54 protein-coding genes and 4 tRNA genes (2 of these 58 cut by a window edge) are annotated in these 55,444 nt (G+C 60.6%); 20 read left to right on the top strand and 38 right to left on the bottom strand.

Going from position 1 to position 55,444, the window contains the following annotated elements; all coding sequences use genetic code 11:
* Positions 1 to 2,002 carry the 5' portion of a PAS domain-containing hybrid sensor histidine kinase/response regulator gene (locus PFZ56_RS27425; RefSeq protein WP_102860768.1) on the bottom strand. Its footprint begins 1,472 nt before the window's first position, so 2,002 of the gene's 3,474 nt are visible here — the first part of the coding sequence; its start codon is at positions 2,000 to 2,002; the stop codon falls past the left edge of the window.
* 133 nt (positions 2,003 to 2,135) lie between these two features.
* Entirely contained in the window at positions 2,136 to 2,681 is a 546-nt protein-coding gene (locus tag PFZ56_RS27420) for a TetR/AcrR family transcriptional regulator (protein WP_102880535.1), read from the bottom strand.
* 92 nt (positions 2,682 to 2,773) lie between these two features.
* Between PFZ56_RS27420 and PFZ56_RS27415 the strand changes: the two genes are divergently transcribed.
* The 3 genes from PFZ56_RS27415 to PFZ56_RS27405 all read left to right on the top strand — a co-directional run bounded on the left by PFZ56_RS27415 (position 2,774) and on the right by PFZ56_RS27405 (position 7,263).
* Positions 2,774 to 3,979: an MFS transporter gene (locus tag PFZ56_RS27415; RefSeq protein WP_170001901.1), complete on the top strand. Its 1,206-nt coding sequence runs from the start codon at positions 2,774 to 2,776 to the stop codon at positions 3,977 to 3,979.
* Positions 3,980 to 4,153: 174 nt separating this feature from the next.
* Positions 4,154 to 5,305, top strand: coding sequence for a TDT family transporter (locus PFZ56_RS27410; protein WP_110594681.1), 1,152 nt, complete (start codon positions 4,154 to 4,156; stop codon positions 5,303 to 5,305).
* Positions 5,306 to 5,388: 83 nt separating this feature from the next.
* Positions 5,389 to 7,263, top strand: coding sequence for an MFS transporter (locus PFZ56_RS27405; protein WP_110594679.1), 1,875 nt, complete (start codon positions 5,389 to 5,391; stop codon positions 7,261 to 7,263).
* Positions 7,264 to 7,326: 63 nt separating this feature from the next.
* Here PFZ56_RS27405 and sugE read toward each other — a convergent pair whose 3' ends face one another.
* From sugE to rdgC, 3 genes are all read right to left on the bottom strand, one after another.
* Positions 7,327 to 7,644 carry a quaternary ammonium compound efflux SMR transporter SugE gene (sugE, locus tag PFZ56_RS27400; RefSeq protein ID WP_016967450.1) on the bottom strand — a complete coding sequence of 106 codons (318 nt, stop codon included), beginning with the start codon at positions 7,642 to 7,644 and terminating at the stop codon, positions 7,327 to 7,329.
* A 106-nt stretch (positions 7,645 to 7,750) separates the two neighbouring features.
* The gene (locus tag PFZ56_RS27395) at positions 7,751 to 8,728 is read right to left on the bottom strand and encodes a bile acid:sodium symporter family protein (RefSeq protein WP_110651486.1); all 978 of its coding nucleotides are present in this window, start codon (positions 8,726 to 8,728) and stop codon (positions 7,751 to 7,753) included.
* 75 nt (positions 8,729 to 8,803) lie between these two features.
* Positions 8,804 to 9,724 (bottom strand): recombination-associated protein RdgC, encoded by a 921-nt coding sequence (gene rdgC / locus PFZ56_RS27390; protein ID WP_016967448.1) that lies wholly within the window; start codon positions 9,722 to 9,724, stop codon positions 8,804 to 8,806.
* Between the two features lie 160 nt (positions 9,725 to 9,884).
* Between rdgC and PFZ56_RS27385 the strand changes: the two genes are divergently transcribed.
* The 4 genes from PFZ56_RS27385 (at position 9,885) to PFZ56_RS27370 (ending at position 10,415) form a co-directional block, all read left to right on the top strand.
* A tRNA-Val gene (locus PFZ56_RS27385) sits at positions 9,885 to 9,960 on the top strand.
* Positions 9,961 to 9,979: 19 nt separating this feature from the next.
* Positions 9,980 to 10,056 (top strand) — tRNA-Asp (locus PFZ56_RS27380).
* A 187-nt stretch (positions 10,057 to 10,243) separates the two neighbouring features.
* Positions 10,244 to 10,319 (top strand) — tRNA-Val (locus tag PFZ56_RS27375).
* A gap of 19 nt (positions 10,320 to 10,338) precedes the next feature.
* Positions 10,339 to 10,415: transfer RNA gene (locus tag PFZ56_RS27370), tRNA-Asp, on the top strand.
* Between the two features lie 140 nt (positions 10,416 to 10,555).
* Here PFZ56_RS27370 and PFZ56_RS27365 read toward each other — a convergent pair.
* Positions 10,556 to 11,725, bottom strand: coding sequence for a catalase family protein (locus PFZ56_RS27365; RefSeq protein ID WP_262379382.1), 1,170 nt, complete (start codon positions 11,723 to 11,725; stop codon positions 10,556 to 10,558).
* Entirely contained in the window at positions 11,722 to 13,530 is a 1,809-nt protein-coding gene (locus PFZ56_RS27360) for a di-heme-cytochrome C peroxidase (protein WP_170001899.1), read from the bottom strand. The genes PFZ56_RS27365 and PFZ56_RS27360 overlap by 4 nt, the downstream gene beginning before the upstream one ends.
* Before the next feature lie 267 nt (positions 13,531 to 13,797).
* Between PFZ56_RS27360 and PFZ56_RS27355 the strand changes: the two genes are divergently transcribed.
* The 5 genes from PFZ56_RS27355 (at position 13,798) to PFZ56_RS27335 (ending at position 16,505) form a co-directional block, all read left to right on the top strand.
* On the top strand, positions 13,798 to 14,511 hold the full coding sequence (locus PFZ56_RS27355) for an FKBP-type peptidyl-prolyl cis-trans isomerase (RefSeq protein WP_102860775.1): 714 nt from the start codon (positions 13,798 to 13,800) through the stop codon (positions 14,509 to 14,511).
* Positions 14,512 to 14,802: 291 nt separating this feature from the next.
* Positions 14,803 to 15,258 carry a YkvA family protein gene (locus PFZ56_RS27350; protein ID WP_102880528.1) on the top strand — a complete coding sequence of 152 codons (456 nt, stop codon included), beginning with the start codon at positions 14,803 to 14,805 and terminating at the stop codon, positions 15,256 to 15,258.
* Positions 15,259 to 15,372: 114 nt separating this feature from the next.
* The gene (locus tag PFZ56_RS27345; RefSeq protein WP_102860777.1) at positions 15,373 to 15,714 is read left to right on the top strand and encodes a helix-turn-helix transcriptional regulator; all 342 of its coding nucleotides are present in this window, start codon (positions 15,373 to 15,375) and stop codon (positions 15,712 to 15,714) included.
* Entirely contained in the window at positions 15,711 to 16,082 is a 372-nt protein-coding gene (locus PFZ56_RS27340) for a hypothetical protein (protein WP_003179080.1), read from the top strand. Before PFZ56_RS27345 ends, PFZ56_RS27340 begins: the two co-directional genes overlap by 4 nt.
* Positions 16,083 to 16,505 (top strand): sel1 repeat family protein, encoded by a 423-nt coding sequence (locus PFZ56_RS27335; RefSeq protein WP_110651488.1) that lies wholly within the window; start codon positions 16,083 to 16,085, stop codon positions 16,503 to 16,505.
* Here PFZ56_RS27335 and PFZ56_RS27330 read toward each other — a convergent pair.
* The gene (locus tag PFZ56_RS27330; RefSeq protein WP_110651489.1) at positions 16,450 to 18,282 is read right to left on the bottom strand and encodes a bifunctional diguanylate cyclase/phosphodiesterase; all 1,833 of its coding nucleotides are present in this window, start codon (positions 18,280 to 18,282) and stop codon (positions 16,450 to 16,452) included. The two genes, PFZ56_RS27335 and PFZ56_RS27330, sit on opposite strands and share 56 nt — an antisense overlap.
* A 135-nt stretch (positions 18,283 to 18,417) precedes the next feature.
* On the bottom strand, positions 18,418 to 20,502 hold the full coding sequence (locus tag PFZ56_RS27325; RefSeq protein WP_170001897.1) for a carboxy terminal-processing peptidase: 2,085 nt from the start codon (positions 20,500 to 20,502) through the stop codon (positions 18,418 to 18,420).
* A 138-nt stretch (positions 20,503 to 20,640) separates the two neighbouring features.
* Here PFZ56_RS27325 and PFZ56_RS27320 point away from each other — a divergent pair, with 138 nt between their 5' ends.
* The gene (locus tag PFZ56_RS27320) at positions 20,641 to 21,603 is read left to right on the top strand and encodes a zinc-binding dehydrogenase (RefSeq protein ID WP_102880524.1); all 963 of its coding nucleotides are present in this window, start codon (positions 20,641 to 20,643) and stop codon (positions 21,601 to 21,603) included.
* Positions 21,604 to 21,725: 122 nt separating this feature from the next.
* Here the strand turns inward: PFZ56_RS27320 and PFZ56_RS27315 are convergent, their stop codons facing one another.
* The 6 genes from PFZ56_RS27315 to PFZ56_RS27290 all read right to left on the bottom strand — a co-directional run bounded on the left by PFZ56_RS27315 (position 21,726) and on the right by PFZ56_RS27290 (position 27,045).
* On the bottom strand, positions 21,726 to 22,379 hold the full coding sequence (locus tag PFZ56_RS27315) for an HAD family phosphatase (RefSeq protein ID WP_102880523.1): 654 nt from the start codon (positions 22,377 to 22,379) through the stop codon (positions 21,726 to 21,728).
* 40 nt (positions 22,380 to 22,419) lie between these two features.
* On the bottom strand, positions 22,420 to 23,409 hold the full coding sequence (locus PFZ56_RS27310; protein WP_170001895.1) for an ABC transporter ATP-binding protein: 990 nt from the start codon (positions 23,407 to 23,409) through the stop codon (positions 22,420 to 22,422).
* A complete protein-coding gene (locus tag PFZ56_RS27305; protein WP_102880522.1) occupies positions 23,406 to 24,206 on the bottom strand; it encodes an ABC transporter permease in 801 nt (266 codons plus the stop codon). Before PFZ56_RS27305 ends, PFZ56_RS27310 begins: the two co-directional genes overlap by 4 nt.
* Positions 24,193 to 25,038, bottom strand: a complete 846-nt coding sequence (locus tag PFZ56_RS27300; protein WP_102880521.1) for an ABC transporter permease subunit — start codon at positions 25,036 to 25,038, stop codon at positions 24,193 to 24,195. Before PFZ56_RS27300 ends, PFZ56_RS27305 begins: the two co-directional genes overlap by 14 nt.
* On the bottom strand, positions 25,035 to 25,841 hold the full coding sequence (locus PFZ56_RS27295) for an alkaline phosphatase family protein (RefSeq protein WP_110594664.1): 807 nt from the start codon (positions 25,839 to 25,841) through the stop codon (positions 25,035 to 25,037). The genes PFZ56_RS27300 and PFZ56_RS27295 overlap by 4 nt, the downstream gene beginning before the upstream one ends.
* A gap of 136 nt (positions 25,842 to 25,977) precedes the next feature.
* A complete protein-coding gene (locus PFZ56_RS27290) occupies positions 25,978 to 27,045 on the bottom strand; it encodes an ABC transporter substrate-binding protein (protein WP_102860787.1) in 1,068 nt (355 codons plus the stop codon).
* A 363-nt stretch (positions 27,046 to 27,408) separates the two neighbouring features.
* Between PFZ56_RS27290 and PFZ56_RS27285 the strand changes: the two genes are divergently transcribed.
* Positions 27,409 to 28,122 carry a UTRA domain-containing protein gene (locus PFZ56_RS27285; RefSeq protein ID WP_102860788.1) on the top strand — a complete coding sequence of 238 codons (714 nt, stop codon included), beginning with the start codon at positions 27,409 to 27,411 and terminating at the stop codon, positions 28,120 to 28,122.
* Positions 28,123 to 28,161: 39 nt separating this feature from the next.
* Here the strand turns inward: PFZ56_RS27285 and PFZ56_RS27280 are convergent, their stop codons facing one another.
* The 7 genes from PFZ56_RS27280 to minC all read right to left on the bottom strand — a co-directional run bounded on the left by PFZ56_RS27280 (position 28,162) and on the right by minC (position 34,850).
* Positions 28,162 to 30,318, bottom strand: a complete 2,157-nt coding sequence (locus PFZ56_RS27280; RefSeq protein WP_110594660.1) for a mechanosensitive ion channel family protein — start codon at positions 30,316 to 30,318, stop codon at positions 28,162 to 28,164.
* A gap of 79 nt (positions 30,319 to 30,397) precedes the next feature.
* Positions 30,398 to 30,604: a hypothetical protein gene (locus PFZ56_RS27275; RefSeq protein WP_102880518.1), complete on the bottom strand. Its 207-nt coding sequence runs from the start codon at positions 30,602 to 30,604 to the stop codon at positions 30,398 to 30,400.
* An 83-nt stretch (positions 30,605 to 30,687) separates the two neighbouring features.
* Entirely contained in the window at positions 30,688 to 31,977 is a 1,290-nt protein-coding gene (locus PFZ56_RS27270) for a M18 family aminopeptidase (RefSeq protein WP_170001893.1), read from the bottom strand.
* Positions 31,978 to 32,117: 140 nt separating this feature from the next.
* Positions 32,118 to 32,753 (bottom strand): RluA family pseudouridine synthase, encoded by a 636-nt coding sequence (locus tag PFZ56_RS27265; protein WP_102860792.1) that lies wholly within the window; start codon positions 32,751 to 32,753, stop codon positions 32,118 to 32,120.
* Positions 32,754 to 32,845: 92 nt separating this feature from the next.
* Positions 32,846 to 33,100, bottom strand: coding sequence for a cell division topological specificity factor MinE (minE, locus tag PFZ56_RS27260; RefSeq protein WP_007898843.1), 255 nt, complete (start codon positions 33,098 to 33,100; stop codon positions 32,846 to 32,848).
* Entirely contained in the window at positions 33,100 to 33,912 is an 813-nt protein-coding gene (gene minD / locus PFZ56_RS27255; RefSeq protein WP_011062650.1) for a septum site-determining protein MinD, read from the bottom strand. Before minD ends, minE begins: the two co-directional genes overlap by 1 nt.
* 200 nt (positions 33,913 to 34,112) lie before the next feature.
* Positions 34,113 to 34,850, bottom strand: a complete 738-nt coding sequence (gene minC, locus PFZ56_RS27250; RefSeq protein ID WP_102860793.1) for a septum site-determining protein MinC — start codon at positions 34,848 to 34,850, stop codon at positions 34,113 to 34,115.
* Positions 34,851 to 34,972: 122 nt separating this feature from the next.
* Between minC and PFZ56_RS27245 the strand changes: the two genes are divergently transcribed.
* A complete protein-coding gene (locus PFZ56_RS27245; protein WP_102880516.1) occupies positions 34,973 to 35,905 on the top strand; it encodes a lipid A biosynthesis lauroyl acyltransferase in 933 nt (310 codons plus the stop codon).
* A 50-nt stretch (positions 35,906 to 35,955) separates the two neighbouring features.
* Positions 35,956 to 37,113 carry a patatin-like phospholipase family protein gene (locus tag PFZ56_RS27240; RefSeq protein ID WP_102880515.1) on the top strand — a complete coding sequence of 386 codons (1,158 nt, stop codon included), beginning with the start codon at positions 35,956 to 35,958 and terminating at the stop codon, positions 37,111 to 37,113.
* Positions 37,114 to 37,157: 44 nt separating this feature from the next.
* On the opposite strand, the gene denD is transcribed toward PFZ56_RS27240, so the two are convergent.
* Positions 37,158 to 38,132, bottom strand: a complete 975-nt coding sequence (denD, locus tag PFZ56_RS27235; protein WP_110651494.1) for a D-erythronate dehydrogenase — start codon at positions 38,130 to 38,132, stop codon at positions 37,158 to 37,160.
* Between the two features lie 16 nt (positions 38,133 to 38,148).
* Positions 38,149 to 39,459 (bottom strand): MFS transporter, encoded by a 1,311-nt coding sequence (locus PFZ56_RS27230; protein ID WP_170001891.1) that lies wholly within the window; start codon positions 39,457 to 39,459, stop codon positions 38,149 to 38,151.
* A 167-nt stretch (positions 39,460 to 39,626) separates the two neighbouring features.
* On the opposite strand from PFZ56_RS27230, the gene PFZ56_RS27225 reads away from it, so the two are divergent.
* On the top strand, positions 39,627 to 40,406 hold the full coding sequence (locus tag PFZ56_RS27225) for a FadR/GntR family transcriptional regulator (RefSeq protein WP_222933647.1): 780 nt from the start codon (positions 39,627 to 39,629) through the stop codon (positions 40,404 to 40,406).
* 78 nt (positions 40,407 to 40,484) lie between these two features.
* Here the strand turns inward: PFZ56_RS27225 and PFZ56_RS27220 are convergent, their stop codons facing one another.
* The 7 genes from PFZ56_RS27220 to puuE all read right to left on the bottom strand — a co-directional run bounded on the left by PFZ56_RS27220 (position 40,485) and on the right by puuE (position 47,937).
* On the bottom strand, positions 40,485 to 41,270 hold the full coding sequence (locus PFZ56_RS27220) for an outer membrane protein OmpK (protein ID WP_102880513.1): 786 nt from the start codon (positions 41,268 to 41,270) through the stop codon (positions 40,485 to 40,487).
* A 635-nt stretch (positions 41,271 to 41,905) separates the two neighbouring features.
* The gene (locus PFZ56_RS27215; RefSeq protein ID WP_102860799.1) at positions 41,906 to 43,264 is read right to left on the bottom strand and encodes a nucleobase:cation symporter-2 family protein; all 1,359 of its coding nucleotides are present in this window, start codon (positions 43,262 to 43,264) and stop codon (positions 41,906 to 41,908) included.
* A 172-nt stretch (positions 43,265 to 43,436) separates the two neighbouring features.
* Positions 43,437 to 44,750 (bottom strand): urate hydroxylase PuuD, encoded by a 1,314-nt coding sequence (locus tag PFZ56_RS27210; protein WP_170001889.1) that lies wholly within the window; start codon positions 44,748 to 44,750, stop codon positions 43,437 to 43,439.
* A 51-nt stretch (positions 44,751 to 44,801) separates the two neighbouring features.
* Positions 44,802 to 45,305, bottom strand: a complete 504-nt coding sequence (locus PFZ56_RS27205) for an ureidoglycolate lyase (RefSeq protein ID WP_102880511.1) — start codon at positions 45,303 to 45,305, stop codon at positions 44,802 to 44,804.
* 97 nt (positions 45,306 to 45,402) lie between these two features.
* On the bottom strand, positions 45,403 to 46,398 hold the full coding sequence (alc, locus tag PFZ56_RS27200) for an allantoicase (RefSeq protein WP_102880510.1): 996 nt from the start codon (positions 46,396 to 46,398) through the stop codon (positions 45,403 to 45,405).
* Positions 46,399 to 46,498: 100 nt separating this feature from the next.
* Entirely contained in the window at positions 46,499 to 47,014 is a 516-nt protein-coding gene (gene uraD / locus PFZ56_RS27195; RefSeq protein ID WP_110651498.1) for a 2-oxo-4-hydroxy-4-carboxy-5-ureidoimidazoline decarboxylase, read from the bottom strand.
* On the bottom strand, positions 47,011 to 47,937 hold the full coding sequence (puuE, locus tag PFZ56_RS27190) for an allantoinase PuuE (protein ID WP_102880509.1): 927 nt from the start codon (positions 47,935 to 47,937) through the stop codon (positions 47,011 to 47,013). Before puuE ends, uraD begins: the two co-directional genes overlap by 4 nt.
* Before the next feature lie 425 nt (positions 47,938 to 48,362).
* Between puuE and uraH the strand changes: the two genes are divergently transcribed.
* Positions 48,363 to 48,716 (top strand): hydroxyisourate hydrolase, encoded by a 354-nt coding sequence (gene uraH / locus PFZ56_RS27185; RefSeq protein WP_110594648.1) that lies wholly within the window; start codon positions 48,363 to 48,365, stop codon positions 48,714 to 48,716.
* A 146-nt stretch (positions 48,717 to 48,862) separates the two neighbouring features.
* Here uraH and PFZ56_RS27180 read toward each other — a convergent pair whose 3' ends face one another.
* The 3 genes from PFZ56_RS27180 to PFZ56_RS27170 form a co-directional block, all read right to left on the bottom strand.
* Positions 48,863 to 49,489 (bottom strand): LysE family translocator, encoded by a 627-nt coding sequence (locus tag PFZ56_RS27180; protein ID WP_123394162.1) that lies wholly within the window; start codon positions 49,487 to 49,489, stop codon positions 48,863 to 48,865.
* Positions 49,490 to 49,552: 63 nt separating this feature from the next.
* A complete protein-coding gene (locus PFZ56_RS27175; protein WP_102880506.1) occupies positions 49,553 to 50,902 on the bottom strand; it encodes an NCS2 family permease in 1,350 nt (449 codons plus the stop codon).
* Between the two features lie 292 nt (positions 50,903 to 51,194).
* Positions 51,195 to 51,638 (bottom strand): MarR family transcriptional regulator, encoded by a 444-nt coding sequence (locus PFZ56_RS27170; RefSeq protein ID WP_102880505.1) that lies wholly within the window; start codon positions 51,636 to 51,638, stop codon positions 51,195 to 51,197.
* 82 nt (positions 51,639 to 51,720) lie between these two features.
* On the opposite strand from PFZ56_RS27170, the gene PFZ56_RS27165 reads away from it, so the two are divergent.
* Both PFZ56_RS27165 and PFZ56_RS27160 read left to right on the top strand, forming a co-directional pair.
* Positions 51,721 to 52,887 carry a PLP-dependent aminotransferase family protein gene (locus tag PFZ56_RS27165; RefSeq protein WP_102880504.1) on the top strand — a complete coding sequence of 389 codons (1,167 nt, stop codon included), beginning with the start codon at positions 51,721 to 51,723 and terminating at the stop codon, positions 52,885 to 52,887.
* Between the two features lie 10 nt (positions 52,888 to 52,897).
* The gene (locus tag PFZ56_RS27160) at positions 52,898 to 53,500 is read left to right on the top strand and encodes a glutathione S-transferase family protein (protein WP_102860810.1); all 603 of its coding nucleotides are present in this window, start codon (positions 52,898 to 52,900) and stop codon (positions 53,498 to 53,500) included.
* A 55-nt stretch (positions 53,501 to 53,555) separates the two neighbouring features.
* Here the strand turns inward: PFZ56_RS27160 and PFZ56_RS27155 are convergent, their stop codons facing one another.
* The 4 genes from PFZ56_RS27155 to PFZ56_RS27140 form a co-directional block, all read right to left on the bottom strand.
* The gene (locus PFZ56_RS27155; RefSeq protein WP_102860811.1) at positions 53,556 to 53,927 is read right to left on the bottom strand and encodes a glutathione S-transferase N-terminal domain-containing protein; all 372 of its coding nucleotides are present in this window, start codon (positions 53,925 to 53,927) and stop codon (positions 53,556 to 53,558) included.
* A 101-nt stretch (positions 53,928 to 54,028) separates the two neighbouring features.
* Positions 54,029 to 54,574 carry a GTP cyclohydrolase I FolE gene (gene folE, locus PFZ56_RS27150; RefSeq protein ID WP_011062625.1) on the bottom strand — a complete coding sequence of 182 codons (546 nt, stop codon included), beginning with the start codon at positions 54,572 to 54,574 and terminating at the stop codon, positions 54,029 to 54,031.
* A gap of 77 nt (positions 54,575 to 54,651) precedes the next feature.
* Positions 54,652 to 55,209 (bottom strand): Smr/MutS family protein, encoded by a 558-nt coding sequence (locus PFZ56_RS27145; protein WP_060840489.1) that lies wholly within the window; start codon positions 55,207 to 55,209, stop codon positions 54,652 to 54,654.
* 74 nt (positions 55,210 to 55,283) lie between these two features.
* Positions 55,284 to 55,444, bottom strand: partial view of a hypothetical protein gene (locus PFZ56_RS27140; RefSeq protein WP_102880502.1) — the 3' portion only. 160 nt of this gene lie beyond the right edge of the window; 161 of the gene's 321 nt are visible here — the last part of the coding sequence; its start codon lies beyond the right edge, outside the window — the gene reads right to left on this strand; it ends in the stop codon at positions 55,284 to 55,286.

The raw sequence follows: 55,444 nt of genomic DNA, 5'->3' as shown, positions 1-55,444 counted from the left end.
GCTCCAGATAACGACGGTTCCAGGCCACCAGTTTCAACGACTGGTCCACCACACTGATGCCCTGGGTGATGTTTTCGATTGCGCCTTGCAGCAGTGCGCGGTTGAACTGCAGCACTTCAGAGGCTTCGTCAGCGATGCGCACCACGTCTTCGAGTTGCATCTCCCGGCCTTCGATAGCGGCCTTGACCACGGCGCGGGTCGAGGAGGCGCCAAGGACACCGGCGAGCAGGCGTTCGGTATGGGCGATCCATTCGCCGTCGGCGTTCTGATTCGGGTTGAAGCCTTTGCCCTGACGATAGGCGAAGCGGATGAAACTCTGGCGGGCACGCTCTTCACCGACAAAGCGCGCGGCCAGTTTCAGCAGGTCGTCGATCTGCACTGCCAGCATCGAACGTGAGCTGAGGCGACCGCTGATTTCCTGGCCGATGAAGCGTCCGGCCTGCCAGTGTTCGGAAACCCGGGTGCGCGACAGCACCGAGACCCAGGCGAACAGGGTGAAGTTGCCGGCCAGTGACAGCACCACGCCCTGGGTCAGTGGTGTGATGGGCAGGTCCAGCGGATTGCCGTGCAGCCAGGCCAGGCCGGGGAAGCTGCTCAGGGACCAGCCCAGGCTGTGGGCAGCGATGGGCAGGACCAGGGTGTAAAACCAGATAAAGGTGCCGGCGGCGAGTCCGGCAAACACCCCTCGACGGTTGGCCTGTTTCCAGTACAGCGCGCCAAGCATGGCCGGCGCCAGTTGAGTCACGGCGGCGAATGCAATCTGGCCGATGGTGGCCAGGCTGGCGGTGGAGCCCAGCAGGCGATAGCTGACATAGGCCAGCAACAGGATGACCACGATGCTGACGCGGCGCACCGAAAGCATCCAGTGACGGAACACTTCGAAGGGGCGTTCGGCGTTTTTATGTCGCAGCAACCAGGGCAGCAACATGTCGTTGGAGACCATGGTCGACAGGGCCACGCTGGCCACGATCACCATGCCGGTGGCGGCCGAAGCGCCGCCGATGAATGCCAGCAGGGCCAGGGCGGGATGGGCCTGGGCCAGGGGCAGGCTGATGACGAAGGAGTCCGGCAGCACGCTGCTGGGCAGGAGCATCTGCCCGGCCAGTGCGATGGGCACCACGAATAGCGCAGCCAGGGCCAGGTAGGCGGGGAACACCCATTTGGCCAGGCGCAGGTCCTGGGGCTCGATGTTCTCGACCACGGTGACGTGGAATTGCCGCGGCAGGCAGATGATCGCCATCATCGCCACCCCGGTCTGCACCACCATCGACGGCCAGTTGATGGTTTCCTTCCAGTACTGCTCCAGACGGGGCGCGAGCATGGCCTGGTTGAACAGATCGTCGAAACCGTCATAGAGGCCGAACGTGACGAAGGCGCCGACGGCCAGGAAGGCAAACAGCTTGACCAGGGATTCGAAGGCAATCGCCAGCACCATGCCCCGGTGGTGCTCGGTGGCGTCGAGGTTGCGGGTGCCGAAGACAATGGTGAATAGCGCCAGGATCAGCGACACGATCAGTGCCGTGTCCTGGGCGCGGGTACCCATGGCGTCGGCTCCGGCGCCGATCAGCAGGTTCACACCGAGCACGATGCCCTTGAGTTGCAGGGCGATGTAGGGCAGCACTCCCACCAGGCAGATCAGGGCTACGACCACCGCCAGGGATTGGGACTTGCCGTAGCGGGCGGCAATGAAGTCGGCAATGGAGGTGATGTTCTCCTGCTTGCTGATCATCACCATCTTCTGCAGCACCCAGGGGGCGAACACCAGCAGCAGGATGGGGCCCAGATAGATCGGCAGGAAAGCCCAGAGTTGTTCGGCCGCCTGGCCCACGGCGCCAAAGAAGGTCCAGCTGGTGCAATAGACGGCCAGCGACAGGCTGTACACCCAGGCCCGCACCCGCGGCGGAAGGGGCGCGCTGCGACGGTCGCCATAGAAGGCGATGGCAAACATGATGGCCATATAGGCCAGGGCAACGGCGGCAATCAGCCCGCTGGACAACGACATGGAAACTCCGAAGCAAAGACGCCGGGCACGTCAGCCCGGCCAGACAGTCTGGCACGATGTTGAGTTGACGTCAGTGTCGACCAAGGTATCAGCGCGGCCTGATGTCGCAGGGCCTGACGGTCGTTCGGGCGGGCTAGGGTTGCAGGGCGAGCTCGATCATTTCATGGAGTTCCGACACCGGTAGCGGCGTGGCGGAGAACAGGATGCGAAACACGGTCGGCGCCACGATCAGGTTCAGCAGGCGATCGACGTCCGGCAGGCGTTCTTCACTGTCCTGATAGCGTTCGAGGAGGGTCTGCAATTGAGCGCTGAGGATAGTCACGCAATAGCCTGGAGTCGCGCTGCATTGCACGTCGCGCATCATGTTGCGTCCTGGCTCCGAACTCATTTCATCCAGGTACTGCTCGGCCCAGGCTCGCAGGTCGCCCCGCAGGCTGCCGGTGTTGGCCGGTTCGCTGTCCGGACGCATGCGTGCCAGTGCAACATCGGCCAGCAGGGCTGACAGGTCGCCCCAGCGTCGGTAGATGGTCGAGGGGGTGACGCCGGCGCGAGTGGCGATCTGCGGCACGGTCAAGGACGAGCGGTCCTGCTCCTCAAGGAGCTGGCGGACTGCCGTATGGATGGATTCCTGAACCCGGGCGCTACGGCCGCCTGGGCGTAAAGCTTCTTTAATAGCCATGGGAACGAACCTTAACACAAAGAATTTGCTTTAAGCCCGGGGCGGTAGCACACTGCGCAAAAGCAAAATATTAGCTTTAGTGGAGCGTGCTTATGTCCGGTGCTATCGACACCTGTGTGTCCAACCGTCGCAGTTTGGTGTTTCTGGCCATTACCTTGCTCAGTTTTCTGGCGGCCTCCAGCGTGCCGACACCGCTTTATCACCTTTACCAGGAAACCCTGCATTTTTCTCCGGCGATGCTGACCTTGGTATTCGGGGTCTATGCCCTGAGTCTGCTGGCCGCCCTGCTGACGGTGGGGTCTCTGTCGGACTACCTGGGGCGGCGGCCGGTGATCTTTGCCGCCTTGCTCCTCAATGTCCTGGCGATGCTGCTGTTTATCAATGAAAGCGGGGTGCAGTGGCTGATTGCTGCACGGGTGATGCAGGGCTTTGCCACTGGCATGGCTACCAGCGTACTCGGCGCCGCGTTGCTGGATACCGATCGCCAGCAAGGCCCATTGGTCAATAGTGTTGCGCCCCTTCTGGGCATGGCGTGCGGCGCCATGGGCGCCAGCTTGCTGGTGGAGTTCGCGCCGTTGCCGCTACAGCTCAGTTACTGGTTGCTGTTGGGGTTGTTCGTGGTCCAGGCCCTGTATGTCTGGCGCTTGCCGGAAAGTGTCAGTCCGCAACCTGGCGCCTGGGCCTCGTTGCGGCCCACATTGCATGTACCGCTGCAAGCGCGGCGAGCGTTATGGCTGGCGTTACCGGTGGATGTGGCGGTATGGGCTGTGGGCGGCTTTTATCTGTCCTTGGCCCCGTCACTGGTGCGCGCCGCTACCGGGTCAACCTCGAACTTGACCGGCGGCGCTCTGGTGGCGGTGCTGACCCTCAGTGGTGCAGTGATGATCTTTTCTCTGCGCCAGCGACCGGCGGACAAGGTCCTGCGCCTGGGGGCCGGGTTGTTGGCGGTGGGGGTGATGCTGATCCTCGGCGCAGTGCACAGTGCCAGCCTGATCCTGTTCTTCCTTGGCACCCTGGTGCTGGGCAGCGGTTTCGGTGGCGGATTTCTTGGCGCGCTGCGCAGCGTAATGCCCCTGGCCTTGCCCCATGAGCGCGCGGGCCTGATGTCGGCGTTTTATGTCCTGAGTTATCTGGCGTTCTGCCTGCCGGCATTGCTGGCGGGCAACCTGACCCGCAGCTTCGGCCTGATTGCGACTACCGATGGCTATGGGGCCGTACTGATCCTGCTATCCCTCGGCGCTCTTCTGGTACTGCTGCGTCGCCCGGTGCCGCCATGTTGCACAGCACCTGGGAATTGAGCGTGTGGCTCATCCACTGAAAGAACATCCTGGGTACTGATGATCGAGTTTGAAGGCAGCGCCTCGGACTTAATATCTATCCAGTAGATAACAGATAGAGAAATTACCCGTTATATAGATATTCGATTAGGTTCTACCATGGGCTCCACCTCATCTGAGGACAGGAGACACGTCATGCCATGCACCCACAGCGTCAAAGCCGGCCGCCGGCCCTTGAGTCATCTGCAACACCCCCGTGAAGCCATTCGCCAATTCACCCCCAACTGGTTTGCCGCCACCATGGGCACTGGGGTTCTGGCCCTGGCGCTGGCCCAGTGGCCGGCCCAGGTTCCAGGCCTGCATCAGGTAGCCGAAGGATTCTGGTGGCTGACCATTGCCCTGTTCGTGCTCTTCACGGTGATGTATGCCGCCCGTTGGGTGCTGTTCTTCGATGAGGCGCGGCGAATTTTCGGTCATTCAACTGTCTCGATGTTCTTCGGCACCATTCCCATGGGGCTGGCAACCATCATCAACGGCTTGCTGCTGTTCGGCATTCCCCGCTGGGGTGAGGCGGTGGTGCATCTGGCGCAAGTGTTGTGGTGGCTGGACGTTGCCATGTCCCTGGCTTGCGGGGTGTTGATCCCCTACATGATGTTCACCCGGCAGGAGCACAGCATCGATCAGATGACCGCCGTCTGGTTGCTGCCGGTGGTGGCGGCTGAAGTGGCGGCGGCCAGCGGCGGCTTGCTGGCGCCGCATCTGGCGGATGCTCACGCCCAACTGGTGATGCTCAGTACCAGCTATGTGTTGTGGGCTTTTTCGCTGCCGGTGGCTTTCAGCATCCTGACTATCCTGCTGCTGCGCATGGCCTTGCACAAATTGCCCCACGAAAGCATGGCGGCCTCGAGCTGGCTGGCCCTGGGGCCGATCGGTACCGGCGCCCTGGGCATGCTGGTGCTGGGGGGCGATGCCCCGGCGATCTTTGCCGCCAATGGCCTGTCCGGCGTCGGCGAGATTGCCGCCGGCCTGGGGCTGGTGGCGGGCCTGACTCTATGGGGCTTCGGCCTGTGGTGGATGTTGATGGCGGTGCTGATCACCCGGCGTTACTTGCGCGAGGGCATTCCCTTCAACCTCGGTTGGTGGGGCTTTACCTTCCCGCTGGGTGTGTATTCGCTGGCCACCTTGAAGCTGGGTAGCACTTTGCACCTGGGATTCTTCAGCGTATTTGGTGCGGTGTTGGTAGCGGCCCTGGCGTTGATGTGGCTGATCGTGGCCAGGCGTACAGTCCAGGGGGCCTATAAAGGAGAGCTGTTTGTTTCGCCGTGCATTGCGGGCTTACGGAAATAATCGCCAAAGATAGGTAAGGTTGTGGCCTGGATCGATATTCGACATTCCAATAACAGTATCCACGCCACTCAGGGACATGGAAGATGAGTCACCCTTCGCAGTTCACTTTGCTCCGCAAGCGGCGGTTCCTGCCGTTCTTCATCACGCAATCCCTCGGCGCCTTCAACGACAACATCTTCAAGCAGTCGTTGATCCTGGCCATTCTCTACAAGCTGAGCATCGAGGGTGATCGCTCGATCTGGGTCAACCTCTGTGCCTTGCTGTTCATCCTGCCGTTCTTTCTGTTCTCGGCCCTGGCCGGGCAGTTCGGTGAGAAGTTCGCCAAGGATGCGCTGATTCGCCTGATCAAGCTGGGGGAGATCGCGATCATGGCCGTGGGAGCGGTGGGCTTCGTCTTCGACCATCTCTGGCTGATGCTGGTGGCGCTATTTGCCATGGGTACCCATTCGGCGCTGTTCGGCCCGGTGAAATATTCGATCCTGCCCCAGGCCCTGCGTGAAGAGGAACTGGTGGGCGGCAATGGCCTGGTGGAAATGGGGACTTTCCTGGCGATTCTGGCCGGGACCATCGGCGCGGGGATCATGATGTCCTCGGCTCATTACGCCTCTATTGTCTCGGTTGCCATCCTGGGCGTCGCGGTGTCGGGGTACCTGGCAAGTCGGGCCATTCCACGGGCGGCTGCTGCAACCCCGGACATGCGCCTGAACTGGAACATCTTCAGTCAGTCCTGGGCCACCTTGCGTCTGGGCTTGGGGCAGACACCGGCGGTGTCGCGGTCGATTGTCGGCAACTCCTGGTTCTGGTTTGTCGGGGCAATCTACCTGACTCAGATTCCCGCCTATGCCAAGGAGTGGATGCACGGCGACGAGACGGTGGTGACCCTGATCCTCACTGTGTTTTCGGTGGGTATCGCGGTGGGCTCGATGCTGTGCGAGAAGCTTTCGGGGCGCAAGGTAGAGATCGGCCTGGTACCGTTTGGCTCCTTTGGCCTGACGGTATTCGGCCTGCTGCTGTGGTGGCATTCCGGTGGTATCCCGGAGAGTGTCAATGGTCATGGCTGGCTTGAAGTGCTGGGCTTCGGGCATGCCTGGTGGGTGTTGTTCGACGTGCTGGGGCTGGGGGTATTCGGTGGCTTCTATATAGTGCCGCTGTATGCGCTGATCCAGTCGCGTACTCCGGAGAATGAACGGGCCCGGGTAATTGCTGCCAACAATATTCTCAATGCGCTGTTCATGGTGGTGTCGGCGATTGTTTCCATCGTCATGCTGAGCATGGTCAAGCTGACCATTCCCCATCTGTTCCTGGTGGTGTCGCTGCTCAACATCGCGGTCAACGTCTATATCTTCAAAGTGGTGCCCGAGTTCAGCATGCGGTTCATGATCTGGCTGCTCAGCCATTCCATGTACCGCGTCGAGCATCGCAATCTGGAGCAGATCCCCGATGAAGGGGCGGCGTTGCTGGTGTGCAACCACGTGTCGTTCGTCGATGCCTTGTTGATTGGCGGCGCGGTGCGCCGGCCGATTCGCTTCGTGATGTACTACAAGATCTACAACCTGCCAGTGCTGAACTTTATCTTCCGCACCGCCGGTACCATTCCTATCGCTGCACGGCATGAAGATCTGGAAATCTACGAAAAGGCCTTTAAACGTATTGCCCAGTATCTGCGTGACGGTGAGTTGGTGTGCATTTTTCCCGAGGGCAAGCTGACTGCCGATGGTGAGATTAACGAGTTCAAGGGCGGCCTGACACGGATTCTCGAAGAGACCCCGGTGCCGGTGATTCCCCTGGCACTGCAGGGCTTGTGGGGCAGCTTCTTCAGTCGCGACCCGAACAAAGGGTTCTTCCATCGCTTCTGGTCACGAGTGACTTTGGTGGCCGGGCCAGTCGTAAGCGTGGAGGCCACCGAACCCGCGCAGTTGCAGGCGCTGGTGGGGCAGTTGCGCGGCAGTCGTCGCTAGGATTGCAGTGAATACAAAAACGCCCGCAGCATTGCGGGCGTTTTCATTACTGTGCGGCGGCGGTCAGCTGGCGCTGACTTTCAAACCCACCAGGCCGGCGATGATCAGCGCCACGCTGGCCAGGCGCACCAGGGCCATGGATTCGCCGAACAGGATGATCCCTGCGATCACCGTGCCAATGGCACCGACCCCGGTCCAGATGGCGTAGGCCGTGCCCAGGGGCAGCTCCTTCATGGCCAGACCGAGCAGGCCCAGGCTGATGGCCATGGCGAGGATGGTCAGGGCGGTGGGCAGCGGACGGCTGAAACCGTCGGTGTACTTCAGGCCGACAGCCCAGCCCACTTCAAACAAACCGGCAAACAACAAAATGATCCAGGACATGCTGACCTCATCGGTTGATGGGGTCGTCCCCACAAATAAGTCACTCGATTGAGTCGCGAGGTCGTCCTCGCGCTGCGCAGTATACTGCTCAATGCGGCTCGGTCGATCAGTTTTCAGCTCGGTTGCCGACTCGTTGTGTTTCCAGTTTTTGCTCGCTTTTGTCCCTCATGCCGCGGAAGTAGGTCGAGAGCAAGGCCCCGGAGATGTTATGCCAGACGCTGAACAGGGCGCTGGGTACTGCCGCCAGTGGAGAGAAGTGGGCGCTGGCCAGGGCGGCCCCCAGGCCGGAGTTCTGCATGCCGACTTCCAGTGCCAGGGATTTGCGTTGTGCCAATGGCAGCTTGAAGAGTCGGCCGGTGAAATAGCCCAACAGGTAGCCGAAGCTGTTGTGCAGCATCACCACCGCCATGATCAGCAGTCCGGACTCGGCGATTTTTGCCTGGCTGGCCGCCACCACGGCGGTGACGATGATGACGATGCTCACCACCGAAACCAGCGGCAGTACCTCCACTGCATGTTGTACTCGATGGCCCAGCACGCGCTGGGCCAGCACGCCCAGCACGATCGGCAGCAGCACTACTTGCAGGATCGACCAGAACAGTTCCATGAAGGACACCGGCAGCCAGGCCGAAGCCAGCAGCCAGATCAGCGCAGGGGTCAAGAGTGGCGCGAGCAGGGTGGTGACTGCAGCAATGGCCACCGACAGGGCGAGGTCGCCCCGGGCCAGCCAGGTCATGACGTTGGACGAGGTGCCGCTGGGGCAGCAACCCACGAGAATCACGCCGACGGCAATTTCCGGCGGCAGATGGAAGGCCTGGCAGAGTAGCCAGGCCACCCCGGGCATGATCACGAAGTGCGCGACCACTCCCAGTGCGACGCGCCAAGGATGACGGGCCACTTCGGCGAAGTCTTCGAGTTTCAGGGTCAGGCCCATGCCGAACATCACCAGGCCCAGCAGCGGCACGATGGCGCCCTTGAGGCCGATGAACCAACCGGGTTGGAAGAATGCCAGGACGGCGAAGATCAGTACCCAGTAGGCGAAGGTGTTGCCGACAAAGCGGCTCAGTGCAGCCAGTGCTCGCATGACCTGTTCCTTATTATGTGAAAACGCCACCGAAGGCGGTGGCGTCTATAGCGGGGCGGCTATTGGAGCAAGGCGTCAGATGCCTTGCGGAATCTCCTCGCCACCCAGGGCCTCGAACAGCGCCGGTAGGAAGTCGCCGAAAGTCAGCATCATCAGGGTGAAGCTGGCGTCCTGCTGGCCGAGGGCTTCATCGCCGCCGTCTTGTTCCGCCTGATCCTGCAGCAGGTCTTCGAACTTCAGGCGCTTGACCACCATCTTGTCGTCGAGCATGAAGGACAGTTTGTCCTGCCAGGCCAGGGACAGTTGGGTGACCACTTTGCCGGTGCTCAGGTGCAGCTGGATTTCCTCGCCGGTCAGGTCCTGGCGCTTGCAGCGCACGATGCCGCCGTCTTCATGGGTATCGCGCAGTTCGCACTCATCAAGGACGAAGAAATCGTCGGCGGCTTTCTGGGTCTTGACCCAGTCGGTCATGATCGCGCTCGGAGCAATCTTCACGGTCAGTGGACGTACTGGCAGGGTGCCGAGGACTTCACGCAGAGTGGAGAGCAGGTCTTCGGCGCGCTTGGGGCTGGCGGAGTTGACCAGAATCAGCCCTTGTTTTGGGGCGATGGCGGCGAAGGTCGAGGAGCGGCGGATAAAGGCCCGGGGCAGGAACGCCTGGATGATTTCATCCTTGATCTGGTCGCGCTCCTTCTTATAGACCTTGCGCATCTGCTCGGCTTCGATCTCTTCGACCTTTTCCTTCACCGCGTCGCGCACCACGCTGCCAGGCAGGATACGTTCTTCTTTGCGCGCTGCCACCAGCATGAAGTCCTGGCTGACGTGCACCAGCGGGGCGTCTTCACCTTTGCCGAAAGGGGCGACGAAACCGTAAGTGGTCAACTCCTGGCTTGCACAGGGGCGCGCCAGTTTGGTCGCCAGTGCAGTTTCCAGCGCCTCAGCATCAAAAGGCAGATCTTGGGTCAGGCGATAGATCAGCAGGTTTTTGAACCACATGGGGTGAATCTCTCCTTTATACAAAGGAGGGCATTATTCTCTTCGCTGCTGCTCAGGCCAACCCTTCGCTAAGCCTTTGGAAGGCCTGAAAAAATTATTATAAAAAGTGCTTGCCAGAGTGGGGGCTGCTCCGTAGAATGCGCGCCACACCGAACGTGAAGGGTGATTAGCTCAGCTGGGAGAGCGTCTGCCTTACAAGCAGAATGTCGGCGGTTCGATCCCGTCATCACCCACCATTCGCATTCAGTGTTACGCGCAGCGGTAGTTCAGTCGGTTAGAATACCGGCCTGTCACGCCGGGGGTCGCGGGTTCGAGTCCCGTCCGCTGCGCCATATTCGGTAACCTGGAACACTGAACGCCAGGTCACCACAGAAAGCCCGCTAGCGCGGGCTTTTTGCTGTAAAGAGTTTGTGGGTAGTGCGGCATTTCATGGGAATTCAGATTTTTTTGATAAAATTATCAATTAAATCAACACTTTAAGAATTTCTGTGGCATAATGCGCCCCGCAACGAAGGTAAAGGGTGATTAGCTCAGCTGGGAGAGCGTCTGCCTTACAAGCAGAATGTCGGCGGTTCGATCCCGTCATCACCCACCACTTACTTTCAACGCTACGCGCAGCGGTAGTTCAGTCGGTTAGAATACCGGCCTGTCACGCCGGGGGTCGCGGGTTCGAGTCCCGTCCGCTGCGCCATATTCGATAACCTGGAACACTGAACGCCAGGTCATCACGGAAAGCCCGCTAACGCGGGCTTTTTGCTATCTGGGGTTTGGCTTTAGGCAAATCTGGCACCCCCAAAAGCGGCCCGCAGGCCGCTTTTCTTGTTTCAGGGCTTACTGCTCGGCGTTACGGCTGTGCCGGTAGTCACTGACAGCTTCGTAGACCGCTTTGCGCAAGCGGTTGATACCACCGATAGGGCGATGGGCCTCAATGCCGAACCAGGGATTGAAGGATTGATTGTCGCAGGCGAGGTTTTGCGCAGGAGTGTCGAAGTCCTGGGCGGGGATCGTCAATCGGGCCACGGTTTCAAACGGGGCGTCGCTTTCTTTCCACTCGATGCTGGTGTCTTCGATCGGCATGAACCGGCTCGGATCCTGGCGCTGGATCTGCAGCACGAAGCAGGCTGGCATCCGATCGGTGGAGAGCTGCTGGGTCAGTGCGCTGCGCAAGAAGTTGGGCAGGTCCTGGTTCTGCGCTGGCAAGTTGTAGGCCGGGCAGCTGTCCGGGTCCGGCATGACCCGGAACTTGGCGTTGGCGTTACCGAACTTGTAGGGCGAGACCGAAAAGTAGGTCGTCTGGGTCGGGCTGGCTGGTGCTGGTGACAACGTGGCCAAGGCGATGAACAGATGGCGGATCTGCCAACTGCGAGGATCCCAGCCAGGGAAGAAGGCGCCGACTTTCTTGCCATCCGCCTGGGCGGCAATGTTCTGTTGATACTCCGCCACATCGCTGATGAAGAAGTTCGGATGATTGAACATCACGAAGTCCTGCTCGCGTCGCGCCGATTCCGCGGGGATCAGCTGTTGCCCAGGAACATCCAGCAGTTTGATCGCCATGCCGCGGGCATCGCGAATGCTGTCGAACTGCGGATAGGCATTGCCGTTGGACAAACGCACGGTCGCTTGCCAGATCTGGCCGGGGTTTGCGAATACACCCTGGCGCAGTTCCGAATTCAGGTCCTTGAGCACCTGGACCTCGGCTTTCACGCAGCCATGAGCCTTGGCGTGGGCATCGCGCAGGTAGCGCGTGCCTTCGCGGTGTTGATCGACGATGCGTACGGCGGTCTGGATGATGTCCTGGGTGCGTGCGGCTTCATCGGCGGGAATCTGCTCCTGCACTGCCACCGGACCACGGTGCTGCCAGGCGAACCAGGCGCTGCCCAGGGCCCAACCCAGCAGGCCGATGCCGGCCAGCAACAACAGAGTCTTGCCCAGCAATGCACCGAGGCTTAGCCAGAGCCTGGCCAGCAGTGACGGTCGTTTTCTTGCGAGATCGAGTTTCATGGCAGTTGTGACTCCAGCGGTCCGCCTAGCACTTTCAAGTATTCCAGCAGCGCCCAGCGCTCTTCGGGTTGCAGCAGAGGGCCGATGACGCCGTTGCCACGCTGGCCGGCACGGAATTCGTGGCCGCTGTTGTGGTTGCCGCTGATGCGGGTATCGAATTCAAAGCCATTCTTGAAGGCTTCCGGGCGATAGCCCAGGTGCTTGGGATCGTATTCGAAGGTGCCTCGATAGAAGGTGGTGGAGCGTTCGGATTGCGGCGAAAGCAGTTGATACAGGTTGGGCACCGAGCCGTTGTGCAGGTAAGGCGGTGTCGCCCAGACCCCAGCCAGTGGCCGGGCCTTGTAGGCACGCAGCTCCCGTACGCCGATCGGCAGGCCATAGCCATCCAGCCGTGGCTGTTCCTCGGGAGTGACCTTGGCATCGCGGTAGGCACGTTCCTCGACGAAGGCGGTGATATAGGCCAGGCCCTTCGCGGCCGAGAGTTGGCTCAGGTCAAGTGGTTCAGTGGGCGTCGGGTGCAGTTCGACGTTGGACTTGGCCAGTTCGGCGGTGTCCCATTGCAGGGCACTCAGGTCATAGCGCAAGTCGGCGATGTTGCTGGCGGAGTTCGGGTCGGTACCAATCACCGAAACCGGGAGCATCTTCAGTTGCTGCACTGGGCGGCCGTTGCTCTCGCTCACTGTCGGTAGGTGACAGCCGGCGCAGTGGCTGGCGAACAGGTCGCGGCCCTTGGCAGCAAGAGGTTTATCGACAGTGCCCAGCAGTGCCTCAGGCCATGTGGGAGGCTTCAGGCGCTGCAAGGTTTCTTCTATATGGTTGAGGTCGCGAACCCGCACACTGGACGGGTAGCGGGCATCGCCGGTGAGGGGCTGGCCGTTGCTGTCGAACAGATTGAGGGTGGCACCGACCCCCAGGGCCTCGCCTATGTTGCGGGCCATGGGTTGCTGTGCGGAACCATTCCACTGCACCCAATCGAAGGTCCAGATGTCCCACAGTTGTGGGTAATCCACCGGGGCGTTGGCGATCCGATAGTTCTGCGCAGAAATGGCATCGCCGAAACTGGCGTTGGCGATGCGGCCGAAGGCATCGGTACGGCCCGGGCCTTCCTCGGTGGGATAGAGGCCACGATGGGTGTCGTTCCAGGCGACTCGGAGGAAGGTGTCCAGCGAGGCCTTGAATTCCTTGCGCAGTTGTTCATGTTGCGCGTCATAGTCTGCGCCCAGCACTTTGCGGGCGAAACGCTCGAATTTCCATGGGTTGTAGTAGGTGGTGGCCAGACTGGCTACCAGCGCCTGGCCGAAGCTGCCGCCGCGCAGGGTTGGCACGCTGGAGGGCAGGACGTGTTGCGCCGATCCGCCATCGATTCGCAATGCCTGATGGTTGAAGCGCAGTTCCCCGGTGTGGCAGGCGGCGCAGGTGATGTCCAGGTACTGTTCCGGGCTGCCTGGGTTCTGGTGTCGGGCGAACCCTACTGGCAGGTTGCCGGGATTCTGCGCGGTGGCTTTCTGTCCGGGCTGAACCAGGAATCCGAAGCGTGCCAGGTACTCCGGCGCTGCAAAGGACTGCTTGGAGAAGGGCAGCTCCAGGGCGGTGAACCATTCATAGCGCAGGCCTTTGACCTGAGTGCCTTGGGGGGTGAAATAGTACGTCTGGCGGTCGGCGGCGTCCCACTGGTCCAGATAGTGCACCTGCTCGACGGGCACATAGTCGGGAAGCTTGGGGTTGGCGATGTAGTACACAACCACGGCCAGGGCTATGCCGATCAACACGGCAATCAACAGCAATACACGGTAGATGAGGCGCAAGATGTACGTCCTTGTCGAATTTGCTTTCCTTATGCCTGAGCGTCTCTGACGCGGCAAGTAGCCATTACTTGCGCTATGGTTATTCGCGCTCGTTCCAGCGCCTCACCGAGCCGCCTGAGCGGGCGTTCCCCAAAGCATAAAACGTGTTTAAAGACGTGAACTTATCGGACATTTACTACTCTTACGCCGGTAGCCATTGGTCGTGGTCGCCTGATAAGCTCGCGGCTTTATTCGATTGCCCTTTAGGCGCATGAACAAGGAAATAGCATGAAACAGCATCGGTTGGCGGCGGCGGTGGCCCTGGTTAGCCTGGTACTTGCGGGGTGTGACTCGCAGACCAGCGTAGAGCTGAAAACCCCGGCGCAAAAAGCTTCCTACGGTATCGGCCTGAACATGGGCAAGAGCCTCGCCCAAGAAGGCATGGATGACCTGGATTCCAAAGCGGTAGCCCAGGGCATCGAAGATGCCGTTGGCAAGAAAGAACAGAAGCTGAAGGATGAGGAACTGGTTGAAGCCTTTGCCGCGCTGCAAAAGCGTGCCGAAGAGCGCATGGCCAAGATGAGTGAAGAGTCGGCTGCTGCCGGCAAGAAATTCCTCGAGGAAAACGGTAAGAAAACCGGCGTGACTACCACTGCTTCCGGCCTGCAGTACGAAGTGCTGAAGAAGGCTGATGGTCCTCAGCCCAAGTCGACTGACGTGGTCACGGTTCACTACACCGGTACTTTGACCAACGGCACTGTATTCGACAGCTCGGTAGAGCGTGGCAGCCCGATCGATCTGCCTGTCAGCGGCGTCATCCCGGGTTGGGTTGAAGGTCTGCAACTGATGCACGTGGGTGAGAAGTACAAGTTGTACATCCCTAGCGATCTGGCCTACGGCGCACAAAGCCCAAGCCCGTCGATCCCGGCCAACTCGGTTCTGGTGTTCGAACTGGAGCTGCTGGGTATCAAGGATCCAGCCAAGCAGGACGCCGCCAAGTAACCTGTCTCTGCGCCTGAAGCAACGCCCCGTTTTTACGGGGCGTTGTCGTTTCTGCGGGCCACTGCTGGTAAATATTCCGAACCGGCGCCATCGTAGGTGGTCAGAACTGGGTATCGGCGGTGGGTAGTCTGTGAAGGCCGCCAAGTCAATGAAATTATGGGTTTTTTTATGTGAGTAAAAAACGCCCGATCTGAGCTAAGCCCTTATGAAACGGGGCTTTCAGCTGTGAAAAATAGCTCTGTTCACAAGGTTATCCACAATTTGTGTGGATAACATTTCAGTGGAGTGATGATGAAAGCACCTTGGAGTTTTGCTCGCTTCCTGCCCCTGGCTGGTCGGTTGCTGAGCCGCGGTCGTTTACCGACGCTGCTGTTTGCCGTGGCCAGCAAGGGGGCCAGCCAGGGTGGCCGTCTGGGCAAGGTCAAGGAGGATCTGCGCCTGCTCCAGGCACTGTGTCTGGCTTACTGGCGAGGTGAGTATCGCGCTGTCAGCCCCAAGGCTTTGCTATCGGTAGTGGCAGGATTGATGTACTTCCTTAGCCCGGTGGACGCGATCCCCGATTTTCTCCCGGTATTCGGCATGCTCGACGACATCGCCGTGCTGGCGTGGTTGATGAAGACCCTGGATGACGAACTTGGTGCCTTCCGCGCCTGGCGCAACCGCCAGATGCCGGAAAAACTGGCGGTGGTTGAACGCCTGCCGGATACACCGGAACAACTGCAGCTGGAGGGGCCGCGGAAAAACTGAAGCGATTGACTCGCTCTCTCAACAATCATGCTCCCCGCGACCGCCGCCGCTGTTAGGATTACACTTCAAGGGAAAAGTCCGACTCGGTAAGAGTCGTTGTCCTACGGGGTAGTAATGGATATTCAGATTATTGAACGCGATGGCGAGCCCGAATATGCGGTTCTGCCGTGGGCTCAGTATCAAGCTTTATTGACAGCCGCAGGCCTCACCAAACAACAACCACACGCCGCTGCAACCTCTCAGGCGGCACCACCAGCCCAGAGTCTTCCGGGCCTGGATCAACTACGCAATTTGCGCGAAGGGAAGGGCATCGCCATCGAGGCGCTGGCCCGCAAAGTAGGTATCAGTCCGTCTTACCTGGCCCTGATTGAAAGTGGCGAGCGTCAACCCGACGCTGCGATTCGCCGCAGCCTGGCCTGGGAGTTGACGGTGCCGGGGTGGAGGGAGCAATCGTGAGTGTAAGGATCAGTCGTCAGCACTGGGATGGGCTGTTGGGCGAATTGGATCAAGCCCGTCGCCAACGCCATCTTTTAACCTACCGGGCATTGCTGGAGCGATTGCAGCTGCCTAGCCCAGCCATGCAAACCCTGACGGCCGCGCTGGAGCATCTGGCGGCCCTGGATGCTCGGGCCGAACAGCCATTGCGCAGTTCATTGGTGATCAGTCAAGGCGCTAGTCGTTTGCCTCGTACCGGGTTCTTTGAGTGTGTGGAGCGCTTGGGACGTTTTTCCGGGCCATCCGATGGCGTGGCCGCTGCTTCATGGCACGCATCGGAAGTGGTTCGCGTGTTTGAGTACGAATACCCCGAATCAGCGGAGGCTTGAATGTTCTGGCGACTCAAGGCACGACTCAGCTATTGGCTGGCGCGCCGGTTGTTTCATTGGCCGTGGTTTATCCGCGAACCTCGCAGTTGGCGCTGGATGGAGGGGCAATTCGCACGCATGGCCAATCTGGGGGATGTCGACGCGCAAAGTTTTTACGGACACATCCTGACTTTTCGTGGGCAGGGGCTTGGGGCGCGGGAGGAGGGCATTCGCCTGCTGCGCCTGGCGGCTTTGGCTGGTGACGGTAAAGCCGCCTATCAATTGGGTGTGATCAGCCTCGCCGGCTCCGCCAGCAAGGCTCCTGATGCTGCCGAGGCAAGCCGTTGGTGGACGCTCTCGGCCAAGGCCGGGCATCCCCTGGCGGAGCTCAAGCTGATGCAGCTGAATCAGTCTTCGGATCCCGATCCCGCATCGGTTCGGTGAGCGCCTCGCTTTCCATGCGGGTTGCAGCGTCCAAACTGTCGATTACGTGGATGCTGTAGCCCTGAACATTCTTGGCATGATGCTTGGCCTGGGATGCCAGCTCTGCCAATTGGCTGGAATCCAGTAGTCCACAAGCCTGTGGATACAAGTGCACGACGCCGATGGACAGTGACAGCAAGGGGAACTCCTGACGCACTCCTTGACGGTTGGGGGCGACAAAGCAACCGGCTTCCAGGTGTTCGCTGCGGTAGAAGCGTCGGCACTGACTGTGAAAGTCGTCCAGCAACTGGTTCAGGCGCCTTTGCCAGTCTTCAGGTCCGAGCACCAGCAAGAAATCATCCCCGCCAATATGCCCGACGAAGTCACGACTCGGGTCGACCCGATCATTCAGGCATTGGGCCAGGCACAGCAGCACTTCATCGCCACGGCCATAGCCGTAGATATCGTTGAAGGGCTTGAAGCTGTCGATGTCCACGTAACAGATCACTGACTCTCGCCCTTGTTGCAGCAGGCGGGTCAGGCATTGCTGGATGGGTACGTTGCCCGGTAACAGGGTCAGGGGATTGGCATAGCGCGCCTGCTGGATTTTCAGTTCGGTGATCAGCTTGAGCACATCTATTACCCGTCCCAGTCCCAGGTAGTGACCGTTGAGGGTGATGATGAAGTCTTCCTCGATGCGTTGCCGGGCGCGACTGGTGATCAGGCGGCTCACCTGTTGCAGGGACTGGCTGAGTTCGACGGCAAGGAAGTCGTCATTCATCAGGCGGCTGATGGGTTTGCGGGCAAAAAGATCCGTAGCAAAGGGCTTGAGCAGGGCATCTGAAAGCGAATGCCGGTGGACGATCCCGCAGGGGTGGCCCTGTTCGTCGAGGACCGCCAGAGAGTTGAGGTTGGCTTGCCGGCGAAAGGCTTCCAGCACGTTGGCTGTCGGGGTATTACGGGCCACGGCGGGCTGTTCGTTGAGCAGCGCGCTTAGGTCGCTGCCTTCATCGTTGAGTGCCACGCTGGTTTGGTCATGCTTGGGCATCATTGCCCGGGCATCCCGAGGCGGCTGTTCCTGCGGCCGGCACAGCAAGTAGCCCTGGACCAGATCCACCCCCATTTCGCTGAGCACCACCAGTTCCTCGAGCATCTCGATCCCTTCGGCTATCACCTGGGCGCGGGATGCCTTGGCAATCTGCAGAATCGAACCGACGAATTCGCGCTTTAGGGCATCCTGATGGATGCCATCGATAAAGTGCCGGTCGATCTTTACATAGTCCGGCCGCAGCTCGGACCACAGGCGCAGGCTGGAGTAACCGGCGCCGAGGTCATCCAGGGCGATGGAAAATCCCATGTCCCGGTAGTGATGCAGGGCGTTGTGCAACAGCTGAAAGTCGTCGATGGGGGTCTGTTCGGTGAGTTCGATCACCACCTGGCTTGGAGGAATGCCAACGTCCTGTAGCAGTTGCAGGGTCCGGCCTGGTTGATGGGTCGCTTCCAGCAGGGATTCCGGCGATACGTTGAGGAACAGTTTGCCGGGTAATTGCTGCTCGCTGAAGCGTTTGCAGGCGCTGTGGCGGCAAGCGAACTCCAGTTCGCTCAGGCGCCCGGCCTGGCGGGCCACCGCGAACAGGGCGACCGGGGAGTGCAGGGGGCTGTTGGAAGGGCCGCGGCTCAAGGCTTCGTATCCGAGGATACGTCGCTGCGAGAGAGAAATGATCGGCTGGAACAGGCTGTGCAAACCGCTTTGAGCCAGGATTGAACTCAATGCACTCAGCTGTTCGGTCGTGGTCATGGCGATCTCTATCGATAAAAAAAGGACCGGGCGCCGCTCCTGATTCAAGAGCGGCGCCCGGTCCTTTATTTCACGACAGAATGATGACTGTTTAATGACGATCCGAGGAGCGATCGAATTAAATTGCCATCATCTTCAGTGCTTGGCTACCGAGGTGTTGAGCTTCAGATAGTCCAGCAGAATGCGCCCTGTTTCGCTCAGGTAGGCGTCGTCTTCCGGCTTGGTCTTGTCTGGCTCGGCAGCTGCCAGTGCATCTTCGTCTTCTTTCTTCAGCTCTTTGAGCGGCTCTTCACCCTTGGCCTTGCGACGAGCATTTTCCAGAGCCAGTTGCTTGGCTTCGATGTCGGCATGCTGTGCCCGACGATCCGCTTCGTTGAGGCTGACGGTTTTTTCCGCCATCAGTTTCTGTGCCAGGGCCAACTTGTCGCGGATGAACACGAACTCCGCATCTTTCGCTGAACGGCTTTCATGTTCGGCCTTGAGCTGGGCCAGGAATGGCTTGAACGGATCCACCGCCGGTTTGATGGCCGGGCGAATGGTGTCCCATGGCATGGCTTCAGGCAGAGCGCTTTCACCGATTTCCTTGGTGTCGATGATCGACGGGTAACCGATGTCCGGAAGAACGCCCTGATGCTGGGTGCTCTGGCCGGAAACCCGATAGAACTTGGCCAGGGTCAGTTTCAGCTCGCCATGGTTCAGTGGCTGAATGGTTTGCACCGTACCTTTGCCGAAGGTCTGTCCACCGATGATCAGCGCTCGGTGGTAGTCCTGCATGGCACCAGCGAAAATCTCCGAGGCCGAGGCCGAGAGACGGTTTACCAGCAGTGCCATCGGGCCTTTATAGAAGGCGCCGGGGTTTTCATCCTCCAGCACATCCACACGACCGTCGGCGTTGCGTACCAGTACTGTCGGCCCTTTGTCGATGAACAGGCTGGTCAGTTCGGTGGCTTCCTGGAGGGAGCCGCCGCCGTTGTTGCGCAGGTCGATGACCACGCCATCGACCTTGTCTTTCTGCAACTCGGTCAGCAGTTTTTTCACATCGCGGGTGGTGCTCTTGTAGTCCGGATCACCAGCGCGGAACGCCTTGAAGTCGAGGTAGAAGGCCGGGATCTCGATCACTCCGAGCTTGTAGTCCTTACCATCCTGCTTGAGGTTGAGGATCGACTTCTTCACTGCCTGGTCTTCGAGCTTCACCGCTTCGCGGGTGATAGGCACGATCTTGCTGGTCTGGTCGTTTGGCGCATTGCTGGCCGGAATCACTTCCAGGCGTACCAGGGTGCCTTTCGGACCACGGATCAGCTTGACCACTTCGTCCAGGCGCCAGCCCACTACGTCAACCATTTCCTTGTTGCCTTGGGCGACACCGATGATCTTGTCTGCGGGAGCTATCTGCTTGGTCTTGTCTGCCGGGCCTGCCGGCACCAGGCGCACGACCTTGACTTGGTCGTTGTCGCTCTGCAACACGGCGCCGATGCCTTCCAGCGACAGGCTCATGTTGATGTCGAAGTTTTCCGCGTTATCCGGCGACAGATAGTTGGTGTGCGGATCGTAGGACATGGCGAAGGTGTTGATGTAGGCCTGGAAGATGTCTTCGGCCCGAGTCTGGTCCAGGCGCGCCAGCTGATTCTTGTAGCGCTTGGTCAGCGTCTCCTGAATCTGCTTGGGCTCCTTGCCAGCGATCTTCATGCGCAGCACTTCGTCCTTGACGCGTTTGCGCCACAGGTCGTCAAGCTCTGCGGTGGTCTTGAGCCAAGGGGCGTCCTTGCGGTCGATCAGCAAGGTCTCCTTGGCGTTGAAGTCGATCTTGTCGACGCCTTTATTGAGCTCCGCCAAGGCGAAGTCCAGACGCGCTTTGACCCGGTCCAGATAACGCTTGTAGATGGTGAAGCCGGCATTCAGGTCGCCGCTCTTGAGGAAGTCGTCAAACTGGGTTTTCCATTTGTCGAATTCCGCGATATCGCTGGCCATGAAGTAGCTGCGCGATGGGTCCAACAGCTTCAGGTAGCTGTCATAGATGATCACCGAGCGCGCATCATCCAGCGGCGGTTTGCTGTAGTGGTGGCGTTTGAGCAGTTCTACAACATTGAGGCTGGCAATTACCTCATCGCGATCGGGCTGAAGTTGATCCCAGCTATTGGCTGCGAACGTATTGGTCGACATCGGCAGAAGGCCGAAACCAATGAAAAGGGCGAGGGCGGTGCTGGGGAACAAATGCTTCATGCTGATTCGACGCGGGGGCAATTGATAACGCATATTAGGCCGTCTTTGAAGTCGCCGGTTCCATAAGGACCGGTCGCATAATGCAAAAAGCCCGGTGCTACCGCTCCGGGCTCAGTCCAGACTCACTATGGAGGCACTGTGAAAGCATTGCAAGGCGTTGAAGGTCATGTGGAGTGGGTTGAAGAGCCAAGTCCTGCCTGTGATGTAGGGCAGGTTCGCATTCGGGTGGCGGCTGCGGGTCTCAATCGGGCCGACCTGTTGCAGCGTGCAGGGCTCTATCCGCCCCCTCCGGGAGCCAGCCCGATCCTGGGCCTGGAGTGTTCCGGGATTATCAGCGAAGTGGGGCCGGGTTCTTCCTGGCAGATCGGTGACCGGGTGTGCGCGCTGCTGGCCGGTGGCGGCATGGCCGAGGAAGTGGTGGTTGATGCACGTCATGTGCTGCCGGTGCCCGAGGGGTTGTCCCTGGCCGAAGCCGCGGCGTTGCCCGAGGTCTACAGCACGGCCTGGCTCAATCTGTTCCAACTGGCGGCGCTCAAGCCTGGCGAGAAGGTGCTGTTGCACGCGGGGGCCAGTGGTGTCGGTTCGGCCGCGATCCAGCTGTGCAAGGCGTTTGGCAATCCATGCTGGGTGAGTGTCGGCTCCGCCGATCGCCTGGCCTATTGCGAAAGTCTCGGCGCCCAAGGCGGTGTGGTGCGGACTGAGGGGCTGGAAGCGCTGCGGGACTTCGGTCCATTTGACGTGATCCTCGATCCTGTAGGGGCCAATTACGCGGTCAGCAACCTCAAGCTGCTGGCCGTTGATGGGCGCTGGGTGCTCATTGGTCTGATGGGCGGGCGTGAAGCGCAACTGGACCTGGCTCAGGTGCTGGCCAAGCGTATCCAGCTGTTGGGCTCGACCCTGCGTAGCCGCGACGAACAGTTCAAGGCTGACCTTTTCCGTGACCTCGGGCAGAACGTCTGGCCGCTGTTCGCTGAAGGGCGCCTGAGCCCACAGTTGGCCAAAACCTTTGCGATCAGGGACGCCGAAGCGGCATTTGCCGAGCTGGCGACCAATCAGGTCTCGGGCAAGCTGGTGCTGGTGATCGACTCCAGCCTGACGTGATTGCTGGCGTAGGAGCCGGCTGGCCGGCGAAAGGGTGTTGCAATCCGCTTGGCTGGCAAGTCGGCTCCTACACCAGCCAGCTTCTATAGAAGCTGGCTGTCCGGGCATTTCAGGGCCAAGGGTTACTTCCAGTGGTGGATCGGCCAACCGGACTTCTCTGCATGTTCGCGCAGGACCGGGTCTGGGTTCACCACTTGGGGATGGTCTACCCGCAGTAGCAGCGGCAGGTCATTGCGCGAGTCGGAGTAGAACGTCGCGCCTTCCAGGTTTTCTTCCTCGGCGTCCAGCCATTCCAGCAGGCGGGTGATCTTGCCTTCGCGGTAGGTCAGAGTGCCAAGGGTATTGCCGCTATATACGCCGTGCAGTACTTCCAGCTCAATGCCCAGCACTTCGTCGATGCCCAGGCGGGCGGCAATCGGCTTCACCAGATGGGTGCCCGAGGCTGAAATCACCAGGATCCGGTCGCCGGCCTGGCGGTGAGCGGCGATAGTCTTGCAGGCGTCGCTGAAAATGATCGGCTCGATCACCTCTTCCACCCAAGGCTCCACCAGGTGCGCCACCTCCTCCGGGGTACGCCCCGCCATGGGTTCCAGACTGAAGTTCATGAACTCTTCCATGGCCAGCTTGCCGTGACTGTAAGCGTCCATCAGTTCGTTGTTGCGACGCATGAACGACTCGCTGTCGACCCAGCCAAGGCGGCCCATCTGTGCGCTCCAGAGGGTGGCGCAGTCGCCGTGGATCAGGGTTTCGTCCAGATCAAAAATTGCCAAGGCCATCAGTACAGCTCTCTCTTCAGGATCAATTGCGTGAAAGCCATCAGGCTACCTCACACAGGGCGGCAGGATCGATGGTCAGCGCCAGACGTTGGCCGTCAGCGTGCAGGTCATCGGCCGAACGGTTGAGAACATCCACCACCAGCTCCACGCCGCGAGCCTCGACCCGGTAGCGAATCACATTGCCCAGCAGGCTGTGGCTGCGGACCAGCGCATCAAGCTGGCCCTCCTTGCCGAGTTCGATGGCTTCCGGGCGAATGGCGATACGCCCGCTGACCGGGCGTTGCAGCAGCTTGCTGGCGCTTTCGGCGTCCAGCAGGTTGTAGTTGCCGATAAAACCCGCCGCGAATACATCCACCGGTGCGGTGTAGAGCGTTTCGGCATCGCCGCTCTGGACGATCCTGCCCTGGTTCATCAGGAAGATCCGGTCGGACATGGTCAGCGCTTCTTCCTGGTCGTGGGTGACGAAGATGGTGGTCAGGCCCAGTTCCCGCTGGATGTTGCGGATCTGTTCACGCAGGTGCTTGCGGATACGTGCATCCAGGGCCGACAACGGCTCGTCCAGCAACAGCAAGCGCGGCCGGGTCACCAGGGAGCGGGCCAGAGCCACCCGCTGGCACTGGCCGCCGGACAGTTGGTGTGGATAACGACTGGCAAAGTCGTTGAGCTCCACCAGTTGCAAGGCTTCAAGGACCCGCTTGCGGCTGTCGTTGGCGTTGACCTTCTGCATACGCAGGCCGAAGGCGACGTTCTGCTCCACAGTCATGTTGGGGAACAACGCATAGCTCTGGAACACCATGCCGATCCCGCGTTTCTGCGGGCTCAAGGGCACGATGTCCTGGCCATCGAGAAGGATCTTGCCACCGTCCACCGGGGTCAGTCCGGCGATGCAGCGCAGCAGGGTGGACTTGCCGCAGCCGGACGGGCCCAGCAGGGTGACGAACTCGCCTTTCTGGATTTCGCAATTGATATCGCTGAACACCGTGGTGCCTGCGTAGTTCTTTTGCAGGTGTTGGACGCTGACGAAGCTCATTGGCTTTTGTCCTTGTTCAAGATGTTGGCGGCCCAGGTCAGAACCAGCACAAAGAAGAAGTAGGAGATCACCAGGGCGCTGGTGAAGTGGCCGCTGCTGTTGCGCATGTTGTTCAGGTAGACCTGCAGGGTTTCATAGCGGGTGCCCACTAGGATGTTGGCGAACACGAACTCGCCGAACAGGAAGGAGAAGGACAGCAGCAGCGCCACCATCAGGCCTTTGCGCAGGTTGGGCAGGACCACCAGGAAGGCTGCCTGCCAGGTGCTGGCGCCGAGCAGTTGGGCGGCGTCCATCAGGTCGCGCAGGTTGATCGCTTGCAGGTTGTTGGTGATGGCCCGGTACATGAACGGCAGCGCCACGGTGAAGTAGCAGCCGATGAGGATCCAGGGCGTGCCAACCATGGCGAAGGGCCCTGAGCCATAGAGTTGCAGCAGGCCCACCGAGGACACCACTGGCGGCACCGCGAAGGGCAGCAGGATCAGGATGTTCATCAAAGCGTCGAGCTTGGGAAAGTGGTAGTGCACCACAAACAGCAGCGGCAGGATCAGCACCACCGACAGCACCAGCGCGCCGACGCAGACCAGCAGCGACTGGCCGAAGGCATTGAGAAAGCGCGGGTCGCTCCACAGCTGCAGGTACCACTTGAAGGTGAAACCGCTGGGCAGGATGGTGGCCGACCAACTGCTGGCGATGGAGTAGACAAGGGTCCCCAGCAGCGGCAGCAACAGGATGGCGAACAGCAGGTAGACCACCACCCGGTGGTACAGGGTGGCGGAGCCGGGTTCAGCGCGAGACATGGTAGCTCCTCTTCAACAGCAACTGATGGACGATGGTGACCAGGGTCATCAGGGCCACCAGCACCACCGCCAGGGCGCTGGCCATGTTCGGGTCCAGGGAGATGTCCCCGGAAACCATGGCGGCAATGCGGATCGGCAGCACGTTGAAGTTGCCGGTGGTCAGGGCGTAGACCGTGGCATAGGCGCCCAGGGCATTGGCCAGCAGGATGACGAAGGTGCCCAGCAATGCCGGGGTCAGCACGGGCAGCCCGATGTGGCGCCAGAACTGCCAGCCGTTGGCCCCCAGCAGCGCGGCGGATTCACGCCAGTCTTCGCGCAGGGCGTCGAAGGCCGGGTACAGCAACAGCACCCCCAGGGGAATCTGGAAGTAGGTGTAGAGAATGATCAGCCCGGTCTTGGAGTACAGGTTGAAGTCCTGAATGATCCCCGACTGCTTGAGCATGATGGTGATGGTGCCGTTGAAGCCCAGGAGAATGATGAAGGCAAAGGCCAGGGGCACGCCGGAGAAATTGCTGGTCATGTTGGCGAAGGCGTTGACGAAGTTGCGCAGTTTGGAGTCCACCCTGCGCAGGGAGTAACTGCCCAGCACCGCAATGATGATGCCGAACACGCTGGACCAGAAACTGATCTCCAGGCTGTGCCGGATCGCCTGCAGGTAGAACTTCGAGCTGAAGATCTTGCTGAAGTTGGCCAGGCCCCAGCCGAACTCTTCCGACTGCAGGCTGTTGATCAGCACCCACACCAGCGGGGCGATCTGGAACACGATGAAGAACAGGGCAAAAGGCACCAGACAGAGTGCCGCCAGCCATTTGCCGCGGGTGACTGAATTCACTGCAACAGCTCCCGGCAGAAGGGTTTGTCATGGGGCACGCCCAGTAGTTGGCAGATGCTGCCGCACAGTTCGGTCTGCTTTGGCGTGGCACCTGGGTCGAGACTGAAGGCATTGCCGAGAACGAACAACGGAACTTCCCGCTCCTCGGCCAAGAGACCGTTGTGGGAGCGGTCGTTGTTCATGCCGTGGTCGGCGGTCACCAACACCTGGTAGCCAGCATCGAGCCAGCCTTGCAGATAGTCGGCGAGGATGATGTCTGCCGAACGCGCGCTGTTGCGGTACTGGGTGCTGTCGAGGCCGTGCTTGTGACCGGCGTCATCGATGTTCATCGGGTGCACCAGGAGAAAATCCGGTTGGTGCCGCAGGCGCAGGCTCTCCGCATCGGCGAAGAGATGGGAGTCGGGGTAGTGATCGTTCCAATAGAAATGGCCGTACTGGATCGGCAGCTCGGGATTGGCGGTGTGCCGGTCCCGTGGTGCATTGAAGGGACTGCGGTTGTACAGCTCGCTGACCCAATGATAGGCCGCGGCGGCAGTGGAGCGGCCGGCCTCGCGGGCGTAGTGGAAAATACTGCGCTGGTTGGACAGGCGCGAGACCTGGTTGTGGACGATACCGCTGTCGATCGGTGCGACACCGGTGAGGATGCACTCGTACAGCGGCCGGGACAGGGCCGGCAATTCGCATTGCAGCTTGTACAGGGCGGCGCGGCCTGCGCCGACGTAGGCTTGCAGGTGGCCCATGGCGTGTCGGGCAACTTCGTGGTTGAGGCCGTCGAGCACCACAAGGATGACGTTGTGCTTCATGAACGGGGGAACTCCGGGATCAGGCAACGCATGGAACCTGTAGGAGCGGCCGGACGGCAATGCCCTTGCCGGCGAAGCTGCCTGCACGCTCGTACAGGCCTTCGCCGGCAAGCCGGCTCCTACGACTGATGCAGTATTACGGCATGTTGATGATCACTTCTTCCTGCCACTTCTGCGGCAGGGACTTGGAGGTTTTCTCCCAGGCGTCGGCGTCCTTGATCGGGGTTACGTGCTTGTATTGCTCGTTGGGCAGCAGGTTGGCCTGGACGTCCGCCGGCAGAGTCAGATGCTCGGCACGGATCGGGCGCGCATTGCCGCGAGCCAGGTTGGTCTGGCCGGCATCGCTGAAGATGTACTCGCGGGTCAGCTTGGCGGCGTTGGGATGCTTGGCGTATTTGTTGATGATGGTGGTGTAGCCGGAGATGACCGAGCCGTCGGATGGGATCAGCACTTCGTAGTCATCCTTGTTGACCATCTTGTTGCGGTAGCTCAGGCCGTTGAAATCCCAGACCACGCCCACTTCCACTTCACCTTTCTCCATGGTGGCGATGGTCGGGTTGGCCAGGGACAGGCGACCCTGCTTGGCGATCTCGGCGAACATCAGCAGCGCCGGCTGGATGTTCTTTTCGTCGCCGCCTTTGGCGATGGCCGCGGCCAGCACGCCGTTGGCGGCTTGGGCTGCGGTGCTCACGTCACCGATGGAGACTTTGTACTTGCCTTTCTCCAGATCTGCCCAGCTCTTCGGCGCCTCAGACCCGTGCAGCAGCTTTTTATTGATGATGAAGGCGATGGTGCCGGTATAGGCCAGCGCCCAGTTGCCGTCTTTGTCCTTGGCCCAGTCCGGGACCTGGGCCCAGGTGCTGGGTTTGTAGGGTTGGGCCACACCCTGCTTGACTGCGATGGGGCCGAAGGCGGCGCCGACGTCGCCGATGTCGGCGCTGGCGTTGTCTTTTTCCGCGGCGAACTTGGCGATCTCCTGGGCCGAACTCATGTCGGTGTCGATGTGCTTGAGGCCGTAGATTTTCGCCAGGTCCTCCCAGGTGCCTTTCCAGTTGGCCCAGTCGTCGGGCATGCCGACGCTGTTCACCGCGCCTTCTGCTTTCGCAGCGGCTTCCAGGGTTTTCAAATCGTTGTCAGCAGCCATGGCGGCGGTGCACAGGGCAATGGTCGAACCTAACAGTGATGCCAGGAAAAGCTGTTTCATCCGAAGCTCCTTTGGGCGTGTTCAACGCTGCGTTGTTATCGACGGTCTTGCGGTGGGTTGGTCTAGGTCAGCAATACCTGAGCCAATTTAGGCGTGTTGGATGACACTTTGATGTCGGTGCCAATGGTCGGCGCATGGATTCGGGCGCAGGTTCGGCGCTGCGAAATAAGCGTAGACCATGCCCAAACACCCGTTCTGCAAGGTTCTGGCGGGCAATTTGCAGGTTCACCAGAGGCTCGCTCAGCGGCGTTGTCATCTATCAGTCATATGCATTGCCTAGGCTTTCGACACAGATGCAGAGCACTGCTCCGGCCCTTGTGCTGCCCTGAAACAGTGCTGGTCTAGTCCAGATAGGTAACGTTGATGCGTATTGATGCAACCAAAGCGGTGACAGCCATCGGCCAGGTGCTGCAGGAGCAGATCGCTCATGGTTTGTTGGCGCCCGGCAGCAAGCTGCCGGCCGAGCGCAAGCTCAGCGAGTTGTTCGCCACCACCCGCATCACCGTGCGCGAGGCCCTGCTGCAATTGGAGGCCCAGGGGCAGATCTACCGCGAGGAGCGCCGGGGCTGGTTCGTTTCGCCGCCGCGGCTGGCCTACAACCTGATGCAGCGCAGTCACTTCCACGCCATGGTCAGCGCCCAGGGGCGAGTGCCTTCCACTGAGGTGATCTCGGCGCGCCTGCAACCGGCGTCGGCGGCGGTCTGCGCCTGGCTGCAATTACCGGCACTGTCCAGCGTGATCCAGATCTGTCGAGCGCGGCGCATCGATGACCGGCTGGTGCTGTATGTGGAGCACTACCTGAACCCCAAGTACTTTCCACACATTCTCGACCTGGATTTGAACCAGTCGATCACCGAGCTCTATGCCCGGCATTACGACTTGCATTACGGGCGGGTGCGCTTCGAGATCGTGCCCACCTCATTGCAGCCGGAGGCGGCGGCGGCCTTGAAGGTGTCGGTGGGCAGCCCCGGGCTGCGTATCGCCCGGGTCAACTACGACCAGCATGAGCGGCTGATCGACTGTGATCTGGAGTTCTGGCGGCATGACGCAATTCACGTTGGCGTTGACGTTCTTTAGACGCCCGTGCCGTTGGCCGGCAAGACGGCGCCTAAGGGGTCATTGCTTTTCCGGGGCGCTGCCGGGGGTGATCACCTGGATGCTCATGCGCGGGGTGGCCAGGTCCAGTCCGGCTTCGTCCAGGTGACGCTTGAGGGACAGGTTGAACGCCCGGGACACTTCCCATTGCTTGATCGGCGCGGTCTTGAAGCGGGCCCGTAGGATGGCGCTGCCGGACTCGAAACTCTCCACTCCCTGGATCTCCAGGGGCGACCAGATGTTGCGTCGCTGCAAGGGGTCGGTACGCATCTTCTGGCCCACGTCGCGCATCAGCTTGATCGCGTCGTCGATCTCCATGTTGTAGGGAATCGCCACGCGAAAGATCGCGTAGCCGAACTCCCGGGAGTAGTTCTTGATGCTCTTGATTTCACTGAACGGGATGGTGTGCACGATGCCGTCGATGTCCCGCAGGCGCACGGTGCGGATGGTCAGGCCCTCGACGGTGCCCAGGTGACCGCCGACATCCACGTAATCGTCGATGGCCAGGGAGTCTTCGATGATGATGAACAGACCGGTGATCAAGTCTGCCACCAGCGACTGGGCGCCGAAACCGATGGCCAGACCGATGACACCGGCACCGGCCAGCAGCGGCGTGACGTTCATGCCCATGTTGGCCAGGGCGACGATGGTGGCGATGATGAAAATCGCCACGAACAGCACGTTACGGATCAACGGCATCATGGTCTGTGCGCGGGCGTTGGCCAGGCCCTTGCGCGAGCGGGTCAGCGCGTGATGCACCGCGGTGTCGCTCAAGATCCAGATCAGCCAGGCGAAGATCAGGGTGCCTGCGAGGCTGAACAGCTTGACGCTGACTTCATGGCCGTCGCCTTCGGTGAAGCGGATCAGCGACATGCCCCAGACCCGCAGGCCCAGTTCGATGAACGCCAGCCACACCGCCAGATGGGCCAGGGTATAGAAGAAGCTTTTCAGTCGTTCGGAATACAGCGCATGGCGCTTGTGCCCACGCTGGGGCTTGAGGGCGTGGCGCCGCACCAGGCCGTTGATCACCATGCACAGCACCAGCAGCACCGTGCACAACAGTGACTGGCGCAGGGCCGTGCTGGTGTCGCCGGCGGAAACGAAGGTGGCGAACAGCGAAATGCCCACCAGCACCAGGGCGGGGAGGTACCAGAAGGTGCCGATGATTTCGATGGTGTCGCTCAAGGCGCGGCGGGTCAGGCGTCGCGCCAGCGGCTGGTTGCGGATCAGGTGCGCGATCGGCCGGCGAAAGCGCAGGATGAATACCCCGGTGGACAGCGCCGCCATGACATTGGCGAAAGTCGCTGCGGTATGGGCCAGGTGCTGGCCGAGGCTGGCCACCATCCGAGGGTCGCTCAGGGCCTCGCCGAACGCGGCGAAACTGCCGATCCACCACAGCGGTCGGAACGCCTGGCGGCGCAGGATATACAGGGCACGATGACGATGCGGACCATCGAGGACGGAAAACGCCACCACACAGATCGCCGAAAAACAGGTGCCCACCACCAGAGCGTAGGCCAGGACCATGGCCAGGTCCTTGCCCAATGACGAGGGCAGGGAGTAGGTCATGTAGACGGTGATCAGCAGAGCGATCAGCCAGGGGCCGAGCTTGCGCAGGGCGAAGCGCAGCAAGTCCCAGGTCTTGGGGTGCTGGGGCAGTTCTTCGGTGAGACCGAAACGCAGGCGCACCCGGTGGCTGAGCCAGATCAGCGCCGCCGCCAGCAGACTCCAGACCATGAGAATCAGGGCAAAGGCAAAAATGATCGGTAGCCATTGGCTGGCTGGCAGCATCAACGCCGACAGTTCTTCCTGGGCTTGATCGAACTCGTCGGTCCAGCGGTTCAAGGGGCTATCAGCGCCGGAGAACTGTTTCTCCAGGCTCGACAGAGTGCCGCCGATCAGGCCTAGCACGCCTTCTTCAGTGGCGGGCTGGGCTTTTTTCGTGGCGTCCCGGAGCTTTTTCAGATCAGCCAGCAGCTTGGCGCGTTGCTGGTCGTTTTCCAGGGATTTGATCACCTCGTCCAAAGACTGCCCCAGGGGCTCTTCGGCCTGTGGTTGCGGTTTGCTCTGGTTGCCCAGCAGGCCCGGCAGGCCAACCGCCTGCGCACTGCTCAGGGGCAGGAAGGTCAGCAGGCAGACAAGCGCAAAGCAGGGCAGGGCGAAAAGACGAGCGAACACTGGGCGGTCAACCTCGGAGAAAATCGGATCGACCGAGTGTACGAGGCCGCCAAATTCAATGCGAGGGCGAGCGCGGCATTTATTCCGCCAGTTTGGCGAGGATTTTGTAAACCACAGTGCCGAGAATCAGCAGCATGCCAATCCACATGCTGAACACACCGAGGTTCTTGTCCCGGAAGTTGAAGCCGATGGCCAGGAGAATCATGCCCGTGAGAATCGGGATGAGCATGGAGTGGAACGCAGACATCGAGATCATGGCGACGGCCTTGTCAGAAAGAGTACTCATAAGTCTAGGTCGCTTTGCCGCGCCCCGGGTTGATGTGTATCAGAAACCGGCGGGGCCCCCTGAGGGGCGCCCGCGGTGACAACTCAGGGCAGTTCGTGGCTGGCGTAGAACGCGCTCAGCACCTTTACCAGGTGGGCCAGGTCATGGCTGCCACAGAGTTCACGGATCGAGTGCATGGCGAAGGTCGGCAAGCCGATGTCGACAGTGCGCACGCCCAGGTGGCTGGCGGTGATCGGGCCGATGGTCGAGCCGCAACCCATGTCGCTGCGCACCACGAAGCTCTGCACCGGGACTTCCTCGGCCATGCACAGATGGCGGAAGAAACCGGCGGTTTCGCTGTTGGTGGCGTAGCGCTGGTTGCTGTTGACCTTGATCACCGGGCCGGCATTGAGTTTCGGGCCGTGATTGGCGTCGTGCTTGTCAGCGTAGTTGGGGTGCACGCCGTGGGCGTTGTCTGCGGAAATCAGCAGCGATTTCTGGATGGTGCGGACGAACTCGTCGCCTTCGGGCAGCAGGCGGCGCAGGGTCTGTTCGAGCATCGGGCCATCGGCGCCGCAAGCCGAGCAGGAGCCGACTTCTTCATGGTCGTTGCACACCAGTACGCAGGTTTCCTCGCTGTCGGCTGTCAACAGTGCCTGCAGCCCGGCGTAGCAGGACAGCAGGTTGTCCAAGCGCGCGCCGGCAATGAAGTCACCGTGCAGGCCGATCACCGCGGCGCTCTGGGTGTCGTAGAAACTCAACTCGTAGTCCAGCACCACATCGGCGTTCAGACCGTGTTCGCGGGCCAGTTGGTCGGTCAGGACCGCGCGGAAATCCACCCGCTCATCGCCGGCGAACTGGGCAAGGATCGGCGGCAATTCGTTCTGCGCGTTGATCGCCCAGCCCTGATTGGCTTCACGGTTGAGGTGGATGGCCAGGTTGGGAATGATCGCGATGGGGGCCTTGAAGTCGATCAGTTGGCTTTCCACCTTGCCATCGCGGCGGAAGGTTACGCGGCCGGCCAGTGACAGGTCACGGTCGAACCAGGGAGCCAGCAGTGCGCCGCCATAGACTTCCACACCCAGTTGCCAGAAACCCTGGCGCTGCAGTTCAGGCTGAGGCTTGACCCGCAGGCAGGGGCTGTCGGTGTGGGCGCCCACCAGGCGGATGCCGCCTTGCAGGGGCGAATGCCGGCCCAGCTTGAAGGCGACGATGGAGGAGTCGTTGCGGGTGACGTAGTAGCGGCCGTTGGCTTCGGTGGTCCAGGGCTCGCGCTCGTCGAGGCGCTGGTAACCTGCCGCTTCCAGACGTTGAATAAGGCTGGCAGTGGCATGGAAAGGGGTAGGGGAGGCCTTGAGGAAGTCGATCAGGCCTTGGTTCAACTCTTCGCGCATAAGTAGCTCCAGACAGCAGTGGCGCGAGTTTAACGTATAGCAGGGCACTGTAGGAGCCGGCTTGCCGGCGAAGCGGTTGTCGACCTGGGGGATGGTCGTCAGGGGGCCTTCGCCGGAAAACCCGCTCCTGCAGAACGCTGTCAGAAGGGCGCGGGGCAATCGAAGCGCAGGCGCTCACCGGTCTGGGGATGAGTGAAGCTGAGCATGCTGGCATGCAGGCACAGCCTTGGCCAGGCGGCCAAGGCCTGCGGGTGGGCGTAGAGGCCATCGCCCAGTAGTGGGTGCCCGATGGACAGCATGTGTACCCGCAACTGATGAGAGCGGCCGGTGATGGGGGTCAGCTCGACCCGGCACCAGTCGCCGCAGCGCTCCAGCACTCGCCAGAAGGTCAGGGCGTGCTTGCCGAATTCGTGGTCCACCACATGCCGGGGTTTGGTTGGCGGGTCATAGCGCAAGGGCAGATCGATGCTGCCGCTGTCCAGTTCCGGTTGGCCCCAGCACAGGGCGGTGTAGGCTTTTTCGGTTTCGCGGTCATGAAACTGTCGCGACAGTTCGCGATGGGTGTCCGCGTCCCGGGCCAGGAGAATGATCCCTGAGGTTTCCCAATCCAGTCGGTGGACGATACGGGCTTCGGGGTAGCCATTTTCCTGCAGGCGAGTGATCAGGCAGTCCTTGTTGTCGTCGGCGCGACCGGGGACTGAAAGCAGCAGGGTGGGTTTGTTCACCACCAGGACGGCGGGGTCCTGATGCAGGATGTGGATATTCGACAACGGCATTAAAACAGCCTCGTAACAAACGCCAACGGCGGCTCGCCGACCTCAATGCTGTGCATGAGGTCAGCGAGCCGCCGTGGCTCCCGTCGGATCAATCAGCGATCAGGCAGGGTGATATTGAGTTCCAGGATCGAGCAACTGCCCTGGTTTTCCAGAGCGACGTGCACGTCGTCGGACCCGATATTGACGTACTTGCGGATCACTTCCACCAGTTCCTTCTGCAAGGCGGGCAAGTAATCAGGGGTGCTGCGCTGGCCGCGTTCATGCGCCACGATGATCTGTAGACGCTCTTTCGCTACCGACGCGGTGCTGACCTTTTTGCTGGCACGAAAGAAGTCAAAAAGATTCATTATCTACCTCCAAACAGGCGCTCGAAGAATCCCTTCTTCTCGACATCAAGGAACCGGTGTTCCACGGTTTTGCCCAGCAAACGATCGACTGCGTCGCTGTAGGCCTGGCCCGCATCGCTCTGGTCGTCGAGAATCACCGGCACGCCCTGGTTGGAAGCCTTGAGCACGGCCTGGGATTCCGGAATCACGCCCAGCAGGGTCACTGCGAGAATTTCTTTGACGTCTTCAACGCCAAGCATTTCGCCATTGCTGACGCGCTCCGGGTTGTAACGGGTCAACAGCAGGTGCTCCTTGATCGCGTCTTCGCCTTTTTCGGCGCGGCGGGATTTGCTGGCCAGCAGGCCGAGCATACGGTCGGAGTCGCGGACCGAAGAGACTTCAGGGTTGGTCACGACAATCGCTTCGTCGGCGAAGTACATGGCCAAGTGGGCGCCTTTCTCGATACCGGCTGGGGAGTCGCAGACCACGAACTCGAAAGTTTCCTTGAGTTCCATCAGGACTTTTTCCACGCCTTCCAGGGTCAGCGCGTCTTTGTCGCGGGTCTGGCTGGCGGCCAGTACGTAGAGGTTTTCCAGGCGCTTGTCTTTGATCAGGGCTTGCTGCAGGTTGGCTTCGCCATTGACCACGTTGACGAAGTCATACACCACGCGACGCTCGCAACCCATGATCAGGTCGAGGTTACGCAGGCCGACGTCGAAGTCGACGATGACTGTTTTGTGACCGCGCAGAGCGAGGCCGGTACCGATAGCGGCGCTGGTGGTGGTTTTACCCACACCACCCTTGCCGGATGTAACCACGAGAATCTTGGCCAAGGTGTTTCACCCCTAAGGAAAAAGGACTTTTAGCCCCTGAAAAACATCTCTTGAAAACTACTGCAGTCGGACAGCCTTGGCTGGAGCTCGGTCAGCGGCAGGGTTTATCGTCGATAAACTCTGCTGATTGCCAATTTCCTACTTCGTTTGAGCCGTAATCGCTACGTTTTAGAGATGCTTGGAAAATGCGGCAGTATCCGTTAAAGACGTGTGATGTTCAACACGTCACCCGACAGGCTGACCTGGACTCCAGAGCCCCACAAAGGGTCGCGCCGCAGGTCTTCGGAAACCTTGTACTGACCGGCGATGGAGATCAGTTCAGCGCTCAATTGCTGACAGAAAATCCGTGCCTTGGTGTCACCTTTGACGCCAGCCAGCGCCCGACCACGCATTGGGCCGTATACATGGATATTGCCATCGGCGAGAAGTTCCGCGCCGGGGCTGACCGAGGACACCACGACCAGATCGCCACCTTGGGCGTAGATCTGCTGTCCGCCGCGTACTGGCGAAGTGATGATGCGGGTCGGTTTCACGGTTGGTTCAGGCGGCTTTTCCGGTACTTTCTTGACCTCGCTTTCCGGCGGATCGAGGGGGCGCTCCCGGGCACCGGAAGGTGGCAGCACTGGCAGATCGACGGCAATGGCCGCTGCAATGTCTTCAATCCGGCTGGCGCGGATCGCCAGGGTGCGCAGACCGTGCTGGCGGCAGACACGCATCAGCCCGGGCAGATCCACCGAGCCCTCGGCAGCAGGCAGCTTGTCCAGCGCCAGTACCAGTGGCGCGTTGCTGAAGAAGTTTGGCGCCTGGGCGACCTTCGCGGCCAGTTGGCGATCGAGGCCTTCAAGGTCGTTGCGGGCCAGTTCCAGCACCGTGATGGCGAGCATGCTGCCCTTTAACTGGAACACAGGATCTTGGTCTAGCGATTCGGTTTGGCTCATGGTCTGCAGAAGGCGGCTTGTCACTAAAAGTGCCGAGACTTATAACGAGATCGCCCGCGCCCCGCAAGCCAGGTCGAACCGATGTAGAATGCGCGACCTTGTTGTCTGTCCCGGAATCTGTAATGGATCGCCCGCGTTTTCGAGCTGCATTCTTGTCTCCACGTTTCTGGCCGCTGTGGCTGGGACTTGGCGTGTTATGGCTGATCGTCCAACTGCCTTATCCCGTGCTCCTGCAAATCGGTCGCGCCCTGGGGGCGTTGATGTACCGAGTAGCCGGCGATCGACGGTCTATCGCCCGACGCAATCTGGAGCTGTGTTTCCCGGAAAAATCCGCCGCAGAGCGCAAGCGCCTGCTCAAGGAAAACTTCGCCTCCACCGGGATCGCCTTCTTCGAAATGGCCATGAGCTGGTGGTGGTCCAAGCAGCGTCTGGCGCGCCTGGCCCATGTCGAAGGCTTGGAACACCTCAAGCAGGCCCAGCGCGAAGGTCATGGGGTGATTCTCATGGCCCTGCACTTCACTACCCTGGAAATTGGCGCGGCGCTGCTGGGGCAGCAGCACACCATCGATGGCATGTACCGCGAGCACAAGAACCCGCTGTTCGATTTCATTCAGCGTCGTGGCCGCGAGCGACACAACCTGGATTCCCTGGCCGTGGAGCGAGAGGACGTGCGTGGCATGCTCAAGCTGCTGCGTTCCGGTCGGGCCATCTGGTATGCACCGGACCAGGACTATGGCGCCAAGCAGAGCCTGTTCGTGCCGTTGTTCGGCATCCAGGCGGCTACCGTGACCGCCACCAGCAAGTTCGCCCGCCTGGGCAAGGCGCTGGTCGTGCCTTTCACTCAGGAGCGCCTGGCCGATGGCAGTGGCTATCGCCTGGTGATTCATGCACCCCTGACGGATTTTCCCGGTGCCACTGAAGAAGAGGATTGCCTGCGGATCAATCAGTGGGTGGAAAGTGCGTTGCGCGCCTGTCCCGAGCAGTACCTCTGGGCCCATCGACGCTTCAAGAGCCGGCCGCCGGGCGAGCCCAAGCTTTACAAGAAGCGCGGTTGACCGCCTGGCATTGATTGCCGGATCTTGTGCGCCACGGATGGAGTGAGTAGATGAGTGTTGCGCAACCGATCACAGGTTTGATTCTTTCCGGCGGTGGTGCCCGTGCCGCCTATCAGGTGGGCGTGCTGGCGGCGATTGCCGAGCTGTTGGGGCCTGGGGCGCGCAATCCGTTTCCGGTGATCGTTGGTACCTCTGCCGGGGCCATCAACGCGGTCAGCCTGGCCAGTGGGGCCACGGATTTTCCCGCGGCAATCGAACGCCTCACGGCATTCTGGCGCAGCTTTCGCAGCGATCAGGTGATGCGCAGCGATTGGCCGGGAGTGATTCGCCAAGCCAGTCGTTTTGTCGGCCACAGCCTGTTGGGGCTCGGTGCTCAGGTGCCGGTGGCGCTGATCAACAACTCGCCGCTACGCGACCTGCTCAATCAGCACATGCATCTTTCGGGCATCAACCAGGCCATTTCCCAAGGCCAGCTGCATGCGGTAGCGGTGACGGCCTTTGGCTACGAATCCGGACAGGCGGTGACTTTTTATCAAGGTGGCGGGGTCATCGATCCCTGGTTGCGTCATCGGCGCATCGGCGTTCCCATTCAGCTGACGGTGGACCACCTGCTGGCCAGCGCGGCGATTCCCTTGCTGTTCGCGCCAGTGAAGCTCGACCAGGAGTATTTCGGTGACGGTGCCGTGCGCCAGTCGGCGCCCATCAGCCCGGCGTTGCACCTGGGGGCCAGCCGCGTGCTGGTGGTGGGGGTCAGTGGCAACCCGCGGGGCAATGATCCAGACGCCACCCGGCAGCGTTCTTACACCGGGCAGCAGCCGACTCTGGCGCAAATTGGTGGCCATATGCTCAACAGCACCTTTATTGACAGTCTGGAAAGCGATATCGAACTGCTGGAGCGGCTCAATCATTTCAGTCGGCTGTTACCAGGCAGTGCGGCGGATCGCGGCTTGGGTATCGCGCCGGTGGAAGTGCTGGTGATTGCCCCGAGTCAGCCGATCGACGAAATAGCGGCGCGGCACCGGCAGGAGTTGCCAGCGGCTCTGCGCTTGTTCCTGCGCGGACCGGGGGCAACCCGGACCAGTGGTGCCGGGGTCCTGAGCTATTTGCTGTTCGAGGCGTCGTATTGCAGCGAGTTGATCGAACTGGGGCGCAGTGACGCTCTGGCCAAGGGCGAGGAGTTGGCGCGGTTTCTGGGCCTTAAGGGTTGATGCCCGGGCTCAGCCGATGAGCCCGGGATTTTCGCAGCCTGAGGTCAGTGAGGCAGGTAGTCCTGGATGAACTGGCGGATCACACCGATAAAATCCTCGTCCGCGGTGAAACCCAGTTCGCGTGCATATCCTGCACTGAAGGCTCCCGGCCAGGAGCCGACGATGCGTTCGATCCTGGCGTCCGGGCGTAGCTGAATACGCTGGGCAACTTCGTCTCCGGCCACTTCCCGCAGCGCGTCGATCATCTGCGCCACGGTCAGCGACAGACCGGGCATGTTGATCACTCGGCCCTGACTCAAGCGCTCTGCGGCCAGTTCATGACCATGGATCAGGTTGGCAATGGCCCGGGCTGGAGACATCAACCAGAGTCGGGTATCCAGGGCCACCGGGCAGGCACTGGCCTGGCCGCTGAGGGGTTCGCGGATGATACCGCTGGCGAAGCTGGACGCCGCCAGGTTCGGTTTGCCTGGCCGCACCACGATGGTGGGCATGCGCAGGCTGCGACCATCGACGAAGCCGCGTCGGCTGTAATCGGCGAGCAGCAGGTCATTCATGGCTTTCTGGGTCCCGTAGGAGCTTTGCGGAGCCCAGACCTGATCATCGTCGACGTTCTCCGGCAGTTGCCCACCGAAAACGGCCACAGAACTGGTCATCACCCACTTTGGGCAGGAGCCCAGCTGGCGCGCCCGTTCCAGCAGACCTTGGGTCGCACTGAAGTTGACCCGCATACCCAGTTCGAAATCGCCTTCCGCCTGGCTGGAGACCACGGCGGCCAGGTGAAAGATGCTATCGGTGTCGGCGTCGATCAGTTTGGCCAGCACCTGTTCATCGCTAATGTCTCCTTCCTTGACCTGCACCCGTGGGTCATCAAGGCCCTGCACGGGCTCCCGGTCAAATGCGGTAATGCGCTTGATGGGCTGCAATTGGCCGTGACGGTCGGTCAGTGTGCCCCGTTGCAGCAAGGCTTCGATCAGCCGCCGTCCGAGAAAGCCGGCCGCGCCGGTGACAAGAATATTCATGAGTGGCTCCAAGTGTTCAGCGATTGACGAGTTTTCCGGGAATCTTGAAGACCAGCAGGGCGCCGATGAACAACGCGCTGGCCATGACGTACATGCCGATGGTGGTGCTTTGGGTCAGGTCTTTGAGAAAGCCCATCAGGTAGGGCGAGACAAAGCCGGCGAGGTTGCCCCAGGAGTTGATCAAGGCAATGCCGGCGGCGGCCGCGGTGCCGCCGAGAAAGGCCGTGGGCAGGCTCCAGAACAGCGGCAGGGTGCTGAAGGCGCCCATGGCCCCCAGGGTCAGGCCGATCATCGATACCGTGAAGTTGTCACTCCAGGTGGCGGAAATCATCAGGCCGATACCGCCAAGCACGGCGGTCAGCGCCAAATGCCAGCGGCGTTCGCGCAACCGGTCGGCGCTGCGGGAGATCAGCACCATGGTCAGCGCTGCCGCGGCATAGGGAATCGCCGTGAGCATGCCGACCTCGAACACGTCGCTGACCCCGGCCTGGCGAATCAGCGAGGGCAGCCAGAAGCCAACGGTGTAGAAGCCGGCGATCATGCAGAAATAGATGGCGGTCAGCAGCCAGATCCGGGGTTGCCCGAACACTTGCCTGACGCTGTGAACCTGATGGCCGTCGGTCTCGGCCTCGATTCGGGCCTGCAGCAGGTTTTTTTCTTGGCGGGTCAACCAGCCCGCGTCGGCGATACGGTCGCGGAGGCAGTAGATCACCAGGCCGCCCACCAGGATCGACGGCAAGCCTTCGAGGAAGAACATCCATTGCCAGCCTGCAAAGCCCTGGTGGCCATTGAGGGCACTCATGATCCAACCGGACAGCGGCGCGCCAATCAACCCCGAAAGCGGTACCGCGGTAGCGAACAGGGCGTACATCTTGCCGCGGCGGTTGGAAGGGAACCAGTACGACAGATAGAGGATGACCCCCGGATAGAACCCGGCCTCGGCGATGCCCAACAGAAAGCGCATCACATAGAAGGAGGTAGGGGTGCTGACGAAAGCCATGCACGAGGAAATGATGCCCCAACTGATCATGATGCGAGCGATCCACAGGCGCGCACCGACCCGATGCAGGATCAGGTTGCTGGGAATTTCCACCAGAAAGTAGGCGATGAAGAAAATCCCCGCGCCCAGTCCGTAGACCGCTTCGGAAAATTGCAGGTCTTCGGACATCTGCAACTTGGCGAAGCCGACGTTGACTCGATCCAGGTAGGCCACCAGGTAGCACAACAGCAGCAACGGCAGGATGCGCCAGGCGACTTTGCGATAAGCCAGGTCTTCAAAGGAGGCGGTGGGGGAGCGGGCGGCAGTTTGCGACAGTGATTCAGTCATCTCTTTACCCATCCTTTTTTCTTGTATTTGGGTGATTTTGTTTTTATCAGACTTGCTGAGATGTCTTAGATATCATAATACATCATACGAATTCAACGGCCGGATACCGAGCGGGACGGCGTGCACGAAATGCAGTACCGTTAGCCACTTTGAATACAGAGATACTCATGTCCAAGCCTGACAACTCTTCCCTCGCCGTCGATTCCCTGGCGACGCTCAAGGATGCGGCCAAGGGCACCCTGGCGGATCAAGTGACTGCGGCACTCAAGGCGCATATCGCCAGTGGCGAGGCCCTGCCGGGTTCGCGGCTGCCCACCGAGCCGGTTATGTGCGAGCGTTTCGGGGTCAGCCGTACGGTCATCCGCGAGGCGATTTCGCGCTTGAAGTCGGCCGGGCTGGTGGAGGTGCGCCAAGGTAGCGGCACCGTGGTCAGCGAGGGCGCGCATATCAAGGCCTTCACTATCGATCTGGATGTTCGCGGGTCGATCGAGGCGGTTCTGCGGGTGACTGAACTGCGACGTGGTATCGAGGGCGAGGCGGCGGCGCTGGCGGCGCAGCGGCACACCCCCGAGCAACTGCAGGCGATCCATCAGGCATTGCTGGCCATCGATGTGGCCGAGCAGGCCGGCCAGGACGGCGTGGAGCAGGACCTGGCGTTTCACTTGTCGATTTCCCAGGCCACCGGCAATCCGCTGTATCCCTCATTGCATGAGTTCATTGCCCAGTTCATCAAGGAGGCGATCCGCATTACCCGTTCCAATGAGGAGCGGCGCCGGGATCTGGCGCACTCGGTGCGCGATGAGCATTTCGCGGTCTATGGGGCCATCGCCGCGCGTGATGTCGAAGGGGCGCGGCAAGCAGCGCTGAGCCACATCCACAATGCGGTGGAACGGCTCAAGAGTGCCGATCCGGGATTCTGGCGGGACTCCGGATCACGTCTTGCCTGATAGGCAGCATCGCGCTGGCCCATCAGTCTGAGTGGCCGGCTCTCATCGGAATATGAGGGCCGGCCGTCTCAGGGGGTATCAGAAGTGGTATTTGACCAACAGGCTGGCGGTGTCCTGGTTGGTCTCGAAGTTACGCGAATCCTTGATGCCGTATTTGTTCTTCCAGTAGTCGTACTCGAAACCGACGTACAGCTGCTTGGCGCCCCAGTTCAGTGCCTTGCCCAAGTCATATTTGATCTGTGGGTTGAAGTGCAGGTTGGCGTGGTAGGTGCCCTTGGCGTTCTGGTCGTTGTCCACCACCCAGTCCATGAAACCGTCGATCAGGATGTCCGAGCGGCCCACGGGAATGGTGTAGGACCACACCGGAGTGATCTGCCAGACGTTGTCACCCGCGCGGCTGCCTTCGGTGTGGCGCTGGTAGAAGTTCAGCTGGAAGTAGTCGAAGCCCGGTACTGCCAGGTCGAAGCCCGGGCCGATCAGGTAGGACTCATTGTCGCCTTCGCCGAATTCGTAAGTGAACGCCAGGAGCACGTCCTTGATCGGGCCGAATTCCAGTTTCTGGTCGAAGATCTTGCCGAACGACAAGCGTGGCGAGAACTCGCCGTAGTAGGTGTCCGGGCCGACATTGCCGTCTTCCTTGCCGTTGTAGAAGATGCGGTCGAGGAAGAAGAAGTTGTCCCCGTACTTCCAGGCGTCGGCGTGTTCGAAGGTGACCGTCTGTTGAATCTGCGGGTTGACTTCGAAGTTCTTGCCATACAAGTAAGTCAGGCTGTTGTTCTGCCATTGCAACAGGTCGCCAGCCACGGCCTGCCCCCCGGCCAGCAGGCTGGTGGCCAACATCAGGCTCTTGCACATCGATTTCATTCGGTTGCTCCCAAGTAGGTAGTTCCACGTTTTTTTTGGCTTGACGCTCTGGTGTGGCGCCTTTTTTCTTTGCTGTAAAAAACCATCCGATCGGTCAGCTTTGTTGCTTTTAGCAAGAGCTGAGCCAAGGCCGAAAAAAAGCAAAAAACTCCCGTCCAGCTGTAGCGATACAGCCGGGCGAGAGTGTTTTCGCGCTATTTTCGGGCGCCTTGTTACCTGTCCAGGCCGGGATAAGTTGGCTCTTGGGTCAGGTTTTTCATCCGGGCTTTTTTTTAGACCAGATTTGCGCGGCCGCGGAGAATACTGGCTCTCACGGCAGGGCTCAAGTGCGCCGCAACGGCGCACTTGCAACCACTTTGGGGCAGGCTGGCCGACCATATCAGGCAGGTATCCGCAATGAAGGGCAATAGCCGGGCAATGATCGCTGGCCATCGGGGCGCTGGGCCGGCGCCAATGGCCGTGGAGCGGCCACCGCCAGAGGGGCCTGGGCAGGCTGCATAGGAGTGCTCCCTGTTTGTTTTTATTGTCAAGGCGCGGCGTCTGTGGGCGGCGCTCGGTCCTGGGGGCCTGGCGCCGCATTCAAGCGTGAACGGTGCAGCAGCCCCCGGGCGCCGAACCGGCGCCCGGGGGGCGACTCAATGCTGATGAGCGTGGTGGGCGCTGTTGGCCGCGCGCTCGCTGCCGCCGAGGATGTTGAACAGCAGGTTCAGCACCAGGGCGCTCAAGGTCGCCATGGCAATGCCGCTGTGGGTGATGGGGCTCATCCACAGCGGCAGGTGGGCAAAGAACTCCGGGCGGACCACGGGAATCAGGCCCATTCCGATGCTCACAGCCACCAGCAACTGATTGCGGCGGTCAGCGATGTCGGCTTCCTGGAGGATCTTGATCCCGGTGGCGGCCACCATGCCGAACATGGCGATGGCTGCGCCGCCCAGTACCGCTGGAGGAATCGAGGCCACCAGGAACGCCGCCTTGGGCAGCAGGCTGAGGATGATCAGCAGGCCACCGGCGACGATGGTCACGGAACGGCAGCGCACCCCGGTCATCTGCACCAGGCCGATGTTCTGGGCGAAGGAAGAGTGGGTGAAGGTGTTGAGGAAACCGGCGAAGAACGACGCCCCGGCATCACACAGCAGGCCGCGGCGCAGCATGCGCGGGGTGACCTCCTGGCCGGTGATCTTGCCCAGGGCCAGGAACATCCCGGTGGACTCGACGAAGATGATCACCACCACCAGGCACATGGACAGGATGGGGGCAAGATGGAACTGCGGCATGCCGAAGTGCAGCGGCGTGACCACCTGCAGCCAGGGCGCCTGGGCCATGCCACTGAGGTCAACCATGCCGATCAGGCCGCAGAGGATGTAGCCCAGGCCCATGCCGATCAGCACGGAAATATTGACCCAGAAGCCACGCATGAAGCGATGGATCAACAGGATAGTGCCCAGCACCAGCGCGGCGATAGCCAGGTAGATGGGGGACCCGAATTGCGCGGCAGCGCTGCCGCCGCCGGCCCAGTTCACCGCCACTGGAAACAGTGACAAACCGATCGAGGTGATGACCGTCCCAGTGACCAGGGGCGGGAAGAAACGCACCACCTTGGACATGAACGGCGCAATCAGCATGCCGAAGAACCCTGCGGCGATGGTTGCACCGAAAATCCCCTGCATGCCGATCCCGGGCATGCCGGCCATGGCCACCATGCTGCCGACGGCGGCGAAGCTGGCCCCCATCATCACCGGCATGCGAATGCCCATGGGGCCGATGCCCAGCGACTGGACGATGGTGGCGATCCCCGCTACCAGCAGGTCGGCATTGATCAGGAAGGCGATTTCTTCACGACTCAGGCCCGCGGCCTGTCCGATGATCAGCGGCACCGCAATTGCACCGCCGTACATCAGCAGAACGTGTTGCAGACCGACCAGGATCAGTTGCAAGAAGGGCAGACGCTGAATGGCGGGCGCATCGGGGACGCACTGTTCGGATGAATCGGACATGCAACACCTCGGATCTTTTTATTCTTGTGATTTAACCGCTGCGTCTTTACGCGCAGCGTGTCTGCAACGGGCGAAGCTTGAGCGGCTGATGGCAATCAAGCCCGCCCCTACAGATGAGTCCGGTTCTGTAGGGGCGAGCTTGCTCGCGAATCGGCCCGGCGACAGGCGCTGATCAGTTGGTCTGGGCGCCCTGGGCAATCCAGGCACCGATCAGTTCACGTTCCTGTTGGGTCATTTGCGTGATGTTGCCCAATGGCATGATCTGACTGGCGACGGACTGGGCCTGGATACGTGCGGCCTGCAGGCGGATCTGTTCCGGGGTATCGAACATCACCCCGGCCGGTGCCGTGCTGAACAGGGGGCTGGTGGGCTTGGCCGAATGGCAAACCGTGCAGCGCTCCTGGATCACGTTATGCACCTTGTCGAAGGATGGCCCGGCACTGGATGCCTGTGCCGGACTTGCCGCTGGAGCCGCCGGGGCTTCTGCGCTGGCTGGCGCCGCGGGTTTGGCGCCACCGCCCAGCGCGGTTTCCGGCAGGGGCTGGTACTCGATCTGGCCGGCGGCCTTGGCTACTTCGGGGGCGCTGGGAGCTGGCGTCGGACCCGTCACGTAAGCCAGGCAGATCATGCCCAGTGCAGCAACGGGCAGGGTCCAGGCGAACTTGTGGCTGTCATGCCGGGTGTTGAAGTAGTGACGTACCAGCACCGCCAGGACCGCGATCCCGGCCAGGATCAACCAGTTGTACTGGCTACCGTAGGTGCTCGGGAAGTGGTTGCTGATCATGATGAACAGCACAGGCAGGGTGAAGTAGTTGTTGTGACGCGAACGCAGCAGGCCCTTGGCCGGCAGGGTCGGGTCCGGTGTGCGGTTTTCCGCGATCGCCGCCACCAGTGCGCGCTGGGCCGGCATGATGATGCGGAACACGTTGCCCACCATGATGGTGCCGATGATGGCGCCCACATGCAGGTATGCGCCACGGCCGCTGAACACTTTGCTGAAACCGTAAGCGGCGGCAATCAGCAGAACGAACAGGATGAAGCCGAGCAGGGCAGGTTTCTTGCCCAATGGCGAATCGCAGAGGAAGTCGTAGACGAACCAGCCGGCAATCAACGCGCCGATACCGATGGCTACGCCTTCAGGACCGCTCAGGCCGCTGCCGGGGGCAACCAGGTAGAGCATCGGGTTGTAGTAGAACACCAGGCACAGCAGGGCAATCCCCGACAGCCAGGTGAAGTAGGCTTCCCACTTGAACCAGTGCAGGTTCTCCGGCATCGAGGGCGGGGCCAGTTTGTATTTTTCCAGGTGATAGATACCGCCACCGTGAATCGCCCAGAGGTCGCCGGACAGGCCGTCCTTGGGGTTGACGCGATTGAGGTTGTTCTCCAGCCAGACGAAATAGAACGATGCGCCGATCCAGGCCACACCAGTGATCATATGTACCCAACGCACGCTCAGGTTGAGCCATTCCAACAGATGTGCTTCCACAGTCTTTACCTCTTGCCTGTCACCCTTGTTGTCGGGTGATCAGACCTTCTCTTATTGGTGGGGGGCGAGGATCAAACACTCATCCTCTTTGAAGAAATGCTCATCGCAGTTATTGCCTTTGCCACTGCGATCAACCACCAGGAAGTCATCCCGCTTTTCGATCGTCAGCACCGGGTGGTGCCAGACGCCGCGATGGTAATTGATGCCCTGCCTGCCATTACTGACGAAGGCGCGGACCAAGCCTGATACAGGTTCATCGCCAAGTGGCGCGACCACGATCAGAAAGGGGTTGCCGAGCAGCGGAATGAAGGCCTGGCTGCCCAGCGGATGGCGTTCCAGCATGCGGATGGTCAACGGCATTTCCAGCGCGTCGGCGCGGAAGATGCTGATGATCGCCTGGTCCTCCGGCTGGGCGGTTTCAACCGTTGCCAGGCGGTGGAAGCGCATGGTCGAACCATTGTTGATCATGAAGTGATCACTGCCGTCGGTTTCGATCACGTCACCGAAAGGGGCGAAGGCTTCTTTGCTCAGGGGTTCAATCATCAATGTGCGCATGCTGTTCTTCTTATCTTGAGTGTGTTTTGTCTGTTTTGCGGTCATCGCGAGCCAGCTTGCTCCAACAGGTGCGGGCTGGCCTGCGATGGGGGACGTCCTATTTCGCGACCTTGCCCAGGAGGCGCAAGCGGCTGACGCCACCGTCCGGAAACACGTTCAGGCGGATATGGGTGATCGGCCCCAGGGCTTTGATCTGCTCGACAAAGCTGTGCTCGGCATGCATTTCCAGCTTCTGGCTGGGTAGCAGTTCACGCCAGAACAGGCTCTGGGTTTCGATCTGGCTGTCGGTGCCGCCCTTGACGAATGCGCCCTGGATCGAGCAGCTGTCCGGGTAGTTGCCCTTGAAGTGCAGGGTGTCGACGATGATCTTCTCGATTTCGCCGGCGTGGCCCAGGGCGACGATCACCCAGTCATTGCCGGGAGTGCGACGGCGGGCCGTTTCCCAGCCGTCGCCCATGTTGATGCCGCGGCCCGGGTTGAGGAGGTTGCCCATGCGTCCGAAGTGTTCGTCGGAACAGGCCAGGGCACGACCGCCGTTAAGGGCCGCAGCCAGGTCGACTTGTTCGTTGTCACCGATGGCCGACCAGTCGCGGTACGGCGTACCGTAGACCCGCAGGCGCGCTACACCGCCATCCGGATAGATATTGAAGCGCAGGTGACTGAAGGGCTGGTCGTTGTTGATCTCGTGGTAGTGATGGCTGTTGCCTTGCAGCTCGACAGCAGACAGCACTTCGACCCACTGGGTGTCTTCGCCAGGTTCACCTTCGCTGAGGAAGCAGGCTTCCAGGGACGCCGATGGCGGGAAGTTGCCGGTGAAGAACGAGGTGTCGATGTCCACGCCCTTGATCGAGCCCGGCACGCCCAGGCGGATCACTGCGCTGTCGTAGCCTTCGAAGCGCTTGCGACGGGATTCCCAGCCATCCATCCACTTGCCGTTGTCATCGAACACGCCTTCCTTCCAGACAGCCGGGGTTGGCTGGAACAGCCGGTTCGCATCAGCGAACCAGTCATCGGTGACCGAGATGATCTTGGTGCCCAGGCGCGCGTCGGCCAGGTTGACGAACTTCTCGAAAGGGGCGGCGTAAGCTTTCATTCTTCTTGTCTGCCTTGAAATAGGTGGCTTGGGATGCACGAAGAACCGGGAGTGGCGCGAGGGAATCCAGGTTCTCGGGGCTATCCTCAGGAGCGGGTCGCTACAGGGTCAGCAATCTGAACAATGCAATCTTGTTGATCTCTGCCAGCGCGCACTTGAACTCAGTGTCCACCGAGTTATGGATGCGGGTTTCGAACGCGGCGAGAATCTGGTGCCGGTTGCTGCCTTTCACCGCCATGATGAAGGGAAACTTGAACTTGGCCTTGTAGGCATCGTTCAGCTCGGTGAACCGTTGGAACTCTTCGGCTGTGCATTGGTGAATACCGGCGCCAGCCTGTTCGTTGGTGCTGGCTTCGGTCAACTGGCCCTGGACCGCGGCTTTGCCAGCCAGATCCGGGTGAGCGTTGATCAGTGCCAACTGGCTGGCGTGATCGGCGCTCAGCAGGATATCGCTCATGCGCTGGTGCAGGCCTTCAATCTGGTCGATGGAGGCGTCAACACCCAGGTCGTAGGCTCTTTCAGCCACCCATGGCGAATGTTCATAGATGTCGGCGAAAGCCTCGACGAAGGCTTCACGGCTCAGGGTCGATGGCTTGAGGCTCTGGAAAGCAGTCATTTCGCCGCTCCCTGGTAAGGATGGGTCTGGTGCCAGTGGCGGGCGATATCGACACGACGGGTGAACCACACCTGTTCATGGCCTTTGACGTATTCGATGAAGCGCTTGAGGGATGCCAGGCGGGCCGGGCGACCGATCAGTCGACAGTGCAGGCCGATGGAAAGCATCTTCGGGGCTTCGGCACCTTCGGCGTAGAGCACATCGAAGGCATCTTTGAGGTAATGGAAGAAGTCGTCGCCCTTGTTGAAGCCCTGGACCTGAGTGAAACGCATGTCGTTGGTATCCAGGGTGTAGGGGATGACCAGATGCGCCTTGCCGGTGGGGTTGTTGGGTTCCCAGTAGGGCAGGTCGTCGTCGTAGGTATCGCAGTCATAGAGGAAGCCGCCTTCCTCCATTACCAGACGTCGGGTGTTCGGGCCGGTACGGCCGGTGTACCAGCCCAGTGGGCGTTCACCGGTGATTTCGGTAAGGATGCGGATCGCCTCGAGCATGTGCTCGCGTTCCTGGGCTTCGTCCATGTACTGGTAGTCGATCCAGCGGTAGCCGTGGCTGCAGATCTCATGGCCGGCCTCGACCATGGCGCGGATCACGTCCGGATGGCGCTGAGCAGCCATGGCTACGGCAAAGATGGTCAGCGGAATGTCGAATTCCTTGAACAGCTTGAGGATCCGCCAGACGCCGGCGCGGCTGCCATACTCGTACAGCGACTCCATGCTCATGTTGCGCTCGCCCTGCAGCGGCTGCGCCGAAACCATTTCCGACAGGAACGCTTCCGATTCCTTATCGCCATGAAGGATGTTGCGTTCGCCGCCTTCTTCGTAATTGAGCACGAAGGACAGGGCGACACGAGCATTGCCTGGCCAGTGAGGATGAGGGGGGGTAGAGCCATAACCGATCAGGTCGCGAGGGTAGTCAGCGCTCACTGCAGTCTTCCTTCTTGTTCGTGATAACGGTGGCGTGGCGGAACCTGAAGCCGGAAAGCCAGGTGAGCGTCACTGCGATGGGCTGATTGTATACAAGTTTATATTCACTTTGTAAGCCTGATTTTTTGCATTTTTCTGCTTTTGTCGCTATGGCCTGCACCTGCAAGAAACTTGCCTATATGGTCAGCTAATGGATCGCAAGTCGTCTGCTGCTGTGGTGTTGAGGTCAATCCACAGGCTTCCGGGTACAGCGCTACCGGAGTGAATATTTGTGATTATTATTGTGTACAATTTTTTTGAAAAGTGTCTTAATCATGGCCTCGCCGCAGCTTTTCACCCGCCGAAACGCTGTGGCCCTCTTTCAATCACTGACTCCGGGAGGCGCGAGGCCTGGGCGCACCAGTTGTGACAGGCACGCAGAATCAATGGGACGTTTGACTACACACGTTTTGGACGCCGCACATGGCTGCCCTGGCAGCGCTATCAAGGTCGAGCTGTATCGGGTTGAAGGGGCGCAGATGGAGTTGGTCGCCAGCACCCTGACCAACAGCGATGGCCGTTGCGATGCGCCGCTGCTGCAGGGCGATGACTACCGTTCCGGGGTTTACCAACTGCATTTCCACGCTGGCGATTACTACCGCGCCCGGGGTGTACAACTGCCACAGCCGGCGTTCCTTGATGTAGTCGTGCTGCGGTTCGGTATCAGTGCCGAGCAGGAGCATTACCACGTGCCGCTGCTGATCTCGCCGTACAGCTATTCGACCTACAGAGGAAGCTAGGACTTTCCCCCCAAGAATCCTGCGCAAATAGCTTCTTTGGTCCTTGCCCGCTCACACTGCGGGCTTTTTTTCGCCGGTTGTAAAGTCGTCGCCGGCAAGCCAGCTCCTGGCTGAGCGGTGCAGGAAACGGCTTGCCGGCGAAGCGCTCAACGGCTCAACAGGGATGCGGCTCCAGCTCCCGTGAACAGCCCGGCACTGATGCGATTGAACCAGCTTTGGCCCTTGCCGCTGCGCAAGTAATGCGCGGCGCCATGGGCACCGAGGCCGTAGGCCAGCTTGCAGGTCAGGTCCAGCAGGGTCCAGGTGGCGACCATGATCAGCAGTTGCGGTAGGAAGGGCTGCTGGGCATTGAGAAACTGCGGCAGGAACGCGGCGAAGAACAGAATGTCCTTCGGGTTGCTGGCCCCCAGGACAAAAGCGCGTCCGAACAGTGCACGAAAGCGCGGTTTCAGTGCGACTTCCGGTACCACCGCGCCGTGGGAAAGCTGCCGCGATTGCTGCCAGCTCTGCCAGGCGAGGTAGAACAGATAGAGGGCGCCGACGATCTTCAGGGCGCTGAACAGTTGCTCCGAAGCCAGCAGCAGTGCGCCCAGGCCCAGCGCGGATGCGCTCAACAGGCAGATCGAGGCCAGGACCCCGCCGAGAAAGGCCGGGTATGAGCGGCGCAGGCCATAGTTCAGGCTGTTGCTGATCATCAGCAACGACAAGGGACCCGGAATCAGGATCACTACCAAGGTAGCGCCACTGAACAGCAGCCAGGTTTCCAGACTCATTACATTCTCCAAATACACAAAAACCCCATCCGAAGGGATGGGGCGGGTGAGAGCAGGTGCGGCTTACAAGAAAATGAACTTGGCGATGAAGATCGCACACAGCACATACAGGCTGATGGAAATTTCCTTGTGCTTGCCCGTTCCTGCCTTTAGTACCACATAGGTGATGAAACCCAGGGCAATGCCATCGGCGACGGAAAAGGTCAGGGGCATCATGATTGCCGTGACAATCGCCGGAATACTGTCGGTGGCTTCGTCCCAGTTGATATGGGCCATGCCGCCCATCATCAGCATCGCGACATAGATCAAGGCACCTGCTGTGGCGTAAGCAGGGATCATGCCTGCCAGCGGCGCAAAGAACATGGCGGCAACAAATAGCACACCTACGGTGACGGCGGTAAGGCCAGTCCGCCCGCCCGCGGCCACACCGGCGGCACTTTCCACGTAGCTGGTCACCGGCGGCACCCCGACTACTGCGCCGAAGACGCTTGAAGCACTGTCGGCCTTGAGGGCGCGCGAGAGATTCTCGATCTTGCCGTCGGCCTTCACCAGGCCGGCACGCTGGGCCACGCCCATCAGGGTGCCGGCAGTGTCGAACATGTGCACGAAGAGGAAGGCCAGTACCACGCTGATCATGCTGACGTTGAACACCCCGGCAACATCCATGGCCATCCAGGTGGGCGCCAGGCTCGGCGGGGTGGACAGGATGCCGTTGTAGTGCACCAGCCCCAGGCCCCAGCCGGCCAGGGTCACGGCGATGATGCTGATGAGGATTGCGCCGAACACTCGGTGGTAGCTGAGCACCGCGATCATCAGAAAGCAGATGGCCGCCAGCAGCGGACCCGGTTCACGCAGGGAGCCGAGCTTGAGCAGGGTGGCCGGGCTGTCGACGATGATGCCCGCTGTTTTCAACCCGATCAGTCCGAGAAACAGCCCGACACCCGCTCCCATGGCGAAGCGCAAGCTCACCGGAATGCTGTTGAGCAGCCATTCACGAATCCGCGACAAGGTCAGGATCATGAACAGCACACCGGAGATGAATACCGCGCCGAGTGCGGTTTCCCAGTTGTAGCCCATGGTGCCGACCACGGTGTAAGTGAAGAAGGCGTTGAGACCCATGCCCGGGGCCAGGCCCACTGGCCAGTTGGCATACAGGCCCATTAGCAGGCAGCCCAGGGCGGCAGCGATGCAGGTGGCAACGAAGGCGGCGCCGTGGTCGATGCCGGCGTCGGCCATGATGTTGGGATTGACGAAGATGATGTAAGCCATGGTGATGAAGGTTGTCACACCGGCAATCAGCTCGGTCTTCACCGTGGTGCCATGCAACCTGAGTTTGAAGATGCGCTCCAGCCAGCCGCTGTTCAGCGAGGGCGAGAGGTCCAGCGGAGAGGCTTCGGATTTGCGGCTTTCCACAGCGAGTACTCCTCAAGAGTTTTATTGTTTTTTCCAGAACCGGGCACGGGAGGGTGGGCAGCGGCTCTTTGAGGCAGGCAGGGCTTGTGGGGTTTGTTGACCTTTGGGTCAAGAACTCACACGTGGCGAATTATGCTTTTGTATACAAAGAAAGCAAATAATGTTTTTGGTTTTGTGTGCGAAAAATCTGAGGACTTGGCTATATCACCATCACCCTTTATGCCGGGCAGTGCGGAGGGTAGGTCAGAGTCTGTTCGGCGGCCTGGGAGGGCGCGCCGAGAGGAAGGGGCTATCAGTCGTCTGCAGGTTTTCCCGCCAGGGCCTGGTTTACTGCCAGCCAGCCATTGACCGCACTTTCTCCGGCTTCGGCGAAGGCCCGTTGCAGCAGTTTTACCTGTTCGCGACGCAGGGATTGTTCAAAGCGCGCGCCATCGTCGGTCAGTTGCAACAGGCGTTTTCGTTTGTCGCTGGCTGGGGCGATGCTGTCTACCAGGTGCATTTCCATGAGTTGGCGCAAAGGCGTATTCAGCGCCTGCTTGCTCACCCCCAGCAGCGTGAGCAGTTCTTTCACACTCAGGCCGGGGTAGCGGGCAATGAAAAACACGATGCGCTGGTGCACGCGACTCAAGCCTCGGCGTTCGAGCATTTCGTCGGCCTTGGCGGTAAAGGCCTGATAGCCAAAGAAGAAGGCTTCCATGGCGGCTTGTTGCGAGGTCTGGTTTTTAAGGTCAAGCATATTGACGTATCTGCGAGAGTCGGCGTAATTTCGGTCAAGCAGTTTGACGTATTTCCTCCGACCTTTGCTAGCGGTGACCTCCATGGCCTTCTCCGAACGTGTATCGCGCCTCAAAAGCTCCTTGATCCGTGAAATCCTTGCCGCGGCCCAGCGCCCGGAAGTGATGTCGTTCGCTGGAGGGCTGCCGGCCGAGGTGATGCTGCCCAAGGTGCAGTGGCAAGACATGCCCTTGTCCATGGGGCAATACGGCATGAGTGAAGGCGAGCCGTCGTTGCGTGAAGCCCTGGCTGCCGAGGCGCGCAAGCTCGGCGTGCCTTGCGAGGCGAGCCAGGTCCTGGTGGTCAGCGGCTCCCAGCAGACCCTTGATCTGGCGGCCAAGCTGTACATCGACAAGGGCACCCAGATCCTGTTGGAGGCTCCGACCTATCTGGCTGCCCTGCAGATCTTCCAGTTGTTCGGTGCCGACTGCCTGACTGTGCCATTGGAGGCGGACGGTCCGGATCTGGCGCAGATGCGCGCCCGTCTGGAACAGCATCGTCCAGCCTTCGTCTACCTGATTCCGACCTTCCAGAATCCTTCGGCGGTGCGCTACAGCGAAGCCAAGCGCGAGGCGGTGGCGGCCCTGCTGGACGAGTTCGGCGTGACCCTGATCGAGGACGAGCCCTATCGCGAGCTGACCTTCGACGGTGGCAGCGCGACCCCCATTGTCAGCCGCCTGAAAAAGGCCAGTTGGATTTACACCGGCACCGTGTCGAAGACCCTGCTCCCGGGATTGCGGGTTGGCTACTTGATCGCCAGTCCGGACCTGTTCCCTCATCTGCTGCGCCTGAAACAGTCCGCGGACTTGCACACCAACCGCGTCGGCCAGTGGCAGGCCATGCAGTGGATCGGCAGCGATCAGTTCCAGCAGCACCTGGGTGAACTGCGCAGTTTCTACCGCCTGCGCCGTGATGCCTTTCAGGTCGCGCTGCAGACTCATTTCGCCGATCTGGCGGACTGGCAGGTGCCCCAGGGAGGGCTGTTTTTCTGGTTGAGCTTGAAACAACCCCTGGATACCCGCACTTTGCTCAAGTCCGCGTTGGAACAAGACGTGACTTTCATGCCCGGCGAACCGTTCTTCTCTGAACCGGAGCGCAATCATGGGCATCTGCGGTTGAATTTCAGCCATATCGATCCGGCACGGCTGGACGAAGGCCTCAAGCGGCTGGCCACCGTGATACGTCAAGCACAGGCTGCACAGGCAGCCTAAGGGGAGGGCCATGTACAAGGTTTATGGCGATTACCGTTCGGGCAACTGCTACAAGATCAAGCTGATGCTCAGTCTTCTGGGGCTGCCTTATGAGTGGCAGGCGGTGGACATTCTCGGAGGCGATACCCAGACCGAAGCCTTCCTGGCAAAGAATCCCAACGGCAAGATACCGGTGCTGGAGCTGGAAGACGGCACCTGCCTGTGGGAGTCCAACGCGATTCTCAACTTTCTGGCCGACGGCAGCGAATTCCTGCCCAGCGAACCGCGCCTGCGCACCCAGGTCCTGCAATGGCAGTTCTTCGAACAGTACAGCCACGAGCCTTACATCGCGGTGGCGCGCTTCATTGAACAGTACGAGGGTTTGCCGGAAGAGCGCCGGGACGAATACCTGAAGCTGCACAAGCGTGGCTACAAGGCGCTGGATGTGATGGAAAAACAATTGAGCCGCACGCCGTATCTGGTGGGCGAGCACTATTCCATTGCCGATATCGCGCTGTATGCCTACACCCATGTGGCCCATGAAGGCGGTTTCGATCTGACCCGCTATCCGGGTATCCAGGCCTGGGTCCAGCGCGTACAGAGCCATCCGCGGCATGTCGGGATGTTCGATTGAGCGGATTTTCCGAGGGGGCAACTGACCCGGGACAGCATCGTCCCGGGGAGAGGCTTCAGGCCGCCGAGAAGCGCTGGTTCAGGTAATCGATGATCACCTTGGATTCATACATCCAGGTGGTCTGGCCGTTCTCTTCGATACGCAGGCATGGCACCTTGATTTTGCCGCCCTGCTCCAGCAGGGTCTGGCGATCCTGCTCGTTGTTCTTGGCGTCGCGCAGGGCCACCGGTACGTTCAGGCGGTGCAGGGTACGGCGGGTCTTCACGCAGAACGGGCAGGCGTGGAACTGATACAGGGTCAGGCCCTTGGCGGCCTGCTCGACTTGCGCTTGAGCGGCGGCAGCGCGCTTCTGCTTGCGCGGGCGGGTGATGAAGTCGATGAAAATGATGAGTTGGCCCAGGCCGACTCGCAGCGCTTTGACGATCACGGTATTGCCTCTTGCCCATGAATGAAGGGGCGGCAGCTTACCTGATTTTTGCCGGACGAAAAAAACCGGCGATCAACGCCGGTTTTTTCACTCAGGGCCTGTTACTTGATCAGGCTGAGGAACTCGCTGCGAGTCGCGGCATTTTCGCGGAACTCGCCCAGCATCACCGAAGTGATCATCGACGAATTCTGCTTCTCCACACCGCGCATCATCATGCACATGTGCTTGGCCTCGATCACCACTGCAACCCCCAGAGCGCCGGTCACTTGCTGAACGGCGTCGGCGATTTGCCGGCTGAGGTTTTCCTGGATCTGCAGGCGACGGGCATACATGTCGACGATGCGCGCGACTTTCGACAGCCCCAGGACCTTGCCGCTGGGAATGTAGGCAACGTGAGCCTTGCCGATGAATGGCAGCAGATGGTGTTCGCACAGCGAGTAGAGCTCGATGTCCTTGACCAGCACCATTTCGCTGTTGTCAGAGCTGAACAAGGCACCGTTGGTGACTTCTTCCAGGGTTTGGGCATAACCGCGGCAAAGGTACTGCATGGCTTTGGCGGCACGCTTGGGCGTATCGAGCAGGCCCTCGCGGGAGACGTCCTCGCCCAGTTGGCCGAGGATCGCGGTGTAATTCTGTTCCAGGGACATGAAACTACCTGTGGGATTTTACGCAAAGGGCAAGGGTACGGTGGCAGACACGGCGCTGCAAGCTTAGTGCAGCGGCTTTATTCGTCGCGGCCTTCCATCATGGTGCGTTTGAGCATGACGTACAGCGCGCCAGTGCCGCCATGTTTAGCCTGGCAGGAGGTGAAGCCCAGCACTTGTGGATGCTGGCGCAGCCAGGTGTTGACGTGGCTTTTGATCATGGGGCGCTTGCCGTCCAGGCGCACGGCCTTGCCGTGGGTGACGCGTACACAGCGGATCTCGAATCGGGTGGCTTCGGCGAGAAACGCCCAGAGGGTTTCGCGGGCCTTTTCCACGGTCATGCCATGCAGGTCGAGGCTGCCTTCAAAGGGAATCTGGCCGATTTTCAGCTTGCGCATCTGGCTTTCCTGAACCCCGTCGCGGGCCCACATCAGCTCATCTTCAGGTCCCACATCGATGACGAACTGATCGGACAGCCCGTCCACCGTCGTGGTCTCGCTACGCACTGTGGCAGCCTGGCGCAGCTTGGCGATCTGTGCGCGGTCGGCCTTGGGTTTGCCTGTGTCGGCCCGATCGTGCTTGATCGGCTTGACGCCGCGGATCTCGTTTTTGAACAGGGAAAAATCGTCGTCTTGCATGTCAGCCTCCGCGAAGGGCGGCTAGTTTACCCAACTCGGAACACCTTAAGGCGCGCAAATCGCGCCCAGGGTCGTCAGTCGTGTTTTTTCATCAGGTGTGGCGCCATGTTCAGTGCCAGGGGCTGGCGCATTCGGCGCCGGCAACGCCGCCACAGGCGCACACCGATGTACAGCAGTAGCACGCCAATCAGCAGGATCAGCGCCGAGCCCAGTGGGCTGGCGTTGAGTTCTCCTA

This window comes from Pseudomonas danubii (genome assembly GCF_042980055.1).
Classification (GTDB): domain Bacteria; phylum Pseudomonadota; class Gammaproteobacteria; order Pseudomonadales; family Pseudomonadaceae; genus Aquipseudomonas; species Aquipseudomonas danubii.
The sequence above is the reverse complement of the archived record's forward strand: the minus strand, read 5'-3'. Positions and strand labels throughout refer to the sequence as shown.

Bases quoted from the DNA above. Each gene is read 5' to 3' on its own strand.
- PFZ56_RS27420 (WP_102880535.1), bottom strand. From the start codon at position 2,681: ATGGCTATTAAAGAAGCTTTACGCCCAGGCGGCCGTAGCGCCCGGGTT.
- PFZ56_RS27415 (WP_170001901.1), top strand. From the start codon at position 2,774: ATGTCCGGTGCTATCGACACCTGTGTGTCCAACCGTCGCAGTTTGGTG.
- PFZ56_RS27410 (WP_110594681.1), top strand. From the start codon at position 4,154: ATGCCATGCACCCACAGCGTCAAAGCCGGCCGCCGGCCCTTGAGTCAT.
- PFZ56_RS27405 (WP_110594679.1), top strand. From the start codon at position 5,389: ATGAGTCACCCTTCGCAGTTCACTTTGCTCCGCAAGCGGCGGTTCCTG.
- sugE (WP_016967450.1), bottom strand. From the start codon at position 7,644: ATGTCCTGGATCATTTTGTTGTTTGCCGGTTTGTTTGAAGTGGGCTGG.
- PFZ56_RS27395 (WP_110651486.1), bottom strand. From the start codon at position 8,728: ATGCGAGCACTGGCTGCACTGAGCCGCTTTGTCGGCAACACCTTCGCC.
- rdgC (WP_016967448.1), bottom strand. From the start codon at position 9,724: ATGTGGTTCAAAAACCTGCTGATCTATCGCCTGACCCAAGATCTGCCT.
- PFZ56_RS27365 (WP_262379382.1), bottom strand. From the start codon at position 11,725: ATGAAACTCGATCTCGCAAGAAAACGACCGTCACTGCTGGCCAGGCTC.
- PFZ56_RS27355 (WP_102860775.1), top strand. From the start codon at position 13,798: ATGAAACAGCATCGGTTGGCGGCGGCGGTGGCCCTGGTTAGCCTGGTA.
- PFZ56_RS27350 (WP_102880528.1), top strand. From the start codon at position 14,803: ATGAAAGCACCTTGGAGTTTTGCTCGCTTCCTGCCCCTGGCTGGTCGG.
- PFZ56_RS27345 (WP_102860777.1), top strand. From the start codon at position 15,373: ATGGATATTCAGATTATTGAACGCGATGGCGAGCCCGAATATGCGGTT.
- PFZ56_RS27335 (WP_110651488.1), top strand. From the start codon at position 16,083: ATGTTCTGGCGACTCAAGGCACGACTCAGCTATTGGCTGGCGCGCCGG.
- PFZ56_RS27330 (WP_110651489.1), bottom strand. From the start codon at position 18,282: ATGACCACGACCGAACAGCTGAGTGCATTGAGTTCAATCCTGGCTCAA.
- PFZ56_RS27325 (WP_170001897.1), bottom strand. From the start codon at position 20,502: ATGAAGCATTTGTTCCCCAGCACCGCCCTCGCCCTTTTCATTGGTTTC.
- PFZ56_RS27315 (WP_102880523.1), bottom strand. From the start codon at position 22,379: ATGGCCTTGGCAATTTTTGATCTGGACGAAACCCTGATCCACGGCGAC.
- PFZ56_RS27310 (WP_170001895.1), bottom strand. From the start codon at position 23,409: ATGAGCTTCGTCAGCGTCCAACACCTGCAAAAGAACTACGCAGGCACC.
- PFZ56_RS27305 (WP_102880522.1), bottom strand. From the start codon at position 24,206: ATGTCTCGCGCTGAACCCGGCTCCGCCACCCTGTACCACCGGGTGGTG.
- PFZ56_RS27295 (WP_110594664.1), bottom strand. From the start codon at position 25,841: ATGAAGCACAACGTCATCCTTGTGGTGCTCGACGGCCTCAACCACGAA.
- PFZ56_RS27290 (WP_102860787.1), bottom strand. From the start codon at position 27,045: ATGAAACAGCTTTTCCTGGCATCACTGTTAGGTTCGACCATTGCCCTG.
- PFZ56_RS27285 (WP_102860788.1), top strand. From the start codon at position 27,409: ATGCGTATTGATGCAACCAAAGCGGTGACAGCCATCGGCCAGGTGCTG.
- PFZ56_RS27275 (WP_102880518.1), bottom strand. From the start codon at position 30,604: ATGAGTACTCTTTCTGACAAGGCCGTCGCCATGATCTCGATGTCTGCG.
- PFZ56_RS27270 (WP_170001893.1), bottom strand. From the start codon at position 31,977: ATGCGCGAAGAGTTGAACCAAGGCCTGATCGACTTCCTCAAGGCCTCC.
- PFZ56_RS27265 (WP_102860792.1), bottom strand. From the start codon at position 32,753: ATGCCGTTGTCGAATATCCACATCCTGCATCAGGACCCCGCCGTCCTG.
- minE (WP_007898843.1), bottom strand. From the start codon at position 33,100: ATGAATCTTTTTGACTTCTTTCGTGCCAGCAAAAAGGTCAGCACCGCG.
- minC (WP_102860793.1), bottom strand. From the start codon at position 34,850: ATGAGCCAAACCGAATCGCTAGACCAAGATCCTGTGTTCCAGTTAAAG.
- PFZ56_RS27245 (WP_102880516.1), top strand. From the start codon at position 34,973: ATGGATCGCCCGCGTTTTCGAGCTGCATTCTTGTCTCCACGTTTCTGG.
- PFZ56_RS27240 (WP_102880515.1), top strand. From the start codon at position 35,956: ATGAGTGTTGCGCAACCGATCACAGGTTTGATTCTTTCCGGCGGTGGT.
- denD (WP_110651494.1), bottom strand. From the start codon at position 38,132: ATGAATATTCTTGTCACCGGCGCGGCCGGCTTTCTCGGACGGCGGCTG.
- PFZ56_RS27230 (WP_170001891.1), bottom strand. From the start codon at position 39,459: ATGACTGAATCACTGTCGCAAACTGCCGCCCGCTCCCCCACCGCCTCC.
- PFZ56_RS27225 (WP_222933647.1), top strand. From the start codon at position 39,627: ATGTCCAAGCCTGACAACTCTTCCCTCGCCGTCGATTCCCTGGCGACG.
- PFZ56_RS27220 (WP_102880513.1), bottom strand. From the start codon at position 41,270: ATGAAATCGATGTGCAAGAGCCTGATGTTGGCCACCAGCCTGCTGGCC.
- PFZ56_RS27215 (WP_102860799.1), bottom strand. From the start codon at position 43,264: ATGTCCGATTCATCCGAACAGTGCGTCCCCGATGCGCCCGCCATTCAG.
- PFZ56_RS27205 (WP_102880511.1), bottom strand. From the start codon at position 45,305: ATGCGCACATTGATGATTGAACCCCTGAGCAAAGAAGCCTTCGCCCCT.
- alc (WP_102880510.1), bottom strand. From the start codon at position 46,398: ATGAAAGCTTACGCCGCCCCTTTCGAGAAGTTCGTCAACCTGGCCGAC.
- uraD (WP_110651498.1), bottom strand. From the start codon at position 47,014: ATGACTGCTTTCCAGAGCCTCAAGCCATCGACCCTGAGCCGTGAAGCC.
- uraH (WP_110594648.1), top strand. From the start codon at position 48,363: ATGGGACGTTTGACTACACACGTTTTGGACGCCGCACATGGCTGCCCT.
- PFZ56_RS27180 (WP_123394162.1), bottom strand. From the start codon at position 49,489: ATGAGTCTGGAAACCTGGCTGCTGTTCAGTGGCGCTACCTTGGTAGTG.
- PFZ56_RS27170 (WP_102880505.1), bottom strand. From the start codon at position 51,638: ATGCTTGACCTTAAAAACCAGACCTCGCAACAAGCCGCCATGGAAGCC.
- PFZ56_RS27165 (WP_102880504.1), top strand. From the start codon at position 51,721: ATGGCCTTCTCCGAACGTGTATCGCGCCTCAAAAGCTCCTTGATCCGT.
- PFZ56_RS27160 (WP_102860810.1), top strand. From the start codon at position 52,898: ATGTACAAGGTTTATGGCGATTACCGTTCGGGCAACTGCTACAAGATC.
- folE (WP_011062625.1), bottom strand. From the start codon at position 54,574: ATGTCCCTGGAACAGAATTACACCGCGATCCTCGGCCAACTGGGCGAG.
- PFZ56_RS27145 (WP_060840489.1), bottom strand. From the start codon at position 55,209: ATGCAAGACGACGATTTTTCCCTGTTCAAAAACGAGATCCGCGGCGTC.